The 42,518-nt window shown below is 41.6% G+C and carries 29 protein-coding genes (1 of these 29 only partly in view); 18 read left to right on the forward strand and 11 right to left on the reverse strand.

The window, feature by feature from the left end:
- The 3 genes from odhB to sucD all read left to right on the forward strand — a co-directional run.
- Window positions 1–313 carry the end of a 2-oxoglutarate dehydrogenase complex dihydrolipoyllysine-residue succinyltransferase gene (gene odhB / locus NLF92_RS07600; RefSeq protein ID WP_254100442.1) on the forward strand. It extends 1,163 nt beyond the left edge of the window, so the window shows 313 of its 1,476 coding nt (coding positions 1,164–1,476); its start codon lies off the left edge, out of view; its stop codon occupies window positions 311–313.
- Window positions 314–463: 150 nt separating this feature from the next.
- Window positions 464–1,630 (forward strand): ADP-forming succinate--CoA ligase subunit beta, encoded by a 1,167-nt coding sequence (gene sucC / locus NLF92_RS07605; protein WP_254100444.1) that lies wholly within the window; start codon window positions 464–466, stop codon window positions 1,628–1,630.
- Window positions 1,630–2,502 carry a succinate--CoA ligase subunit alpha gene (gene sucD / locus NLF92_RS07610; protein WP_254100446.1) on the forward strand — a complete coding sequence of 291 codons (873 nt, stop codon included), beginning with the start codon at window positions 1,630–1,632 and terminating at the stop codon, window positions 2,500–2,502. Before sucC ends, sucD begins: the two co-directional genes overlap by 1 nt.
- 98 nt (window positions 2,503–2,600) lie before the next feature.
- Here the strand turns inward: sucD and NLF92_RS07615 are convergent, their stop codons facing one another.
- A complete protein-coding gene (locus NLF92_RS07615; RefSeq protein ID WP_254100448.1) occupies window positions 2,601–2,768 on the reverse strand; it encodes a hypothetical protein in 168 nt (55 codons plus the stop codon).
- Window positions 2,769–2,996: 228 nt separating this feature from the next.
- On the opposite strand from NLF92_RS07615, the gene NLF92_RS07620 reads away from it, so the two are divergent.
- From NLF92_RS07620 to NLF92_RS07630, 3 genes are all read left to right on the forward strand, one after another.
- Complete coding sequence (locus tag NLF92_RS07620) at window positions 2,997–5,975, forward strand: TonB-dependent receptor (protein WP_254100450.1); 2,979 nt, start codon at window positions 2,997–2,999, stop codon at window positions 5,973–5,975.
- Between the two features lie 68 nt (window positions 5,976–6,043).
- Window positions 6,044–10,384, forward strand: coding sequence for a pullulanase-type alpha-1,6-glucosidase (pulA, locus tag NLF92_RS07625; RefSeq protein WP_254100452.1), 4,341 nt, complete (start codon window positions 6,044–6,046; stop codon window positions 10,382–10,384).
- Between the two features lie 127 nt (window positions 10,385–10,511).
- Window positions 10,512–10,991: a hypothetical protein gene (locus NLF92_RS07630; protein ID WP_254100454.1), complete on the forward strand. Its 480-nt coding sequence runs from the start codon at window positions 10,512–10,514 to the stop codon at window positions 10,989–10,991.
- A 62-nt stretch (window positions 10,992–11,053) separates the two neighbouring features.
- On the opposite strand, the gene NLF92_RS07635 is transcribed toward NLF92_RS07630, so the two are convergent.
- The 3 genes from NLF92_RS07635 to NLF92_RS07645 form a co-directional block, all read right to left on the reverse strand.
- On the reverse strand, window positions 11,054–12,961 hold the full coding sequence (locus NLF92_RS07635; protein WP_254100456.1) for a S41 family peptidase: 1,908 nt from the start codon (window positions 12,959–12,961) through the stop codon (window positions 11,054–11,056).
- 99 nt (window positions 12,962–13,060) lie between these two features.
- Entirely contained in the window at window positions 13,061–14,803 is a 1,743-nt protein-coding gene (locus NLF92_RS07640) for a hypothetical protein (protein WP_254100458.1), read from the reverse strand.
- Entirely contained in the window at window positions 14,800–16,692 is a 1,893-nt protein-coding gene (locus tag NLF92_RS07645) for a tetratricopeptide repeat protein (RefSeq protein ID WP_254100460.1), read from the reverse strand. The genes NLF92_RS07640 and NLF92_RS07645 overlap by 4 nt, the downstream gene beginning before the upstream one ends.
- Before the next feature lie 150 nt (window positions 16,693–16,842).
- Here NLF92_RS07645 and NLF92_RS07650 point away from each other — a divergent pair, with 150 nt between their 5' ends.
- From NLF92_RS07650 to NLF92_RS07670, 5 genes are all read left to right on the forward strand, one after another.
- The gene (locus NLF92_RS07650; RefSeq protein ID WP_254100462.1) at window positions 16,843–18,783 is read left to right on the forward strand and encodes a carbamoyltransferase family protein; all 1,941 of its coding nucleotides are present in this window, start codon (window positions 16,843–16,845) and stop codon (window positions 18,781–18,783) included.
- On the forward strand, window positions 18,770–19,225 hold the full coding sequence (locus NLF92_RS07655; RefSeq protein WP_254100464.1) for an SxtJ family membrane protein: 456 nt from the start codon (window positions 18,770–18,772) through the stop codon (window positions 19,223–19,225). Before NLF92_RS07650 ends, NLF92_RS07655 begins: the two co-directional genes overlap by 14 nt.
- 60 nt (window positions 19,226–19,285) lie before the next feature.
- On the forward strand, window positions 19,286–19,438 hold the full coding sequence (locus NLF92_RS07660; RefSeq protein WP_254100466.1) for a DUF5989 family protein: 153 nt from the start codon (window positions 19,286–19,288) through the stop codon (window positions 19,436–19,438).
- 97 nt (window positions 19,439–19,535) lie between these two features.
- A complete protein-coding gene (locus tag NLF92_RS07665; RefSeq protein ID WP_432420215.1) occupies window positions 19,536–21,452 on the forward strand; it encodes an alpha-amylase family protein in 1,917 nt (638 codons plus the stop codon).
- 11 nt (window positions 21,453–21,463) lie between these two features.
- Window positions 21,464–23,848, forward strand: coding sequence for a TIM-barrel domain-containing protein (locus NLF92_RS07670; RefSeq protein ID WP_254100468.1), 2,385 nt, complete (start codon window positions 21,464–21,466; stop codon window positions 23,846–23,848).
- On the opposite strand, the gene nosR is transcribed toward NLF92_RS07670, so the two are convergent.
- The 4 genes from nosR to NLF92_RS07690 are packed head-to-tail and all read right to left on the reverse strand — an operon-like array spanning window position 23,838 to window position 28,257.
- Window positions 23,838–25,136: a response regulator c-di-GMP phosphodiesterase, NosR family gene (gene nosR, locus NLF92_RS07675; protein ID WP_254100470.1), complete on the reverse strand. Its 1,299-nt coding sequence runs from the start codon at window positions 25,134–25,136 to the stop codon at window positions 23,838–23,840. The genes NLF92_RS07670 and nosR overlap by 11 nt on opposite strands.
- A gap of 12 nt (window positions 25,137–25,148) precedes the next feature.
- Window positions 25,149–26,873, reverse strand: coding sequence for a sensor histidine kinase (locus tag NLF92_RS07680; RefSeq protein WP_254100473.1), 1,725 nt, complete (start codon window positions 26,871–26,873; stop codon window positions 25,149–25,151).
- A 3-nt stretch (window positions 26,874–26,876) separates the two neighbouring features.
- The gene (locus NLF92_RS07685; protein WP_254100475.1) at window positions 26,877–27,701 is read right to left on the reverse strand and encodes a phosphate/phosphite/phosphonate ABC transporter substrate-binding protein; all 825 of its coding nucleotides are present in this window, start codon (window positions 27,699–27,701) and stop codon (window positions 26,877–26,879) included.
- Window positions 27,691–28,257 (reverse strand): response regulator, encoded by a 567-nt coding sequence (locus NLF92_RS07690; RefSeq protein ID WP_254100477.1) that lies wholly within the window; start codon window positions 28,255–28,257, stop codon window positions 27,691–27,693. Before NLF92_RS07690 ends, NLF92_RS07685 begins: the two co-directional genes overlap by 11 nt.
- 293 nt (window positions 28,258–28,550) lie before the next feature.
- Here NLF92_RS07690 and NLF92_RS07695 point away from each other — a divergent pair, with 293 nt between their 5' ends.
- Window positions 28,551–30,239 (forward strand): two-component system response regulator, encoded by a 1,689-nt coding sequence (locus tag NLF92_RS07695; protein ID WP_254100479.1) that lies wholly within the window; start codon window positions 28,551–28,553, stop codon window positions 30,237–30,239.
- On the opposite strand, the gene NLF92_RS07700 is transcribed toward NLF92_RS07695, so the two are convergent.
- Entirely contained in the window at window positions 30,236–31,906 is a 1,671-nt protein-coding gene (locus NLF92_RS07700; protein WP_254100481.1) for a flagellar assembly protein A, read from the reverse strand. The genes NLF92_RS07695 and NLF92_RS07700 overlap by 4 nt on opposite strands.
- Before the next feature lie 406 nt (window positions 31,907–32,312).
- On the opposite strand from NLF92_RS07700, the gene NLF92_RS07705 reads away from it, so the two are divergent.
- The 4 genes from NLF92_RS07705 (at window position 32,313) to NLF92_RS07720 (ending at window position 38,284) form a co-directional block, all read left to right on the forward strand.
- Window positions 32,313–32,558: a hypothetical protein gene (locus tag NLF92_RS07705; RefSeq protein ID WP_254100483.1), complete on the forward strand. Its 246-nt coding sequence runs from the start codon at window positions 32,313–32,315 to the stop codon at window positions 32,556–32,558.
- 197 nt (window positions 32,559–32,755) lie between these two features.
- The gene (locus NLF92_RS07710) at window positions 32,756–33,883 is read left to right on the forward strand and encodes an isoaspartyl peptidase/L-asparaginase family protein (RefSeq protein ID WP_254100485.1); all 1,128 of its coding nucleotides are present in this window, start codon (window positions 32,756–32,758) and stop codon (window positions 33,881–33,883) included.
- Window positions 33,883–37,857, forward strand: coding sequence for an ATP-dependent RNA helicase HrpA (gene hrpA / locus NLF92_RS07715; RefSeq protein WP_284700391.1), 3,975 nt, complete (start codon window positions 33,883–33,885; stop codon window positions 37,855–37,857). Before NLF92_RS07710 ends, hrpA begins: the two co-directional genes overlap by 1 nt.
- 136 nt (window positions 37,858–37,993) lie before the next feature.
- On the forward strand, window positions 37,994–38,284 hold the full coding sequence (locus NLF92_RS07720) for a PilZ domain-containing protein (RefSeq protein WP_254100486.1): 291 nt from the start codon (window positions 37,994–37,996) through the stop codon (window positions 38,282–38,284).
- Between the two features lie 60 nt (window positions 38,285–38,344).
- Here NLF92_RS07720 and NLF92_RS07725 read toward each other — a convergent pair whose 3' ends face one another.
- A complete protein-coding gene (locus NLF92_RS07725; protein ID WP_254100488.1) occupies window positions 38,345–39,532 on the reverse strand; it encodes a class I SAM-dependent rRNA methyltransferase in 1,188 nt (395 codons plus the stop codon).
- Window positions 39,532–40,002 (reverse strand): ribonuclease HI, encoded by a 471-nt coding sequence (gene rnhA / locus NLF92_RS07730; RefSeq protein WP_254100490.1) that lies wholly within the window; start codon window positions 40,000–40,002, stop codon window positions 39,532–39,534. Before rnhA ends, NLF92_RS07725 begins: the two co-directional genes overlap by 1 nt.
- Before the next feature lie 119 nt (window positions 40,003–40,121).
- Here rnhA and dnaQ point away from each other — a divergent pair, with 119 nt between their 5' ends.
- A complete protein-coding gene (gene dnaQ, locus NLF92_RS07735; RefSeq protein WP_254100492.1) occupies window positions 40,122–40,862 on the forward strand; it encodes a DNA polymerase III subunit epsilon in 741 nt (246 codons plus the stop codon).
- Between the two features lie 12 nt (window positions 40,863–40,874).
- Window positions 40,875–42,323 carry a TIGR03503 family protein gene (locus tag NLF92_RS07740; RefSeq protein WP_254100494.1) on the forward strand — a complete coding sequence of 483 codons (1,449 nt, stop codon included), beginning with the start codon at window positions 40,875–40,877 and terminating at the stop codon, window positions 42,321–42,323.
- The last annotated feature ends 195 nt before the right edge of the window (window positions 42,324–42,518 follow it).

Below are 42,518 nucleotides of genomic sequence, written 5' to 3' on the forward strand. Positions count from 1 at the left end.
AGCGTTAAAAGGCCGTGACGGTAAATTGTCTCTAGATGAGTTACAAGGTGGTAACTTTACTATCACCAACGGTGGTGTATTTGGTTCGTTATTATCAACACCAATTATCAACCCACCACAAAGCGCCATTTTGGGTATGCATAAAATCCAAGATCGCCCAATGGCAGTGAACGGTAAAGTAGAAATTTTACCAATGATGTATTTAGCATTATCTTATGACCACAGAATTATTGATGGTAAAGAGTCAGTAGGTTTCTTAGTAACAGTCAAAGAAATGCTAGAAGACCCAACACGTTTATTGTTGGATGTCTAAATCCTAAGACTTTGGTCTTTGCAATATTGTGAAGGATGATACATAACGTATCATCCTTTTACATGTGGACAGGGAAAATGTTCACACAACGTTGAATGTAGTCGATTTTACGACTTTCTTTAATTAATTAAAAAGCGGAACAATATAACCATGAATTTGCATGAATATCAGGGTAAGCAGCTGTTCAAAGAATACGGTTTACCTGTATCTGACGGATTTGCAGCAAGCACACCAGAAGAAGCAGTAGCAGCAGCTGAGAAAATTGGCGGCGATATGTGGGTAGTTAAATGCCAAGTACACGCGGGTGGCCGTGGTAAAGCGGGTGGTGTTAAGCTCGTTAAAGATACAGCAGACATTAAAGAGTTTGCAGCAAACTGGTTAGGTAAAAACCTAATTACTTATCAAACAGATGAGAATGGCCAGCCAGTTAGCCGTATCTTAGTTGAATCATGTACTGATATTGCTCAAGAATTATATCTTGGCGCTGTGGTTGACCGTACTTCACGCAAAATCGTTTTCATGGCATCTACCGAAGGTGGTGTTGAAATTGAAACTGTGGCAGAAGAAACGCCTGAAAAAATTCTTAAAGCTGAGATCGATCCTTTAGTCGGTGCACAGCCTTTCCAAGCACGTGAAATTGCTTTCAAATTAGGTCTTAAAGGCGTTCAAATTCGCCAATTCACAAATATTTTCATGGGCTTAGCGAAAATGTTTGAAGACTTAGATTTAGCACTTATTGAAATCAACCCATTAGTCATTAAAGAAGATGGTGATTTACATTGTCTAGATGCTAAGTTAGGTGTTGACTCTAATGCTTTATACCGTCAACCAAAAGTACGTGAAATGAACGATCCATCTCAAGAAGATGCGCGTGAAGCACATGCTGCACAATTTGAATTAAACTATGTTGCGTTAGACGGCAATGTAGGTTGTATGGTTAACGGTGCGGGCCTAGCAATGGGTACAATGGATATCGTAAACTTGCACGGTGGCAGCCCAGCTAACTTCCTAGATGTTGGTGGCGGTGCGACCAAAGAGCGTGTAGCAGAAGCATTTAAAATTATCTTATCTGACAGCAATGTAAAAGCTGTATTAGTTAACATCTTTGGCGGTATTGTACGTTGTGACATGATCGCTGAAGGTATTATTGGTGCAGTTAAAGAAGTGGGTGTTAACGTACCAGTAGTTGTTCGTCTTGAAGGAACAAATGCAGAATTAGGTCGTGAAGTACTAGCGAGTTCTGACCTAGATATTATCGCTGCAGAATCATTAACCGATGCTGCACAAAAAGTTGTTGCTGCTGCGGAGGGCAAATAATGTCAGTTTTAATTAATAAAGATACTAAAGTTATTTGTCAGGGTTTTACTGGCGGTCAAGGGACTTTCCACTCTGAACAAGCGATCGAATACGGTACGCAAATGGTAGGTGGTGTTACTCCTGGTAAAGGCGGTACAACGCACTTAGGTCTTCCTGTATTTGATACAGTAAAAGATGCCGTTGCTGAAACAGGTGCTACTGCATCTGTAATTTACGTACCAGCTCCTTTCTGTAAAGATTCAATCATTGAAGCTGCTGATGCAGGTATCGAGTTAATCGTATGTATTACCGAAGGTATTCCAACAATTGACATGTTATATGTCAAAGAATACATCGCTGCAAAAGGCGTACGTATGATTGGTCCAAACTGCCCAGGTGTTATCACTCCTGATGAATGTAAGATTGGTATCATGCCTGGTCACATTCACAAAGCCGGTAAAGTTGGTATTGTTTCTCGCTCTGGTACATTAACGTATGAAGCGGTTAAGCAAACTACTGACGAAGGTTTTGGTCAGTCTACTTGTGTAGGTATCGGTGGAGACCCAATTCCTGGTTCTAACTTTATTGATATCTTACAATTATTCCAAGATGATCCTAAGACAGAAGCGATTGTTATGATCGGTGAAATCGGTGGAACGGCAGAAGAAGAAGCTGCTGAATTCATCAAAGCCAACGTCACTAAGCCTGTCGTTTCTTACATTGCTGGTGTAACTGCACCTGCTGGTAAGCGTATGGGACACGCTGGTGCGATTATCGCTGGTGGTAAAGGAACTGCTGATGAGAAATTTAAAGCATTAGAAGCGGCAGGTGTAAAAACTGTTCGTTCTTTAGCTGACATCGGTAAAGCTTTACGCGAAGCAACTGGTTGGTAAGCATCTGACATCCGCGACCGGTTAACCTGCAGTGACATTTACTGTTTGTTAACCATCGCAGTTTAAAAACGCATAAATAGTTCTATTTGTGCGTTTTTTTATTCCTCAAATTCGAAGACTTTTTTATTGTATTTTGAAGGAGTACTTGCAGTAAAAAATGTTGTAAAACGTTTAATCTCTTCCTCTATTCGTCCTATTGGGGATTGGGGTATTGTTAAAATACCACCCTTGACTTCGATAGTTTCTTTGTGTTTTAACATTTGCATATATATATCCTCTGTTTGATTGATGCTCTTATATTATGGCTGGTTTTCTTGTTTTTTCTGCTGACATTTAGTCGGTTTTTTGTTAATGCCTTGTAAATGAATACGTATGCAAATGTTTGTTATTTTGTGTTTAAGTTTTTATGATGCACTGTGCTAATAAAGGGATTTTGTATGTAGGTGATTTACTTACATGTGAAATCTAAATTTTAACGGGGAATGGGACACAATATGAATAAATTCAGACCCAGCTTGATAACTGCAGCGCTTGTCGCGGGTGGTATGGCATTTTCAATGTCAGCCTATGCACAAGACGCCGAAGAAAAGCAGAAGAATGAAGATGAGATAGAGGTCATTGAAGTAAAAGGCTTCTCGACGAGTCTATTAAAGTCTTTAAATCAAAAGCGTTTCGGTGACACAGTTTCCGAGCAATTATCTGCAGATGACCTTGGTGGTTTGCCAGATGTTTCGATGGCCGATGCACTGACGCGTTTGCCAGGTATTTCAGCTGTTCGTACCGGCGGTCAAGCCGCTGAGATTAATATACGGGGTTTATCTGGAGATTTCGTTTTCTCCACATTAAATGGTCGTGAGCAGGTTTCTACTTCAGGAAATCGAAGCATTGAGTTCGATCAATATCCATCGGAATTGATTAGTTCAGCCGCTGTTTACAAATCACCCAAAGCTTCACTTATTGAGGGTGGGGTAGCTGGTACAGTTGAGCTTGTGACGGCAAGCCCACTAGATAACGATCAACAACATACTTTTAATTTAAATGCACGTGGCATGTTTAACGATCGTGCCAATGAAGTATCTGACGCAGAAGAATACGGCAGCCGATTAAGTTTTGCTTACCAAGGCAAATTTATGGACGATACTTTGGGTGTCGCTTTAGGTTACGCTCGTTTATTCCAACCGTCTGTTGCAACACAGTTCATTGGGTTAGCTCCAGGAGGCATAGTCACAGGGACAAGTTTGGTACCTAGTGAAGGTTTCGAAATGCAACACAAAGGTGGTGAAGAAACCAGAAATGGTTATATGGCATCGCTAGAGTGGGCGCCGCATGACGATTTTCGTTTGAAAGCTGACGGCTTTTTGTCTCGTTTTGACTCTAAAGAATTTGCTCGAGGCTATCGTGTGAAGCTCGATGCGACTAAAGCATCTACAACAAACCTCACGGCGACACCTGATGGTTCGGTTACAGGTGGTGTGTTTACCCGTAATAGCGGTAGTGCCACACGTGTAGAGTTAGTGAATGACGATAATCAGGATTTTGATGAAGTAGCAAGCTTCGGTATTGGCGGTGAGTGGAATATTTCCGATAACTGGTCAATGACCTTTGACTTATCTCATTCCTCGGCTTCTTCAGACTTCCGTAATGGCCTGTTATGGTCATTAGTGGCAGAAGATGCCACGGCCGATGTGCCAGTGTTTGATGAAAATGTCCAAATTGTGTATCAAAATAATGGATTAAACTTACCTGATATCGGTTTTAATCAATTTGATGCGTTTAGTGATATTAACCGTGTAATGGTCTCCAAATACGGTATCTATCCTTATCAAAACGAAGATGAAGTAGATGCTTTTCGTATTGATTTCAAATATGAACTAGACAACGCCTACTTCTCTTCAATCGAATTTGGTGCGCGTTACTCTGACCGTACTTATTCAAATGATCGTTCTGTTTTTGAGTATGGCTCAGATTCTGGTTTCCCACGTAACCAGCCTCCTTTGCGTTTAACGCAAGATATGGTTGAAGTGGTTGATTGGAAAGGTGACTTCAGCTATTTCCCCAGTTATTTATCGATTGATTTAGATAAAGCACTAAATGCATGGTTCCCTGGTGGCGTGCCACAACCAGTCCAAACTTGGGGTACCGCACATCCTGGTGTGATTAACAGCCCAACGCCTGGTCAAGGTCCTAACACTGCTTGGTCTGTCACTGAGTCTGGTTCGGTATTCGAAGAAGTGACTTCTGCCTATGCGATGGCCAATATTGATGCTGAGGTTGGTGGTATTCCTGTTACGGGTAACATCGGTATCCGTATGGTTGATACCAAACAGTCATCTACCGTTTTACAAGATGTATCTGAACCGGTATTGAATGAATTTGGTGAAGTTATTGATACTCGAGGTAACCCTGTTGCTGGTGCGCAATACTTAACCGATGATGCGGGTTTGATTAATGATTATTTCGCGTTAAATATTATTGGTGATGAATATACCGATTACTTACCATCGTTAAACTTGAACTTTAGACTAACAGACAACGATCAAATTCGTTTTGCTGCAGCTAAAGTAATGGGTCGACCACCCATTAATCGTTTGTTTGCAAATGCCAATGTCCGCGTTTCGGATGTTTTTGCGTCCATTGACGAAGATACAGGTGATGTGGTTTTAACTAGCCCAACAGCAGTGATCAATGGTTCGAGTACAAACAGTCCATTCTTGAGACCGTTTTATGCTGATCAATACGATTTATCATATGAAAGATATTTTGACGAAACTGACGGTGCTTTTGTTTTTGCATTGTTCTACAAAAATATTCAATCATTTATCGATACGACAGCGACTTTCCCGTATGACTTCGCGGGTAATGGTTTTGATGTTCCTGATGAAGTGACAGTCACTATTTTAGATGAAAACGATGATCCTGTATTGGACGCCAGTGGTGATCCAAGAACGGTCGTTGTACCCACTGAAAATGGTACTTACACCACCGCTCAAAATAACTCAGAAGGTGGTTATATTCGAGGTGTTGAAGTCGCATATACCGAGATTTATAGCATGCTTCCGGGGATGTGGTCTGGTTTAGGTATGAACGCTAGCTTCTCATTCACAGAGTCTGAAATTCAACGTACAACGGGTAATGGTGTATTTAGTGGTACATTGCCTGGTCTATCTGAGCAAGTCGCCAGTGTCACGTTGTTCTGGGAATATGAAGGTTTCGAAACACGCGTATCTTCACGCTATCGTAATCCTTTTGTTTCTAAACAAGTGGCCGTAAATGACCAAACTGTGAATTTTGATAGTGAAACAGTCGTTGATTTCCAAGCTTCTTATGAAGTAAGTGAAAACATGAGTGTGCTGTTCCAAGCCAATAACTTAACTGACGCGCCAACCAAGAGTTACTTTGGTGATGAGGCATTAGTTGGGACGATACAGTACTTCGGTACTCAGTACTTCCTTGGTTTGACTTATTCATTATGAGTGCAATAAAACATCTTATGACTAAGTATCTAGGTCATAAATATTTAATAACATCGGAGCAACAACCTATGTTTACATCAATCCGCAAATTAGGTTTTGCAGCTGTATTGCTGACAACCCTAGGATTAACAGGCTGTGGTGGTGGATCAGATATTGAATCTGGTGAAGTCCTCCTCGCTTGTACTGCGCCACAAGTCCCTAATGCAACGGGTACTACTTGTGTCGCACCACCGCCGATTCAATGTGCACCACCAACGGTGCCTGATGAAGCGAACGAAAATTGTGTTGTGGGTGCAAATCCGGATTTACCTGATCCGTCATTTTTCCCATCTGAAACTCAAGCTGTGTTGTATTACAACCGAGTAGCAGTAGGTGCAACTAATGTACCTAATGATCCTGCTTATGATGGTTGGAAATTACATACTTGGAATAACGATGCTTGTGATGCGTTAGAACCAGAATCCGTTGCCCCTTCTTGGGACAATGGTTTAGAGCATGACGGTGTCGATCCAAATTATGGTGCGTATTGGGTTCTTGAACTGAAAGAAGGCTATGGTTCGTGCCATAATTTCATTATCCACATCGGTACTGATGATGCGGGTAAAGAAATGGGCGGCGCTGACTTTAAAGGTAGTCTCATTCAAGACGATGCTACATTTGCACGCATGAACTTTACAATCTCTGGCGAAGCCACGGTTTTTGAATTCCCACTTATTTCATTAGGTGAGCGTCCAGTACAAATCGAAGGCCAAGCTGCACATTGGTTAGATGTAAATACTATTTTATGGGATGCACCTGACGCGGTTGCTAGTGTCAAACTCCATTACTCAGCAGCGGGTGATTTGGAAGCGACAATTGAGAATGGTTTAAATGGTTCTGCGATTGATATGCTGGCTGTTGATTTATCTGATGAGCAAACCGCTATTGCACCTCATTTAAGTGGTTTGGCCGCTTACCAAGGTGAATGGGATGCAGTAGCAGCCAAAACAGTCATGAAGACCCAAGCTGTTTTAGCTGGCTATGATACTGATGGTAAATTAGTTGCAGCTACGGGTATTCAGTTAGCAAATGGTCTTGACCAGTTATATACCGTTGGAGAAATGGATGCTGATGAAGCTGATTTAGGGGTTATTTATAACGATGATGGTACGATTACATCAGCCGTATGGGCACCTACCGCACAAAACGTTCAATTGAAAACTTATAGTCAGGACAAGCGCTTAGTCGATACGATAGCCATGGCTGAAAATACAGACACCGGTGTTTGGTCATACACTGGCACGGGTTTGGATCGTATGTTCTATCGTTTTGAAGTGACGGTTTATCATCATTTAACCGGTGATATTGAAGTATTTGACGTGACTGATCCATACTCTGTTGGCTTAGGTGTAAATGGACGTTTCTCACAATTCGTGAATTTAAATGATGCTGATTTGAAACCAGAAGGTTGGGATGATCACACTGTTCCAACAGTTGCCAATCCAGAAGATGCTGTTATTTACGAAGCCCATATTCGTGATTTCTCAGCGTTGGATATGACGACGAGCGAAGCGAATCGTGGTAAGTTTTTGGCCTTCACTGAAAGTGAGACTGATGCAGTCAATCATCTTCAGGAAATGGTTGCTGCAGGTGTAACGCACTTGCATTTGCTACCGGCTAACGATATTGCAACGATTGATGAACGTGCTGAGCGTACGGTAGATCTAAACAGTACTGTGTTTGAACTATGCCTACTTAACCGTCGTCTTGATATTTGTAGTGAAGCTGACTCAAATATGACTTTGTTAGAGGTCTATGAAAGTTACGATTCATTCTTAGAGCCGGATAAAGCACAAGCATTAACTGAGCAATTACGTAATTATGACCAGTTTAACTGGGGTTATGATCCTAAGCATTTCAATGCACCTGAAGGTTCTTATGCATCTGATCCAGATGGCGTAGCACGTATTTTAGAAATGCGAGCGATGAACCAAGCTTTACATGCTATGGGTTTACGTGTTGTATTAGATGTTGTGTATAACCACACCAATGCATCTGGTGCAAATGACAACTCCGTTTTTGACAAAGTCGTACCGGGTTATTATCACCGTTACAATGTTGAAACAGGAGATATCGTGCGTGATTCATGCTGTGATGATACAGAAGATCGCAACCGCATGATGGCTAAGTTCATGGAAGATTCGTTATTGATGTGGACTGAACATTATAAGTTTGACGGATTCCGTTTTGACTTAATGGGTAGTCACTCTAAAGATACTATGCTGTCTTTACGTGATGCAGTTCAAGCAGTTGATGCTGATAACTACTTCTATGGTGAAGGTTGGACCCGCAATGATCGCGGTGTAACCCAAGCTAATCAACCCAACTTAGCGGGTTCAGAAATTGGTACTTTCAACGATCAAATTCGCGAGGCGGTACGCCAAGGTCGTTTCTTTGCCAAGGCAAATGGCGATAATACCGGTGATATTTTTGATGCAACCGATCGTATCAAATCTGCATTAGCAGGTACGTTATTAGATTATGCATTACAAACGAATACCGGTACGACATCACCGACTAGTGCATTAGGCGGTTATGCTCAAGATCCTGCGGATATCATTAACTATGTGTCCAAACATGATAACGAGACATTATGGGATAAATTCAATTATGAATTACCCAATGATTTAACGTTAGCAGAGCGGGTTCGTGCACAAAACATCGGTTTGGCGATTCCAGTCCTAGCGCAAGGTATTCCATTCTTGCAATTAGGCGGTGAGATGCTGCGTTCAAAATCTATGGATCGCAACACTTATGATTCTGGCGACTGGTTCAACAAAGTTGATTACACGATGATGAGTAATAACTTTAATGTTGGTTTACCACTTGCTCAGGACAATCGAGGTGCTTGGGATACTATTGGAACGTTTGCGTATTCTCCAGAACGCGCTGCAGGGATGGATGAAATTGTGTTTGCTAAAGAAGTCTTCAAAGAGTTCTTAAGTATTCGTACTGCTTCTCCATTGTTCCGATTAACGACTGCTGACGACATCAAAGCGCGTGTTGGTTTCCACAACTTAGGTCGCACTGCGATCCCAGGTGTGGTGGCTATGAGTATCGATGACGGCGGCGAGTTGGTGGATCTTGATGCTGCAGTTGATGCCGTTATGGTGGTGATTAATGCAACGTATAACCAACAGTCAGTTCGTGTAAATACTGCAACAGGTTTCACACTGCACAATACATTGGCCAACTCTGTTGACTCTGTAGTACGTGGTGCGAGTTTTGCTGAAGGGGTAGATGATGATGCCGGTAACGGTCTCTTCACTGTACCTGCACAGACGATTGCGATTTATGTACAAAACCAAGGTGACACTCAGGGTATGGGCTTATCTGCCTTTGCTACGGCAGGAGCACCAGATGTTGTTCCATATGGTGACACTACGGTTTACTTACGTGGAAGCATGAATGGCTGGGGCCAAGACACTGCATTTAATTATGAAGGTCAAGGTATCTATCGTGCAACTTACACCTTGGATGCGGGTACTGAATATCAATTCAAAGTCGCTGAAGCTGATTGGTCTAACCCTAACTTAGGTGGTCCAGATGGTGCGAGTGACGTAGTGGCAGAAGATACGCTTTATAGTTTAGCGCCAAGCAACAACAACCTGAAGTTTACTCCAGATGAAACTGCTTTATACGAGTTCGTTTTTGATGCAGTGGATATTGAGAATCCAACGTTACTGATCCGTAAAGATAATCCTTACTTTGGTACAGATATCTATGTACGAGGCGGTATGAATGGTTGGGGTACTGGTAATCCGATGACTTATGAAGGTGATAAGGTATTTGGTGCCAACTTCACAGTGGCTGCAGGAGACTACGAGTTCAAGGTGGCTTCAGAAGATTGGTCTACGGTAGATCATGGCTCTGTGGCAGATACGGATGAAGCTCGAAATATGACAGTAGGTACCACTATTGAAACCAATCTCGCTGGTGGTCAAAACTTCCGTATTTCGATAGATTCAGAGGAAGAATACAAGTTTACCTTAGATGTATCTGGTGAAGCGCCTGTATTAGGTGTTTTCAAAGCTGAATTCTTTGGTGCAACACCTGTGTTCCTGCGCGGAGGTATGAACGGTTGGGGTACGAATGATCAACTCATATATGCTGATAATGCATATAGTGTTTCCATTCCAGTTTCAGCTGGTATCGTGGAGTTCAAAGTTGCTTCTGACGATTGGTCAACAGTCAATGCGGGTGCTGTAGATGGCGATAATCGCGATATCACATTGGGCTTGCCTTTAATGTTGATGCAAGGAAGTAATGATAACTTACGTTTCGATGCGCCAGAAACAGGGAATTATACTTTCACAGTGACAGGTCCTAATCCTGCTTCACCGAAGGTGACCGTTACTCTTGACGAGTAAACCGTTACTCTGACTGAGTATAAAGTCATCCAAAACCGTGAATTCTGTACTGAGTTCACGGTTTTTTTTGCTTATATCTACTTTAGAACCTACGCTTATATAGATTACAACGACTAAGGAACGTCACATGACTACAAAACACCCCTCATCTACGATTAAACTTTCTTTGTTATCTATGGTTATTGCTGGCACATTAGGCTTAAGTGCCTGTGGCAGTGATGCTGATAGTAAAACCGATACGAAAACCGGTGATGCAGAACAAAAAATGTCTGTTGCAAACACCAAGCAACCCACTGTAGATAGTAATGGGTCTCAAAGTATGCTTGAACAAGCTAAGGCCAAAGCGAATGAAACAATGGCTGCTAGCAGTGATATGTTAGCCACGAGTAAAGATAAGATGGAACAGTATAAAGATACCGCGACTGACAAGATAGCGGCAGGTAAAGCCAAAGCCGATGAATACAAAGATGTTGCGTCTGATAAACTTGCGGATGGCAAAGATATGCTTACCAACTTAAAAGATAAAGCTACAGCTAAAAAATCCGAAGCTGAATCCCTTTTAGATAAGGCTAAAAAGAAAGTCACAGAGGGTGATGGTGGTGCATAAGCGCTAGTACGACTCATTGTATCAGGCGTATTTTACCCTAATAGGGTGTGCTAGTTCGTTGCTTATTTTAAGCTGGCTAATAATCTTTCTAGCACACCGTCTTTTTGCATGATTACATCTTTAACTGTTGGTTTACTCAATACATCAGGAGTCAGTCCAGCATTCGGTGTTTCATTTAAGGGTTGCAGTTTTGGTATATATGCGAATAGAGGAATGTCGACAACAATTTGGCTGTTAGGTAGTGTTAAAAAGAACATGCCGCCACCATTGATACCTTTTTGATTTCCACCTGTTGGTGCCCCAATTACTCTCACCCTCTCATTTGTGGCCATCGCTTGGCTTAAAAAGAATGTACTTGATGCATTGGTACCATCAACTAACAAGTGAATTGTGCCATTAAATGTCGGTTTATCATTTTCAGTAAGGAGGGAACTCTGCGATTCTTCTTTGTCCTCTTGTGATATGAATTTCTGTACTTTCGGTGCCTGTGCTTTCGATTCCTGTGGTATGCGCTCTTGCTGTGGGTTTTCTTTCTGGTTCACTACTTTCTGTGTTGCCTCTATGGGTTTCGTATAGCCTGTCACAAAGTCAGTATTGGTTGCCAACGTATACTCAACGGGTGCAAAAAATCTTGGATCCCATGTACGCAAGTGCTTTTGTAATTCAGCCGGCACGTCTTGATATTTAATAATAGGTGTATATGACACCTTAGCAAACGCATCTGCCAAATTTAAATAGCTTGCTAATTGCTGACTCACTTCATCAAGCCCGCCAGTGTTACCTCGAACATCTATAACCAGCTCTTGTACATTTGACGCTTTGAGTGCAGCAAAACTCTCTGCGTAAAAAGCTTGCCAAGAAAAATCCATATTGTAAGTCGCAAAACTCGGTAGTTTCATTACCCCAACATTGTTTGCTGTAATGGTAAATGACCAAGCCGAGGTCTGTGGATGACTGGCTAATATTTTTTCTTCTCTTTCCAATAGAGTTAAACCAGGCACATCTATAAATAAAGGGCGCGTAGTATTGGCTAGAACAACCTCTAGTTTATAAGATGTTCGCTCAGTGCTAATAGCTTGTTGTTCAACAAAAGGGAAATAGACATCAAATGGCTGCAGACCGGTTTCATTTACCAAGTTCAATTCAGCATGTTGTTGTGCTGTATTGGCGCCATCTCCACGCATGTAACGCAACAATGCTTGAGTAAGTGTAGTGACACTTTGCCCATTGATACTTTTTATTTCCGTACCGGGTTTTAACAATGATTTGTTTGAGTAATTGTGGGTAATGTACCACCGCTTATCTATCTGGATAAAAGACACCGGCAACTTATTAGCAGGACCTAATAATAGTCGCTCTACTTCAGCATGTTGATTAAGTGGGTTAAGGTAGGTATGACCGCATTGGAGTGCGGTGAGGAGCTCAGCGACCTCAACAAAGGTATTAGCGAGAGATTGTGCTTGTCCAAATGTGGCTTTTATTTGGCGTAATTTCTGCTGCCATTCTGATTCGCTTTGGTAACGATATAATCCAGGGTGCAAAACATCCAGTGCTTGTTCAAGGACCTGTAAATCATTTTGTAGCTGTTGGGGGCTAAGGACTTGCATGCTGTCGCTATTTAATGCATCCGGTACTGCAAAAATATGTTCAGAATAGGTGGTTGCCTCGTTCAGTTTGATGGTGCGAAAACCTTTCAAGGGTTCTTGTTTATCTTGGGTCGCAAATAAAAACTTTATTTCTTCAGGGGATTGGTTAAACCAGAGTGATATTTTGTGTTGTTTACGATGTTTATCGCTCAGTAATTGCAAGGGCTGTGATATATTCAGTGGCGCAGTGTCACCAATAATGTAAATCGTTTCTGGAGAACTCGTTTGTACTGTGAAATGCACAGTATTAGCCCATGCGTAGGGGATAAAATATAGCGCGAAAACAATACTATAGATGAGGGCAGGGATACGCGCAAAATACATAACTCTTCCTTGATTTTATGTCGATGAAAAAGGGCGCTGGCTTTATCTACACAGCCCAATAAAGATACATTCAATTATATCGACATACAACATCTGAATTTAGCGAATTTTTTTGACTTGTTCTTCCAAGCGATCAATCACTGTGTCAATATTCATAGCGCCTGCTCTGCGTGCCCTTTGATAGTAGTATAAAGCCTCTGCTAGTCGTTTAGTCTGATGCATGTTTTTTGCGCTTCGCAAATTCTCCACTGGGTCATGAGGTAGGGCATCAGCAATAATTTGCTGTGTCTTGATAACCATCGGAATATTTTTATCTTTATTGTATTGGGTTAATGCTTTTTTTTGCATGGTGAGCCAGTCGATTTTCTTTTGGACCTTTTCTAAACCTAGTGCGGCTTCCCAGTTTTGCGGTTGCGGTAATACCACCGGTTTTGGCGTCGGGCTAAAAGGATAATCAGAAGTTAATGCAATGATATCCGCAAAGCCCACATACTCTTCACTGGGAATTATTGGGCGACGCTGCCAGGCCAAATTGGTTGGTACATAAACCGTATTTTGAGATTCTGTTAAGCTGGCAAAGTATTGTTCATAAAAGGCATTGGCTAATACAAAATAACCAGACACATTGGGATGTAGGTGCTCTAGCATTACATTGTTGCCAATGAGTCCAAGTGAACTGCGTTGGCGCATTTTGTCTTCAGTATCGACCAACGTAACTCCTTGTCGTGTAGCCAATTCTCGGATGATGCGGTTCATAGCTAGGGGGGCTCTAAAGCGCAACGTATCTAATTCTTTGGCCTGGACAAGGGCTTTTTGTGCGCAACTAGTCTGTTCTAACCTTGCGCAGAGTTGACCTAGTGTGAAATGTAAATCAGCACTTTGACTGTGTTGGATTTGCTCATGAATGGTTGCAATTTCTGATAATAAGTCATTAGGCTCAAAGCGATGGATACGTTGGGCTAAGGTCGTCAGTTTTTGCTGCAGGTCTGGCTCTGCCGGCAAGCTGCTAAAGGGTTTTTGGTCTAATTCGTTACTCGCTAAAGTCGAAATGTACACGGGAATATTTGCACGTGCATATTTGTCTAACAAAAGCCCCATATTTTGTGCAAACTGTTCCAGTCCTGCTGCAAATATATGACTGTTCAGTGCAATGTCTTTTTCTTTCGCCACTTGGGACATTAAGGTTCTAGAAGATGAAGATGAAGATGAAGATAAAGATGAAGATGAATTAATTTTTTTGAGTTCTAAATATATCGCCTGCATCAGCTGAAATATACGTAACTCTTTGACTTTTAGAAATAGTAAAGTCGCTGTGCTAGAGCCTGTGACAGTATAATTTGAACCAACGCCCAGGATCCCCAAATATTCATTGTGGCCGGCATAGATAAATATTGCATCGGGAGCTTGTTCGATGATTTCATCGGCAAAATCAAGTAGGGTATATGAGTTCACTGCTGACATAGCCGTATTAATAACTTCCACATATCGAGTAGGATGTGTCGCCCTAATACGATGTTCCAACATGCCCGCAAGTGAAGCGCCTAAGCCATAAGGATACCCTGCTGCTGTTGAACCTCCTTGGACAAAAATACGCAGTCCATTGTCAGGTTTTTCAGCTAAAAAGAAATTGGCTTCCATCGACACTCTTGGTGTGTGAGCCACTTGATTGAAATATCGTTTTACGATGTCTGGGCGAGGCAGTACATAATCAGGATGGGTCGGGTTATTGATAAACAAAGGGTAATCCTCACCATAGTTGAAGAGCCGTAAACTCGCTTCTAAAAGCAGGATAAATAGCACAGGAATAAAAACTGCTATGCATCTAAAAAGCCAAATTTTCATGATTGATTGTCCATGGCACGTTGTACTTGTTGAATATACTGCCGGATCTGGGGATGATTAGGCTGCATTGTCGCCACCTTGTGGAGTAGTGCTAAAGCCTGCTCAAAAGCCTTTTTATTGAACAGAATCTGTGCATAATCCATGATAATGCGCGTATTATTTGGTGCCAACGAGTGTGCTTTACGAATAAAATAATGCGCATAATCCCAACTTTTTGCTGCTCGATAGAGCTGAGCCGTTTGCCAGGTCAGTTCTGTATTATAGGGCAGGGCTGTTGCCATACTAGCCGCAGTATTAGCTGCTTGTAAAAAACCATCTTGTTCGATGAAATGTGCCAATACAGCCTGTTGTTGTGTAAACCATTGACCGTCTTTGAGCCGTTGTTGTCCGAACGTTTGTAAAGTGGTTTGGACTGGTACCGTGAGAGGTGATTGCGGCTCAGAAACGAAAGGATAATCAGCTAATAAACGATTGATTTTTGTTTGTGCCACAAAATTATCCGCTTCGGATATCCAAGCATGTTTCCAAGCCAATTCTTGAGTTGCTTTTAACACATGCGTTTGGCTATGAGTAGGGTTCTTGGCGAAGTTATCATGGTTAGAATGCTTATCTGGAGAAGTTGTGGGCGATTTAGGACCGAATAATCCATGTGCTTGCATACTCGAAATGGCACTTTCTGCCAATAAAAAATAACCTCTAGCATTTGGGTGTAAGTGTTCCAACATTAGCGTGTTATCAACAATGCTATAAGGACTCGCTTGAGCTAGATATTCAGCGCCTTTGACTAAATGTACATTGGCAAATGCCTGGGATTTTTGCTCAATTATCGCGTTAAATACAGACGGCGCTCGAAAACGTAAACTGTCGTAATCCCTTGCTGCTTCAAGTAATTTTTTGGCTTGCATAGGGTGCGTCTTGCTTAACACTACCCCAAGAGCAAAGTTAGGCTCTGGATGGTAAGGATGTGTTTTGTGTATACGTTGTAATGTACTGATATCTTTTTGGGCGAAAGCAATGTCGAGCTGTTTCTGAATTGCCGATGGTAAGGTATAAGGTGCAGCAAAAGGTGGTTGTCCTGCTAAATTACTAGCAATAGTCGACAAATATACCGGGACCTGTTTGTGTTCAAAGGCATTTAATATTGCTTCGAGGTTATCCTCAAACTGTTGCTTCCCTTGGTCAAAAATAGAACTTTGATAGGGAATGTTGGCATTTTTGGCGACGCTAGCCATGACTGTACGAGAATTTCTTTGCGCTTGGTCAAACCCATCGGTAAGCTGAAATTGTAGTAATAGTGTTTGTAAAACTTGTACTAGTCGCCACTCTTTGAGTGACAAATAAAGTAGGTTTAATGTATGTGAGCCTAGACCACTGTACCGAGAGCCAACTCCCATCACTCCGAGATACTCATTATGTCCGGCATAAATATAGACCGCATCTGGGTCAATCTCTAATACTTCAGCAACAAAATCTCTCAGCATATAGGTATTAATGGACGACATGGCCACAGAAATAAATTCGATATTTTGCTCAGGGTAAAGACCGTGGACACGTTGTTGCATAAAACCTGAGGGTGAACCAAAACGCCCATAAGGAAAACCTGCTGCACTGGAACCACCTAAAATGACAATTCGCGTCGTATCTTGTGGTTTTTGGGCTAAAAAATAGTGGGTATCAGGGGCAACTTGAGGGGCCAGTTCAGGGCTTGGAAAATAACGCTGGATGATATTTGGGTTTGGCTGGACATAGCCTGGATGCTGTTCTACCGAGATAAAAAGAGGGATATGCCGGTCGGTTATAAAAAGTCTAAAGATGCCCTCCAAAGCCAATATGAAAATGAAGGGCAGTGCTAAAGCGATGGCGTAAAAACTGATGCGTTGAATAGTCATAGCGTCTTTTTATAATTATTGTTAGTTTAGGATAAAATTCTGATAACAATTTCGCAACAATTATTCACGTTGGTTATCTTTTTATGGCACAATTAGGACATAAAAATAAAAGAGCGTTGCTTTTATAAGCAATGAAAGTTAGTACCCAATATGTCCAACAATTATGTTTTAGGGATTTCTGCTCTATATCACGATAGTGCTGCGGCTTTACTCGTTAATGGTAAAATTATCGCCGCTGCTCAAGAAGAGCGTTTCACTCGTATAAAACACGATCCTAGTTTTCCTACCCAAGCTATTTTATATTGCTTGGATGAAGCTGGTATTACACTAGACGAATGTAGTGCAATTGTATTTTACGACAAGCCTTTATTAAAATTTGAACGTTTATTAGAAACCTATTTGGCACACGCACCAAAAGGATTTTTGTCTTTTGCTCGCGCGATGCCAATTTGGTTAAAAGAAAAACTGTATTTTAAACAGTTATTGCGTCGCGAGTGCCGCAATATCCTACGTCAAGACAATGTGCTTCCCGATAAAACGTTAAACACAAAGATCCCACCATTGGCTTTTAGCGAACATCATCTGTCGCACGCGGCTTCTGCATTTTATCCTTCCCCTTTTACATCAGCCGTAGTGTTGTGTTTGGATGGAGTGGGAGAGTGGGCAACTACGAGTGCTTGGTTAGGTAAAAATGAGGAGTTAAAGCCGCTGTGGGAAATCAACTTCCCACATTCATTGGGATTATTGTACTCCGCATTTACTTATTATTGCGGCTTTAAAGTCAATGCAGGTGAATACAAACTGATGGGGTTAGCGCCTTATGGTAAACCTGTATACAAAGATATTATCTACCGTCATTTGATTACTGTGGCAGATGATGGCAGTTTTGCGTTAAATCTTGATTATTTTGATTTTTCAGTGGGTAAAACTATGGTGAATAAGGCGTTTTGTGCCTTATTTTCGACACCTGTTTTGCCTCATGATAGTCCTGTAACCAAAGTACAGATGGATTTAGCAGCCTCCATTCAAGTCGTCATTGAAGAGACCGTACTAAAGATGGCCAGACATCTCAAACGTACAACCCAGGCTGATTATTTATGTTTGGCAGGTGGTGTTGCTTTGAATTGTGTCGCAAATGGACGAATTGCTCGAGAAGCCGGTTTTCAAGATATTTGGATCCAACCTGCAGCAGGAGATGCTGGTGGGGCTCTAGGCGCCGCTTTGGAGTATTGTTATCGTTGGGAATTAGGTGAACGCATCTCAGTACCAAGCGAACGTGACTCAGTACGCAGCGATGCGATGCAACATAGTTATTTAGGCCCTGCATTTTCGATAGCTGAAATTAAGTCTGCATGCTTGGCTTGGGGAGTGGAATATACCGAGCTCACAACGACTGAATTATTGCCCAAAACCGTCAGGTGGTTGACCGAAGAGGCCGTAGTAGGATGGTTTCAGGGACGTATGGAATTTGGGCCTAGGGCTTTGGGTAATCGGAGCATTTTGGGTGATCCTCGTTCGGCGAACATGCAACACACCATGAATTTAAAAATCAAACAAAGAGAATCATTTAGGCCGTTTGCCCCAATTGTTATGCAAGAACATGTGCAAGATTGGTTTGTGGATATTGAGCATAGTCCTTATATGCTACAAGTAGCTCAGGTGCAGTCGCAACATCTATGTCATTCAACTGACCAAACAGTAGCAGATATGCGATACGCCCAAAGACTCGATAGACCTATTACAGCAACAGATTTCACTGATCAGATGCAGCATACGATTAACCAAATTCGCTCATACATTCCAGCCGTGACGCATATTGATTATTCTGCACGTGTCCAGACGGTCACTTCTGCACAACCGATTCATAGTTTATTAACTGAATTTCAGCGCCATACAGGTGTACCTCTCCTCATTAATACTTCATTCAATGTAAGGGGTGAACCTCCGGTATGCTCTCCACATGATGCGATTCGATGTTTTTTAGCCACCGAAATGGATTACTTGGTTATGGAAAATATTGTTTTAGAAAAAGCAGATATGCCAGATGCAGCAAAACATAAAGCTCAAGAGGTGACCTTTGCCAAAGATTAAATTTCAGCTTAAAACCAAGTGGCAACACATTGCATTACCTGTTGTAGCAAAAGACAATAAACGGGCTTTACGCGATTTTTGTTGGCAGTTTAGCGCGTTCTTTGGCTTAATTTTTATGGGCTTATTACCTTGGCTATTCGCTCAGCCAATACCGCTTTGGCCATTGGTCCCCATTGTTTATTTCATGACCTTGGGATGGTTTTATGTGCCTGCCGTCTATCCTGTTTATCGGGTCTGGATGATACTTGCGAGTATTTTGAGTTTCACCAATACATATCTGCTTTTAGGTCTCGTCTATTTTGTTGTGTTAGTCCCTTTGGGTTTAGTCCTACAAATGCTCAATAAACTGGATTACCGGAAACAACCAGAACGAGTAGAGGGTTCGTTTTACCGAAAACGAACAGATGAGCTGACTAAAGAACGTTTACGCCAACCATTCTAGGTATTGCATACTTAGATATAAGAATAATGCAACAGACAATACAACTGGAGTCATATAGCGATGCTAGAGTTTTTACAAGATTTATGGGAATTTTTAAAAGTCAGAAAGAAAATTTGGCTATTGCCTATTTTTGTTTTCTTGGTATTACTAGGCGGCATTGTTGTTGCGACTCAGCAGTCCTCATTAGCGACTTTTATTTATACATTGTTTTAAAGTTCAGATGGTTATGGACTTATTGAAAACGTATGCAATACCTCCGTTACAGAAAACAAGGTAGTATGTAAAAGGTATAACAATCAGAGTTTATGACATGAAAAAAATTGCTTTAACCGTTTTCGTTATCGGTACATTAGGAACACTTTCGTTACTCCAAGCGTGCCAGCCGAGTGCCCCCAATAAATCAGCCCCAGCTAATCAAGGAGACGCTACTATGGCAGTTGAACATGCATCAAAGTCTCATGTCAAACCGGTTGTCTACCAGGTGTTTACTCGTTTGTTTGGCAATACTAACACCACGAATAAACCCTGGGGAACGCTGACAGAAAATGGGGTAGGTAAATTCTCTGATTTTACGCCACAAGCATTAGCGGGTATCAAAGAGCTCGGGGTCAGTCATATTTGGTATACTGGGGTGCCTCATCACGCACTCGTCAACGACTATACTGCATATGGGATTAGTTTAGACGATCCCGATGTCATCAAAGGCCGTGCCGGTTCACCATACGCCGTGAAAGATTACTACAATGTTAACCCTGACTTGGCAGATGATCCCGCAACCCGTTTAGCAGAATTTAAAGCCCTGATTGAACGGACTCATGCCCAAGGTATGAAAGTGATCATCGATATAGTCCCTAACCATGTTGCACGGGCATATGAGTCAACTTCTCGGCCTGAGGGCGTGGCAGATTTTGGTGCGCAAGACGATACATCTGTGGTCTATGCTCGTGATAACAATTTTTATTATATTCCTGGAGAAGATTTTATAGTTCCTGAGTCAGTGGGTGGTTATCGTCCATTAGGGGGAGATTCGGCGCCATTATTGGATAATCAATTTGCTGAGAGTCCTGCTAAATGGACAGGAAATGGTTCAAGGTTGGCCCAACCCAATATTCATGACTGGTATGAAACCGTCAAAGTTAATTATGGGGTACGTCCTGATGGTAGTTACGATTTCCCAGTTTTGCCAGAAGCATACCGCAACTTGGGAGTGGCAGAGCACCATGCATTTTGGTTGGATAAAAACTTACCAGATTCGTGGTACAAATTTCATGATATTGTGCATTATTGGCTCGCTATGGGGGTTGATGGTTTTCGATATGATATGGCTGAAATGGTACCTGTTGAGTTTTGGTCATTTTTGAATTCTTCAATAAAGGTGCAATATCCAGATGCCTTTTTACTGGCTGAAGTATACAACCCTAAGCAGTTTCGCAACTATATTCAGTTAGGCAAGATGGACTACCTTTACGATAAGGTTGATTTTTATGATAACTTAAAGGCAGTGATGCAAGGACATGGCGATGCCCAAAGTTTAGAGCAAGTTCAGGCTAATATCGAAGATGTGGCTGACCACATGTTACATTTTTTAGAGAATCATGATGAACAGCGCATCGCCGCTCCTGAGTTTGCCGGTGATGCCGCTAAAGGTAAACCTGCCATGGTGGTTTCTGCACTAATTTCACGCTCACCGACGATGTTATATTTTGGTCAAGATGTTGGGGAAGATGGTTCTGAGGAACCTGGTTTTGGTGATCCTTCTCGGACGTCGATCTTTGACTATATTGGGGTGCCCGCTCATCAACGTTGGATGAATGACGGTGCATTTGATGGCGGTAAACTGAGCCCAACAGAGCTTGCATTGCGGGCCTATTATATTAAATTAATGGATATTGCAGCTTTTCATCCTTTGATGAATGCAGATTACACATCCTTACATTCTTTGAATACTGCTAACGATGCTTATGGTCCTTTGCACTTTGCCTTTGCTCGGCATGATAATGAAAACCTCATGCTCGTGGTAAGTAATTTTGATCCGGATAAACCGCTTGCGACAACATTGAACTTGCCCGAGGCAGTAGTTGAACAATTGGGTTTAAGTTCAGGTGAGTATGCTTTGCAAGGTCTATTGGAAGACCATGTTAGTCAACTCACTATTAATAGTGATGGTGCGGCATTCGCAGTGGCTTTAGCCCCCTTAAGTTCAGCAGTGTTAGTGCTGACAAGATAAGGCCTTAGATTATGAAAAGACATTTTTTACACCGCGTAGCGCTGTTCGTTTTAGTCCTTACAAGTCATTCCTTGCATGCAAAACTGGATGCATTCAGTATCGAAAAGCATGTTGTGACTTTGCAGACCACTCAAGGTGAAGTACAAATTAAACGTCAAGATGGTGAATCTTTCGTCATTGATTATCTACGAGACGGACAAGCCCAATTACCTAGTTTTGCCTTAGCTTATCCCCGCCAGGCTCTACCGGTGAAGGTTTCCGAATATACATCTTATGTCACCATTACATATGCGGAACAAGCTATTCATGTTGATAAAGCCACTGGCCGTTTGGCATTTTATTATGCAGGAGAAGAAGTTGTCAGCGAAAAGTTAGGTTTGGTTGAGACGAGTGAGCATCGAGGATTTTCATTTCAGTTGGATACGGATGAAAAATTGTATGGTGGTGGTCAGCGTTTGTTAGGCATGGATCGCCGTGGTCATAAAATGCCGTTGTACAATAAGGCACATTATGGCTACACCACAGAATCTAACCAGATGTATTATGGTTTATCAGCGGTTTTATCCGACCAGCGTTATGCCATTTTGTTTGATAACAGCGCCAAGGGTGAACTTGATATAGGACACACGTATGCAGATGAATTGCGTTTTAGCGCCGATACTGGCAGAACGTCATATGTTGTTGTGTTAGGCAATTCAGTCCAGCAAGTGAGTCAAAATATTGCAAAGGTGACCGGTAAACAACCTTTATTACCACGTTGGGCTTTGGGTAATTTTGCTTCGCGTTTTGGCTATAAAACTCAGACACAAACACTCGCGACCGCCCAAGCATACATTGACAATGATATTCCATTGGATGCAATTGTTTTAGATTTGTATTGGTTTGGACCTGACATCAAAGGCCATATGGGGAATTTAGATTGGTATAGACCCAACTTTCCTACGCCAGAAAATATGATCCAAACATTGACCACTCAAGGAGTTAATACTGTTTTGATCACTGAGCCGTTTATCTTATCGACATCTAAACAATGGACTAATGCAGTGGCGAATAAGGCTTTGGCGACGAACATTGATGGGGCGGTAGAAACATTTGATTTTTACTTTGGTAATACAGGGTTAGTCGATGTTTTTAATCAGGATGCAGCAAACTGGTTTTTAGACTTTTACTCGCGTTTGGCACAACAAGGCGTCACCGGATGGTGGGGGGATTTGGGCGAGCCAGAAGTGCATCCAGCTACTGCCTTGCACAATATAGATGGGCGTTTGGTAGGCGCTGATGCAGTGCATAATGCCTATGGACATCAGTGGGCGAAGATCCTCTTTGAACATCAACTTAAGACACAGCCTGAATTACGTCCCTTTATTATGATGCGCAGCGGTTTTTTGGGTTCGCAGCGTTATGGCATGATCCCTTGGACGGGAGATGTATCACGCTCATGGGGGGGCTTACAAGGGCAGATTGAATTGATGTTGCAAATGTCGGCCTTTGGTGTTGCCTATATCCATTCTGATTTAGGTGGCTTTGCCGGTGGGGATAAATTTGATGCAGAATTGTATTTACGCTGGTTGGAATTTGGTGCCTTTACACCAGTATTCCGTCCACATGCTCAGGATAACATCGCTCCAGAACCTGTTTTTCATAGTGAAGACGTTATCGATATTGCCCGAGATATTATTAAACTGCGTTATGCACTCACGCCTTATAATTATTCCTTGTCGTTGGCTAACTCCATGACCGGAGAGCCGTTGGTTCGGCCAGTCAGTTTCATTGATGAATCAAGGTTTACAGATGCTAAACATTATCTGTGGGGCGATGCATTTTTGGTGGCACCGGTGAAAGTTGCTGGTGTAACAAAACAAGCCATTGATTTACCTGAAGGTGTTTGGTTTGACTATTGGCAAAAGCAAAAATGGACGGGCGAGCAATCTATCTCTGTTCAAGCCCCAATTGGGCAGATTCCATTGTTGGTTAAAGCTGGCAGTTTTATTCCGACAGTATCTCCGACCCAACATTTAAAAGCTTATAATACTCGGAATTTACACATTGCTTATTATGCGGATGCTGCGGTACAAGACAGTACTTATGTTATGTACGAGGATGATGGAGCCAGTCCCCAAACTCTAGGCACAGGTGCTTATCAAAGTATCATTATGACGGCAGCCCAACGTGGCAAGGCGTTATCTTTATTGCTTACAGTGAAAGGGACCTATGCACGAGCCCCCTTACAAAGAACAATTCACTATACAGTGTATGGAGTCAATAATTTACCGCAAAGGGTCATTATCGATGGTAAACACCTAGCAGAGTCACAATGGCAGTGGGATGAGTTGACAAATAGTGTACGCTTTACTGCTGAACTACAGCAGCAAGCTCAGATAAATATTATTCTTTGATAAATAATTTTAATTCTTCTTTGTGGTTCAACTCATAGTGTTTGAGTTTTTGTATAGTTGCGTCAGTAAATACGTGTCCTTCAGGAAGCATTAGTACATATTTTGCATTGTATATATCTCTAGCAAGCTCCATTCCTGGCTTCAGATTGTTGACATTAAATGAACCATCTTGACAGATTACTTGGTCTGCTAAGGAGACGGAAGTGAAAATATCATACACGCGTGGGTCGTATTTAGTGCCTTTGTGTTTTGACATCTCAATGCGCGCATCGATGGCATCTAAATGTTTGCCGGTCATTTTACCAATGCGATAACGCCAAAAATCTCGAGCAATGAAGAGGATGCGAGCGCCAATCGGGATGTCATCAGCCACCTTCATATTAGGGTAGCCTTGCCCGTTGTAATATTCAAATTGGTGATAAATGATATCGACGATCGGTTGCGCATGGGTCAATGGTGAAAGCATCATATTTGCCACATCTACCTGACGCACATAAGCCTTTTGTTGTTCGTAATTCAATTCATTAAATGCCGTGTTAAACAAATGGACTTCCTTGCCCAATAAACCAATTTGGCACAATAAGGAAGCGTCTTTGACAGCTTTGATCATCTTTGGCTCTAAGTGCAATTTTTCAGCTATCTCAGTAGCCAAACGACTCACTGACTGAGCAAACCCGCCATCGAGTTCAGGGTGCACACTGATACAGTTAAAGAGCATTTTTTCCGATGCAACTTGTTCTTGTTTTAATTTCTTTAGGGCAAGTTGGATTTGCTGAGTTTTCGTAGCTACTTTTTTATCTAAAGATGAATTCAGTTCTTTTAATGCACGGTTTTGCTTGAACAATTTGTTTTGTAAAACGACATTTTCTTGCTTAAGTTTGGTATATTTTAAGCCATCTTTGATGGTCAGTAAGAGATTTTGATTGTCCCAAGGCTTTTGGATGTAGCGATGTATGCCACCTTGGTTCACTGCTTTCATGATGGAGTCTAAATCAGCAAAACCCGTTAAAATGACTCGATAGGTATCGGGGTATAATTCCGCGACTTTTGCGAGCAAATCAGCACCCGTCATGTTAGGCATTTTCATATCTGAAACAATCATCGCAATGTCATTTTCAGCGAATAGTTCAAGTGCTTCTTGGCCGCTAGTCGCAAATAACATATTGATGTTCGTGCGATGAAAAATGCGCTTAATTGAGCGTAAAATACTCGTTTCGTCATCTACGAATAAGACAGTAAAAGTCGGTCCTGCCGTCATTTTATTTTGCTCTTTGTTTGGTTGCGTCATCGTTTCCATACGTTATTCACTTTTGTGTCGAGATGCTATTGCCATAGGTGCAAATGCAACATCTTTGGGTTGTTCTGTGGGGGACTTCTCTAGTTTATGAGATACCGGCTCGTCCATATGCAATGGCAATTTTATGGTAAAGCATGTACCCACACCTACTTCACTTTCAACATTTATACTGCCACCGTGTTCTTCAATAATATTAAAGGTAATTGATAGCCCTAAACCCGTTCCTTCCCCCTCAGGTTTAGTAGTGAAGAAAGGGTTAAATAACTGCTCTAAATGTTCCTTTGCGATCCCAGAACCATTGTCAGATATTTTTATCTCGATAGATTCAGGAGTACTAATAGTTGTAACGACTATTTTGCCTTTTTCTGAAATAGCATGTCCCGCATTTACCAATAAATTAGTAAATACTTGAATCATTTTACCGACATTAATCTGTATTTCAGGGATGTTTTCATCTAATTCGGTAATAATTTCGCAGTGATATTTTAACTGGTTGGACACCATTTTTAGCGTGGTATTAATACAAGAGTTAATATTAAAGATTTGAAAACTTTCATCATTCGCTCTGGAAAATGCTTTCATTCCAGATACAATTTCGCTGACTCGTTTTAAACCGTCACTGGATTCTTGTAAAATATCCAAGCTATCTTCCATTAAGTAGTCAAGATCTTCTTGATCAATTAAAAATTCTATTTTGTTTAAGATACTTTTGCGTTGAAAAACATCTCGTGTGCCTAAATATTCCAACAATAATTTTAAGATAAGTTGAAATGATTGATTGTAATCCTGCAGTGTATCAAGGTTACTTTTAACAAAACCGACTGGATTATTGATTTCATGTGCGACTCCTGCTGCCAGCTGCCCCACAGAAGCCATTTTTTCAGCTTGAGAAAGTTGGGACTGGGTTTCTTTTAAATCTTTATTAATATTTTTAAGTTTGTAATTACTCTCTTTTAACATAGCCGTTCGATTCACGACTTGTTCTTCTAAACTGGCGTTTAGGTTGAAGAGTTCGTTTTGAAATTTCTTACTGCGTTTAATTTGTCGATTAAGGGAATCTATTAATGTATTGAATGACTCAGCCACGGCATAAATTTCTTTATCGGTTTGGAAAATATCGATACGTTCTTTAATGGGCTCGCCTAGTTTTAATTGGTCGGTGACATTCTCTGCTGAATCCTTAAGCGTGTTCAGCTGTCGGATTAAGTAACCACTGAAAATGAAGGCGACTAAACCTACAAATAAAATTTCAGCTAGCGCAATCCCAGCTATAACTCCTTGTATTTCTTGGATAGACGATTTTATTGATGTGTTGTTTATACCGATTTCTACAGAGCCAAAAAACTGTTCTTCAACTTTTATATCAGCTTTGGTCACCAGAATTCCTTTTGCCTCAATATCAAACTCGGTAGTCGAGATATTATTCTTGTTGGTATTACCAGCCTGGGCTAATAAATTACCTTGTGCATCTTTAATTACTGCAAAGGCCATCCCTTCTTGTTGCATGATTTCTTGGACAAAGGTGTCAAGGGATGCAATATCGTAAGTCACTACGGCGCTTTTGGTCATCGCGGCAAATAAATTGGCACTGATTTTTGCTTTTGCAGAGAGGTTTTCATTAAGCATTTCTTTTACGATAGAGGTGACCATCAAAGCTAGAAACAGCAAAAACACTGCTTCTATAAATGTTACCCCGACCGTTAACTTATTTCTTAATGAACTATTCATGGTTTATTTAGCAATCGCCCCAGCATTTAAGTTTAAAGCGCGGACATCATCCCAATCACTATCTATTGCTTTTTGTAGCCGTAGCATTCCTAGTTTGCTCAAAATAGCTTCACCCTCAGGGTCATTCGACATGTTGGTTAACGCCTCTTGGATGGTTTTTTGGTGCTCATCTGACATTGTATTGAGTACAGCAAACGCATGTGGTGTATAGCGCTGTGTTTCATAAATCACTTTTAAGGTAGCACGCACATCATCAGGCATGTTGTTCAAGGTACGTTTTACACCACCACCGGCCACAAAAAACTCTTTAGCAACACTTAGATACACGGAGTCATGCGATGCAACGTAACGCGGTGTAAATTCAATCTGACTTTGCTTGAGTTCCGCTTGTGGCAGTAAGGTTGCGGCAAATGAACCTGGCGCAGGGAAGGCAATAGTCCTGTTTTGTAAATCAGCAATGCTTTCAATGTTGCTCTCTTTTTTTGCAACAAGTACACCTTGTATTTTCTTGTCTGCTTGATTAGCAATGGCAATATAATCAGAGTCTTCAGAAAAAACGACATAATGAAATGGATTCATATAAGCAATGTCATATTTGTTTTCTGCCAAACGTGTCTCAAAAGTAGGTATGTTTGCCGCGGTAGCAAAATTGATTGTCAACCCGGTACGTTTGGATAAATATTGAGTCAATGGTACCCATCGATTGGCAAGCACATTAGCGGCTTGTTGTGGTACCACACCAAAGGTGTAAATTTTTTCTTTAGCAGTCGCTAATGGAGAGATAACTAAACATGCGCTCAGTAGTCCTAGGATAATCTTATTTTTCACTGATCAATTCCACTATAGTTTGGATAAGGGTTTCATTTTTAAATGGCTTTTGAATAATAGCATCAGCACCATCAAGGATGGCACTTTGCATATGCTCATTGGCGCTGCCAGAGATAATAATGATCTTTATATCGGCAAAATCTTTTTGCTCACGAGTAAATTTCAAAATATCCAAACCATTGACACCTGGCATCCCGATATCTAAGGTCATGACCTGAGGTTTATGCTGATTTAACATCGCACCCGCTTGGAAACCATCATGCGCATGAAAAGGCTCAAAATCATGGCGTTTGAGTACTCGGCAGATACTGGAACACATGGCAATGTCATCATCAATAACTAATACAGACGGTTTCGCTGTGGTGGTTGCAAACTCTTGTGGGACTGGCAATTCATAGGTTTCACAAAATTTAACAAAGTCAGACTTATGCACCCGATTGTTACCTCGGCCTGGCAGTTTATAACCTTTAATCACACCATCATTGAGGTAGCGTATAATGGTGCGTGGACTAACACCTAATAGTGTAGCAATTTGTCCCGTACTCAAATAATCCATAATTATTCCTTTAATATCCGTATTGAATGCCCAGTCTATTAAAAATAGTCGACATTTCGAAAGTTTGCGACATTTGTGACATTCTTAATTACTATTGCTATCGACATGAGCGACAGGTTCTTAATGACTTAATGGCTAAATAAGCTAAAGATTTGGCTTTAGAAAGACGATAAGTTGGATAAGCGTTGTAGTTCTTACAATTCTTGAGTAAAGTAATTCATACAGTAGAGGCGCCTAAACAGCACCTTTCCAATATTTGAAAACATATAAACAGACAAAATATGACAGACATTATGGCAAAACCATCGCTCTTGGTAGTGGATGACGAATTGAATATCCTAAAATCAATGCGTCGCTTGTTTCGACAAGCGGGTTATGATGTTCATACAGCAAATAGCGGACATGAAGCGCAGTTAATTTTGGCTGGTACACATGTTGATGTGGTTTTGTCAGATTTTCGAATGCCAGAAATGAACGGGGGGGAGCTGTTGAGTTTTGTTAAGCAAACCTACCCAGATATTACCTGTTTAATTATTAGTGGATACACTGATTTTGATTCGGTATTGAGTGTGCTGAATGAAGGGGTTGCATACAAATTTTTGACCAAGCCTTGGGATAATACACAACTTATCGAAGAAGTCGCCGCCGCTTTTCAACACAATACCACGCAAAAACAACAAAACAATCGTTTAGAAAACTCTGACGTGTTACACAGCAAACAAGAGATGTTGAGTGCTGTGGATGCTTTGCAATATGAAAAACACGCGTTTACGATTGCCTATGTTACTATAGATAATGCGTTTGATTTACAAGATGCCAACGTAAATACTTCAGAAATATTACCCCAAATTGCGTCTGCTGTAGAGTTGCAAGCGCCATCTTGCCAAATTTTTAACATGCATAATCATGCAATGATTTTATTGCTGCCTATCCAAGATGAGAATGAAGCACGTCATTTTATTGCGCATGTCCTGCACTCTGAATTAAATGCATCGTGGTTAAAAGCGGAAGCAGCGAGTATTGATTTGGCCGTTAGTTTTATTTGTTCTTTGGACTTCACCGTTTCCACGCACAACCTTTTTGAAACACTCCAAGAAGCTTCTGCAGTGTTGAATAATCAAGATCAATTTGTCAGTTTAAACAACCAATATTTAGTCGCTAAGAAAAGACGTTTAACCATCAAGTCAGATGTACACAAAGCCCTCAAAATGAATCAGTTTTCTTTGGCATTTCAGCCGAAAGTAAAATTAGAAGATGGCATTGTGGAAAGTGCAGAAATTTTATTGCGCTGGCGCCACCAAGACTTGGGTTGGGTTTCTCCAGCAGAATTTATTGATATAGCTGAAGCCGATGGCCAGATCCATGATATTGGCGATTGGGTTATTGAACATGGGATCAAAGCTATTGCTAGACTGTCTCGAGTGTGTCATGAGTTCAAACGACTTTCGATCAATGTGTCTGCTAATCAGTTAATGAATTTGAAGATTGTTAATACAATCAAGAATACCTTAGAAAAGTATCAAGTGGATGCTAAACACTTAATTATCGAGGTTACAGAGACTAGCTTAATCAAAAATCTTGCGGTGACGTCAAAAACATTACATGCCTTAAAGAGTTTAGGCTTAAAAATAGCGATTGATGATTTTGGTGTGGGGTATTCATCGTTTGCCTATTTGAGTAAATTGCCGGTAGATATTTTGAAGATAGATCGGGCGATGCTGGATGATATTGAGTATAATCAAGATACTCAGATGCTAGTCGAGAATCTCGTAAAAACGTGTCATAGTATGAATATTGATGTTGTGGCCGAAGGTATTGAAACTCAAGAAGCCCTCGAAAAAGTAGATGTGGCTAATTGTGATTATGTACAAGGGTATTTTTACTCGGCCGCTGTCAACGACCAAGATATAGAAAAAATGTTCATCATGCAGCCATATCGCAAGAAGAAAAAACTGAGTACAGCAAAAGAGAGTACCGCTTAAGAGATAATGGGTTCAGCTTCCCATTGCTTTTCTTGATACAGCACTTCGATGGGACCGTGTTCTCGGTTTGCTTGCCACGTATTGTGTTGCAATTTTATATTTACGCCAGGAAATAACTGCTGTGTAGCCTTGACTCTCAGGTATTTCGGAAGTGTATCAGTAATGGACTGATTATCATCTAAACGATCTTTTATCCAATTCAACAGTTGTTTTTCTTTAATAATCGCACTTTCTAAGGCATTGAGTTTGTCATCGAGCTCAGGTGGTAATTTTTTGTTTTTAAGCAGTTGCCATTTTGATTTGTGCGCATTGAACCTGGCATTCACCTCTTTGTACATTTTTTTCAAAGAAAACGATGATGAGGTAATCTGATCATAAGATTCAGTAAAGTCGATGACTAATTGACTACCAGAAATTGCTCCAATAGTACCTGCTACAATTTCTCCACGTGCTTTGATATTACAAGCGATGATCATGCCTTTGGGTTTTTCTTTGTCACCGACAATGACGGAACCACCACAGCGGATATTGGAATATGCGATTTGCTTATTAATCAGCAACTCTCCACCACAATGTATATCTAACCCCTGGGCATTTTCAATAAATACATCGCCACCGGCTCGAATTACACAATTCGGGTCGGTCTGTGCATCGGGATTTTGACCAGCGGCACCTTCGGTTATGTATACATTACCAGGCGTTTGGATATAAGCGGACTCGACGAATCCTTTGATCGTGACATCTCCGCTGGCGATGATTTTCATTTGATCAGCCACATCACCATTAATGATAACTGCACCGTCATATTCGACATGGCCGGTACCTACATTGACACCTTTTGCGGTGTAAACATCATCTACTTTGACTTTTAACCCCGTAAATTTAGGCATGCCACTACGACTTGCCAGAATGAGATTCTCATCCTCTTTGTCGGCAATTGTACCTTCTTCTAATTTAATAGGTTTACTTTTTCCTGGTTTTGGTTTTAGTGTTTTGCCTTCGACATTAAAACCAGAACGACCTGGAGTGGCAGGCTTAAAACGTGCAATAGGTGTATTTTGTGTGACAGAAAATATTTCACCAAAATCACGCATATGTGCTTTATCACTCTCGTCAATTTTGGGTGCAAGTAAGCGCTCAAGGACATTTTCTACTAGTTGTTTTACTTCACTATTACGCCCATTTCTAGGGGGGAGACCTTTGGCAACAATTTGGCTAAAACTTTCACCTGGTTTGCGAGTGGGTAACATTTTCAATACTTGTTGTAATCGTTTTATACTCAGGCCATTAATGACTTTTTGCTCACGACAAAATGCGGTAAGAGCATCTAACGAAGGGTTGTTACCTCCTTTGGGAGCGGTAACATGAAGTGTTGCGGTCATTTTGTCCGAACTAATTTCCATTTTTAGTTCAGCGTCTTGCCCATAGGCAATGACGGCTTGATGTTTAGTGCCTACCTGGCTTTCAATATCGACATTAGCAGTGTCTATAAGGTTTTTGAGCGTTTCCTCGTTACATTCAAATTCAGCATATTTGCCGCTAGCTAAATAGCGAGCTACTTCGGCAATATCCAATCGTTCTTTTATCTGGCTGGTATCAACATGAAGTGATACGCCATTGTTACTTTTGTCTAAACTAACACTGACACCTTGCATGATTCGCTCCATTGCGAAACTCCATGTAAAATAAATCCTTGATAGTTATATCTGTATTTCTAAAAATTACTTTAAATATAGTGCATTTCCTACATTTGTCTAAATTCCCACTGGTATTTTTTGTAGCAAGATACTGACACGCATACCCGCCTAAAAAATAGGACGATATGTCAGTCATTTCGCAATATTTTGTAATACACCATGAAAAAAACGAATGTTTTATGGGATGAAAAAAAGGACTGTTTGGTAAATGTTTGTTTTTTAATCACAAAGCAGAAAGCAAACACATTTATAGAATAGTTAAATGAGAAAGCTAAATATTTTGTTATAAAAAACTATTTTAAAGTGGGTATTATTTGTCACTCATTGGGTGGTATTCCATTCTACGTTTTGAGCTGTTACGCAACAAGGAAGTTTCATGTCAACACCAACCAAAATTCTCCCAGAGTTAGTTGATACATCATCAGTCCCTTCATTTCAATCCGATTCCAGCTACCCAGAAATGCTCGACCATCATCGCATCAATATTGTCTATCATACACTGTCCAATGGACATCCCTTATTCACCTTTCACCAGCTCTCAGATTTTGTTGCTCATTTATATCAAGCAACTAATCCACACGAAGAGTTTAAATATTGGCAGCTGTTGTGTAAACGACGCTAGTAATCTTTAGGGCATGAGTTCGCTGTAAAAGGCACTGTCTGTTTTGTCGGTGAGTGCCATTTGAGATAGTACAGCAGGTTATGTAAAAATACCCACTGAAAAATGAGTCATTTTTTGCTATTGTACGTACTTAAAAATACTTAAATATCCAAGTAAACCGATGCTTGTATAGTATTTAGACGATAGTGAGAATGAACATGCGTACCTTATTACCCAATGGTCTCGGCAGAGCCCTTTTGACATCTACTTTGTTAGTTCCGTTGCTGCTGATTCCGGCTAGTAAGGCAGATCTGCAGCAACCTAGCACAGCCAATCGCGATGTACCCATTGCTATTGCGATACATGGTGGCGCTGGAACGATCACAAAAGCAAATTTAACAACTGAACAAGATGCTGCTTACAGGGGCAAACTAGATGAAGCATTACAAGCTGGTTATACCTTATTGCAACAAGGTCGGGATGGCCAAGAAGCGGTTGTAGCGGCGATTCAAATTCTCGAAGAATCCCCTTTGTTTAATGCGGGCAAGGGGGCTGTTTATACTTATGCCGGTGAGCATGAGCTGGATGCTTCTATTATGCATGGTAAGCATCGTACGGCAGGCGCCGTGGCTGGCGTCAAGACTATCGCTAGTCCCATCGCTGCTGCCCAAGCCGTTATGAACGAATCAGAGCACGTGATGTTGAGCGGTTCAGGGGCGGAAACGTTTGCTTCAGAGCAGGGGTTATTGATGGTGCCAAATACAACCTTTAACACTGAGCGACGTTGGCAAGCCTTACAAAAGGCCAAAGCAGTGATTGCTCGCGACCAAGGTGCACAAAACCATCGTACACCCGCCCAAATTATCCCAGACCAAAGTACTCCAGACCAAAGTACCCCAGACCAAAGTACATTACTTGCATTCCAGGATTATAAATTTGGTACGGTAGGGGCGGTTGTTTTAGACCGACAAGGGAATCTCGTTGCAGGTACTTCAACGGGGGGGATGACTGCAAAACGGTATGGGCGTATTGGGGACTCTCCAGTTATTGGCGCGGGGACGTTTGCCGATAATCAATCTTGTGCTGTTTCTGCTACTGGGCACGGTGAATACTTTATCCGTTATCAAGTGGCGGCTGATATATGTCAACGTATGGCTTATGCTGGTTTGTCACTAGCCGAGGCTGCAGATACTGTCATCAACAAAGTCTTAGTTGAAGCGTCTGGTTCGGGTGGTGTGATTGCGGTAGATTCTGCCGGTCACATTGCTATGCCATTTAATACTGAGGGCATGTATCGAGCGAGTATCGATGCCAAGGGCAATAAAACGATCAGGATCTACCGTTAATGACTGATGCAACCCAGACCAACCAAGCATGTCTAAATGTACAATCAGCAAAGGCTGAAACAATTACCATCCAAGCTGTTGAGGATAAAAAACAATTTAATCGCTTAGTTGAACGTTGCATGATATCTGATCGCTTTCATTTACAAAAAGCGTGGCAAAGATGTCAAAAAACACCTGATGCTGTGGCTTTAGAAAAATTGTTACAGCGTTTACAGCACTCCTTGAATAAGGCACAAGCGCGTGCGGCGAAGTTGCCTAAAATTGCTTATCCAGATTTGCCGGTCAGTGCTAACCGTGGCGACATCAAAGCCGCGATTGCGCAACATCAAGTCGTCATTATCGCCGGTGAAACTGGCTCGGGTAAAACGACGCAATTACCCAAAATGTGTCTAGAACTGGGGCGGGGGATCCATGGTTTGATTGCTCATACCCAACCAAGGCGTTTAGCCGCGCGGTCTGTAGCTACTCGCATTGCAGAAGAATGTGAAACACCCCTCGGTGAAGCCATTGGTTTTAAAATACGTTTTTCAGATCAAGCTAACGATAATACCTTAGTAAAATTGATGACAGATGGCATTTTATTAGCTGAGATCCAACATGACCGTTACCTTAGCCAATACGACACGATCATTATCGATGAGGCACACGAACGCAGTTTGAATATTGATTTCCTGTTGGGCTATTTAAAACAACTTCTACCTAAAAGACCTGATTTAAAATTAATCATTACTTCTGCCACGATTGATCCAGAACGCTTTGCCCAACACTTTTCCAATGCACCTATTATATCGGTGAGTGGTCGTACTTATCCGGTAGAAATCCGTTACCGCCCATTGACTGATGGCGAAGAAGAAATGGATATGGGGGAAGGTTTAATTGCTGCTGTCAATGAATTACGTAGTGAAAAACGCGGTGACATATTGGTCTTTTTAAGTGGGGAAAGGGAGATCAGAGAAACCCAATCATTGTTACAAAAGCAGCAATGGCGAGGGATTGAAGTGATTCCTTTGTTTGCCCGATTGTCTGCAGCAGAACAGAACAAGATTTTTGCCCCACACCATGGTCAGCGTATTATTTTGGCTACCAACGTCGCGGAAACCTCTTTAACCGTCCCTGGGATCCGCTATGTAATTGATCCAGGTTATGCTCGCATTTCTAGGTATTCTTATCGTTCAAAAGTCCAACGTTTGCCCATTGAGGCCATTTCACAAGCTTCGGCTAATCAACGCTCAGGTCGTTGTGGGCGGGTAGCTGATGGTATTTGTATTCGCTTATATGAAGAACAAGATTTCTTGGGGCGAGATGAATTCACCGATCCAGAAATTTTACGGACCAATTTAGCGTCAGTTATTTTGCAAATGCTGTCGTTGGGGCTGGGTGATATCCAAAAATTCCCATTTGTACAGCCCCCAGATCAGCGTTTTATTAATGACGGCATGCGTTTGTTGCAAGAACTCCAAGCAATTGATTTAAAAGGGCAGCGAGCCGCTCTTACGCCCTTGGGTAAACAGTTGGCTAGGTTACCTATCGATCCACGGTATGCGAGGATGGTACTGGCCGCCCCAGAGCATCTGGCACTCGATGAGGTGACAATTATCACTGCCGGTTTATCGATTCAAGATCCTCGAGAACGTCCACAAGATAAAAAAGAGAAAGCGGATGAGGCTCATAGTGCTTTTACGGATAAAGATTCAGATTTCATAGCGCTATATAATTTATATCAAGCGTTTATAGAAATGCAGTCAACGTTGACGAATAATCAGTTGCGCAAATGGTGCAAGACGAATTTTATTCATTATTTACGCATGCGTGAATGGCAAGATATTATTTCTCAAATCCAGCAGGCTAGTAAAGACATGCGTTTGCCTAATACGCAGCAAGAGCCTGATTATGCAGGGATCCATAAAGCGTTGGCGACGGGTTTGTTATCCCATGTCGCGATGTTTGATAAGCAACGTGAATATCTTGGACCGCGTAACAGCAAATTAATGATATTTCCCGGTTCACCCATGGCTAAACAAAAGCCCAAATGGTTTATGGCTGCAGAATTAGTAGAAACTTCTCAGTTGTTTGCCCGTGTAGTAGCTCGGATTGAACCTCATTGGTTAGAACCACTCGGCAAGCACTTAACCCAAAGCCATTTATCAGAGCCTTTTTGGTCTAAAAAACAAGGTGCTGCTCAAGCTTATGAAAAAGTAACGTTGTTTGGTCTGCCTATTATTCCTAGACGGGTAGTCCATATTTCCCAGCGTGAACCATTAGTGGCTAGAGCACTTTTTTTACGAGAAGGTTTAGTGAACGGTTTTACCAAATTGAACTACGCATTTTTGCGCGAAAACCAAGAGCAAGTAGAATATATTCAAGGACTTGAAAATAAAGCGCGTCGTCGCGACCTCTTGATTAATGAAGATGTGTTAGTGGATTTTTACGAAGCTAATATTCCTCTATCAGTTAACAGTGAAGCCAGTTTTCGTAAATGGTATGCCAAAAGTGATAAACACCAGAATGGGCCAGACAGTGCGGCACAACGACTGACCTTTACTGAGGCATTTTTACTCCAAAAATCACCAACAGGTATCACCCAAGCGGCTTACCCCGAAGTGTGGCAGCAGGGGCCTATTACATTGCCCTTAAGCTATGTTTTTGATCCCAATGCTGCCGATGATGGGGTGACTGTGCATATCCCCGTAGCGCTATTAAATCAAATTAAACCGATAGGTTTTGACTGGTTAGTGCCTGGTTTACGACATGAACTAGCCGTCGCATTGATCAAAGCTTTACCGAAAAGTTTACGTCGCAATTTTGTACCAGCGCCAGATTTTGCGCAAGCTGCACTAGCCGATATTGTACCGACGAACGAGCAAGGGGCACCGCTTAGCTTGACGAGTGCCCTGAGTACGAAATTAACCAAAATGACAGGTGTGCCACTGACCGAAGATGATTGGTCGGGTATCGTGTTACCCGTACATTTACAAATGCGCTTTGCGATATTAGACGAACATCATAAGGTGATTGCTGCTGGGAGAGATTTAGTAGCACTCCAAGCCCAACTGCAGGATAAAGTACAAGCGTCTCTAGAGGAGGTTGCTACACCTGAATTAGAACAATCTGAGCTAACGACATGGAGCTTTGGATCTTTACCAGAAACGTTTACACATGAAACTGCAGGTTTTGCCATTCAAGGTTTTCCTGCATTAGTTGCCGATAAAAAGTCGGTATCAATCAAGATTTTTGATTTACCACATGAGGCGCAAGTATCCCATTTACAAGGGCTGTATCGCTTGATTCAACTGACCATACCTTCGCCGTTAAAATATGTCCAAGAAAAACTTCCGAACAAAGCCAAGCTAGGTTTGTATTTTAACCCTTTTGGTAAAGTACAGCAGTTAATTGATGATTGTGTCTTAGCGGGTATTGCTGAGATTGTGCAGGAATATCAAACCAGTCTAGGACATGATATTCGCGAAGAAGCTGATTTTAGTGCTTGTTGTGAACAAGTGCGTGCGACAATTAACGATGTTGTCTTGGCGATAACAACCAAGGTGGAACAGGGGCTAACTTGTGCCAATGCCGTCAAAAAGGCAACTAAGGGGAATATTCCTTTACATATGATTGAAGCTGTCGGGCATATTAAAGCGCATTTAGACCAGCTGATATTTGCGGATTTTGTTAGTGAGATCGGAGCCCACCGTTTAGATGATTGGCAGCGGTATTTAGAAGCGCTCAAACGCCGTGTAGAAAAACTGAAAATTGATCCCAGCAAGGACCGCTTGCAACAAGTGCAAATTGCTAAACTGGAAGCGGCTTTTAGCAAAAAATGTCAAAATATTCAGCATGGCCAGCCGATACCTGAAACACTAGCAAATGTTCGTTGGATGATCGAAGAATTGCGAGTGTCATTTTTTGCACAGCAGCTTGGTACCAAATACCCAATTTCTGTAAAACGAATTGAACAAGTCTTGCAGCAGCATTAAATTGACTTTTGTTAGTGTAGCAACTATTACTTAATGTGTTAGGGAAAAATATGTTGTAACAACAGTGTCTTTTATAGGCACTACTTACTTCGGTATTAAACACTTTGTTTTGTAAAGAACGTTTCAGGAGAAATACATGTTGGCTTATGATGATAATCGCAATTTTTATAGAATGCTAATCAATGCTGAATGCAAGATAACCACCAAGGATGATAGTTTCACCGGTGTCTGCAAGGACCTCAGTGCTTCAGGTATGTCCTTTGAGTTAGAAAATAAATTACTTACCGTGGGGACAACTGTTACGATCGAAATTGATTCTCAGAATCGAGAAATTCCGTCTTTTTCAGCGGATGCAAAAGTGGTCCGCGAACCTATATCGCATGACAATAAATATGTCATTGGCGTCAAGTTCACACAAATGCATTAGTTGACATTAGGTCCGCAAAATAAGAATTCATAAAAGTGATGAGTTTCATGCTGCTAAGTCTTAAAACACTTGGCAGAGTAATCCTTTCAAGTAGTAGCCTTCTGGGTAGTTAGACGCGACAGGGTGATCAGGTGCTTGGCTGTAGCGTTTAATAATACGGACTTCTCGTCCAGCATCTAATGCCGCATCAGCAACGATTTTTTGAAACAATTCGCTACTCATAAGCCCCGAACAACTAAACGTGCTCAAATATCCACCTGGTTTGACACATTTTAAGCCGTACAGATTGATATCCTTATACCCGCGTGCGGCTCTATTGAGCGAGTTTTTACTCTCGACAAACTTGGGTGGGTCTAAAATCACATGGTCATAATGCGTACCTGCTTCTGCCATGTCTCGCAAAGCCTGAAAGACATCCGCTTTCATGAATGTTGCCTTAGCAACGTCTAAATCATTGATCAGAATGTTTTCCTTGGCTGTGTCAAGTGCGCGTTGTGAAACATCGACATTAGTAACATGAGCCGCACCGTATTTAAGGGCATAACTGGCAAACGTGCCGGTATAAGAAAAACAATTTAGGACAGATGCCGCTTGCATATACTGGGCGGCAATATAACGGTTGTCCCTTTGGTCCAAATAAAACCCTGTTTTATGCCCGTGCACGACATCCACCAAAATTTTGACATTGTTTTCAATGATAGTAATTGGCGCAGTCAGTTCACCTTGTACTGGTCCACAAATAGGCTCTAAGCCTTCTTTTTTGCGTACATCTACATCACTGCGGTCGTAAATACGATGTTCAGGTAATAGCTTGTTCAATGACCAGATAATTTTATCACGATGCTTTTCTGCGCCCGCACTGAGTAACTGTAACACCAATACATCTGCATATTTGTCGATTGTGATACCGGGTAAACCGTCGGATTCGGCAGCGACTAAACGAAATGCATCGGTATTGGCTTGGTCAATAACGTGTTGCCGTGCACTCAGTGCAACTTGGAGTCGACGTGTGAAAAAAGCATTATCGACGGTCTCATGTTGGTTAAATGTCCATATGCGTACTCGGATCTGTGAATCAGGAGAATATGCACCTCTGCCTAACCATACGTTTTCAGAGCTATATACATCGACAGTATCACCGCTTTTAAGTCGTCCTTCTGTGCTGTGGATTGCTTTGCTAAACACCCAAGGGTGTTTGCGTAATAAAGATTTTTCACGAGTTGGATGGAGTTTGATGCTTGCTGCCATTAGGGATTATATCCTGTATCTTCGTGACCAGTGCCAGCTTGGGCAAGCTCTGCAGCTTCCCGAGCTAAGTCATCACATAATTCGTTTTGAGGGTGTCCAGAGTGTCCTTTGACCCAATGCCATTGGACCGTGTGTCGTTGCACTGCTTGGTCTAGTAATTGCCATAGATCAGCATTTTTGACTGGTTTACGCGCACTCGTTCGCCAGCCATTTTTCTTCCAACCATGGATCCAGCTGTTGATCCCGTTTTTGACATATTGGCTGTCGGTAGTCAGATCAACCGCACAATGTTCAGTTAACGCTTCTAATGCTTTGATTGGTGCAAGTAACTCCATGCGGTTATTCGTTGTAGTGAAGTAGCCTTGCGCTAAGGTTTTTTGTTGGCCTTGGTACTCTAATACCGCCCCGTAACCACCAGGCCCCGGATTACCTAAACAGCTACCATCGGTGAATATTGCAACTTTTTTCAATTTTTTGTACTTTCAAAATAGACACTTGATATACTACTCATAATAACACAGCTAATCGCAGTACGTATGGTACTTTGTCGTGTTTTGTGCCAGTCCAAGTTGAATACAGGTAGTGAATTATGCAAGCAGCACCAGGGCATCGCCAAATAATATTGGATACAGAGACCACCGGTATGAACCGTGAGGCAGGGGAGCGCTTTACCTCAGGTCATCGAATCATCGAAATCGGTTGTGTGGAGATGGTTGACCGAAAATTAACCGGGAATCACTATCATGTATATATTAATCCGGAACAAGAAATTGATCCTGAAGCTATCGCAGTGCACGGCATTACCAACGAGTTTTTAGCCGATAAACCATTGTTTAAGGATATTGCTCAAGGCTTTATTGATTTTATCACGGGAGCTGAGCTGGTGATCCACAACGCGCCATTTGATGTCGGCTTTATGGATTTAGAATTCGCATGTAACCCTGCCACAGCGTTAACCCGTACCGATAAAATTTGCTCAGTGTTGGATACACTCGTATTAGCAAAGAAAATGCGCCCAGGGCAGCGCAATAACTTGGATGCTTTATGTCGGGAATATGGCATTGATAACTCACATCGAGACTTGCACGGAGCGTTACTCGATGCTGAGATTTTAGCGGATGTATATTTGTTGATGACAGGCGGTCAAGAATCGCTGCATTTAGATCAAAATAACTCAGATAATCAAAATGTTTTAGGTGAAATCGTTCGTATTACTCGCCCACAAAAACCTCTAAAGGTAATCAAGGCATCTGCCGATGAATTAGCTGAACACGAAAGCCGTTTAGACATTATCGAACAAGCAGGAGGTCAATGCTTGTATCGACATTAACCGAGAGCCTTGATGCATATGAGCAACCCGTTATTGATAACACTATTTATTTTATGCAACGGGTTTCTAACTGCATCAGTACATGCGCAAACCATCATCAGCCCTGAAGATACCCCTAAGATTATTGCGAATAGCGCGAAAAATAATAATCCCATCTCCACCATAAACAATGCATTTAAAAATGATATTCGCTTGTTTGATAATCGTTTTCGTATTGATTATGCAATCGATGAAGTCACTATGGTCTTCTTCCGCGAATATGGTACATCTCCTGTAGTTTTAGTCCGACCTGATGGGAGCAAGTTGTTTCAGTACTCAGCAGATAAACAAAAACTATCTTGGTTTGCCTCTCCAACCTTTGACATGATTAACATCAAATCTCCCATGGCAGGTCCATGGCAAGCACTGGGTCGTATTTTACCTGACTCACGCGTGATGGTGATTTCTGATTTGGAATTACGCACCCAACCGTTGCCCAAAGTGTTATACGCTGATGAAATGTTTAAAATGTCTGCATACCTGATGAATGATGGGGTGCCAATGACGTTTGCACCATTTTCTGAAGCCATTAATTTAACGGTTGAGTTCATTAGTACGAATAGCCCTGAAGAAAATAACTTTGGTGCGGCACCAAGGACAGTGGCTACGTTTGAAGATAATGGTTTAGGTCTTGATGAGGCTCCCAAAGATGCGGTTTTCACAGGGCAGTTTCGTTTGAATTTACCTGACGGTGAATGGAATGTCGTGTCGAAGATAAAAACACCCATGTATACCCGTGAAACGTTGGATGAAAAAATCCGTATAGCACCAAACCCCGTTGCGGTTGAAGTATTTAAAGATGAATCAGAGAAAGGGGATGGACAGCACATCATTGCTTTTTATACCAATGATCGCAATATTGATCCCACAACGATATTACTGGAAGGTAATGTGCGTTTACCGACAGGAGAAAATATTCCTTTCTCAAGCCAAGAACGGACCATAAAACCGCGTCAGGTCATTATTGATAATGTGTATGACGGTGTGTATAAAATAACAGGTACTTTTTTTGCAAAAACGATCAATGACCGAGATATTGTCGTCGATATTCCTGATTACAATTTTATTGTAGAGCCTATTATTGTTGAACCTGAGCAACCATCTGCAGAAGAATTAACGATTGCGCGTCTCCAAGCAGAACGTGCAGCAGCACTACAAAAAGAAAAAGATGACGCCAAATTAATTAAAAACGCGTTGATCATAAATGGCTTGTTGCTCCTTGCTGGCTTATTAATAATGGGGATCGTGAAGGGAGTGTTGTGGTACATGCAACGGCCAAAACCCATTGCTGAGCCCTCAGCAAAAGTGACTGATGAAAGCGAACTAGAACTTGATACCAAACCATCATTCATGGATAAACTGAAACGTTTATTACCGGGTAAAAAAGCGACAAAAGATGAGGAACTGACACCGGTAGATTGATATAAATAGATAGTTTTGGTCATATTCTACGCAAACGGCAATAAATGCTTATTTTTCTATAAAAATGAGTTGACGTACACCAAAGCAAAACGTATTATCTGCGCCCGTTGTAGAGAGATTCTTTACAGCGAGTAAAATGTGGAGCGGTAGTTCAGTTGGTTAGAATACCGGCCTGTCACGCCGGGGGTCGCGGGT

This window comes from Opacimonas viscosa (assembly GCF_024199005.1).
In the GTDB taxonomy this organism is placed as follows: domain Bacteria; phylum Pseudomonadota; class Gammaproteobacteria; order Enterobacterales; family Alteromonadaceae; genus Opacimonas; species Opacimonas viscosa.

Coding starts and splice junctions, on each gene's coding strand:
- sucC (WP_254100444.1), top strand. CDS start 464: ATGAATTTGCATGAATATCAGGGTAAGCAGCTGTTCAAAGAATACGGT.
- sucD (WP_254100446.1), top strand. CDS start 1,630: ATGTCAGTTTTAATTAATAAAGATACTAAAGTTATTTGTCAGGGTTTT.
- NLF92_RS07615 (WP_254100448.1), bottom strand. CDS start 2,768: ATGCAAATGTTAAAACACAAAGAAACTATCGAAGTCAAGGGTGGTATT.
- NLF92_RS07620 (WP_254100450.1), top strand. CDS start 2,997: ATGAATAAATTCAGACCCAGCTTGATAACTGCAGCGCTTGTCGCGGGT.
- pulA (WP_254100452.1), top strand. CDS start 6,044: ATGTTTACATCAATCCGCAAATTAGGTTTTGCAGCTGTATTGCTGACA.
- NLF92_RS07630 (WP_254100454.1), top strand. CDS start 10,512: ATGACTACAAAACACCCCTCATCTACGATTAAACTTTCTTTGTTATCT.
- NLF92_RS07635 (WP_254100456.1), bottom strand. CDS start 12,961: ATGTATTTTGCGCGTATCCCTGCCCTCATCTATAGTATTGTTTTCGCG.
- NLF92_RS07640 (WP_254100458.1), bottom strand. CDS start 14,803: ATGAAAATTTGGCTTTTTAGATGCATAGCAGTTTTTATTCCTGTGCTA.
- NLF92_RS07645 (WP_254100460.1), bottom strand. CDS start 16,692: ATGACTATTCAACGCATCAGTTTTTACGCCATCGCTTTAGCACTGCCC.
- NLF92_RS07650 (WP_254100462.1), top strand. CDS start 16,843: ATGTCCAACAATTATGTTTTAGGGATTTCTGCTCTATATCACGATAGT.
- NLF92_RS07660 (WP_254100466.1), top strand. CDS start 19,286: ATGCTAGAGTTTTTACAAGATTTATGGGAATTTTTAAAAGTCAGAAAG.
- NLF92_RS07665 (WP_432420215.1), top strand. CDS start 19,536: ATGAAAAAAATTGCTTTAACCGTTTTCGTTATCGGTACATTAGGAACA.
- NLF92_RS07670 (WP_254100468.1), top strand. CDS start 21,464: ATGAAAAGACATTTTTTACACCGCGTAGCGCTGTTCGTTTTAGTCCTT.
- nosR (WP_254100470.1), bottom strand. CDS start 25,136: ATGACGCAACCAAACAAAGAGCAAAATAAAATGACGGCAGGACCGACT.
- NLF92_RS07680 (WP_254100473.1), bottom strand. CDS start 26,873: ATGAATAGTTCATTAAGAAATAAGTTAACGGTCGGGGTAACATTTATA.
- NLF92_RS07690 (WP_254100477.1), bottom strand. CDS start 28,257: ATGGATTATTTGAGTACGGGACAAATTGCTACACTATTAGGTGTTAGT.
- NLF92_RS07695 (WP_254100479.1), top strand. CDS start 28,551: ATGGCAAAACCATCGCTCTTGGTAGTGGATGACGAATTGAATATCCTA.
- NLF92_RS07700 (WP_254100481.1), bottom strand. CDS start 31,906: ATGGAGCGAATCATGCAAGGTGTCAGTGTTAGTTTAGACAAAAGTAAC.
- NLF92_RS07705 (WP_254100483.1), top strand. CDS start 32,313: ATGTCAACACCAACCAAAATTCTCCCAGAGTTAGTTGATACATCATCA.
- NLF92_RS07710 (WP_254100485.1), top strand. CDS start 32,756: ATGCGTACCTTATTACCCAATGGTCTCGGCAGAGCCCTTTTGACATCT.
- hrpA (WP_284700391.1), top strand. CDS start 33,883: ATGACTGATGCAACCCAGACCAACCAAGCATGTCTAAATGTACAATCA.
- NLF92_RS07720 (WP_254100486.1), top strand. CDS start 37,994: ATGTTGGCTTATGATGATAATCGCAATTTTTATAGAATGCTAATCAAT.
- NLF92_RS07725 (WP_254100488.1), bottom strand. CDS start 39,532: ATGGCAGCAAGCATCAAACTCCATCCAACTCGTGAAAAATCTTTATTA.
- dnaQ (WP_254100492.1), top strand. CDS start 40,122: ATGCAAGCAGCACCAGGGCATCGCCAAATAATATTGGATACAGAGACC.
- NLF92_RS07740 (WP_254100494.1), top strand. CDS start 40,875: ATGCATATGAGCAACCCGTTATTGATAACACTATTTATTTTATGCAAC.